The sequence below is a fragment of the Mesorhizobium sp. P2_B11 genome (assembly GCF_056404855.1).
In genome coordinates, this window is record NZ_JBFUDF010000003.1 from 451,215 (window position 1) to 506,603 (window position 55,389).

The 55,389-nt window shown below is 62.7% G+C and carries 55 protein-coding genes, 1 tRNA gene and 1 riboswitch (2 of these 57 running past the window's edge); of the genes, 39 read left to right on the forward strand and 17 right to left on the reverse strand.

Annotation, left to right across the window (positions count from 1 at the left end; translation table 11 throughout):
* From AC1DYJ_RS10745 to AC1DYJ_RS10830, 18 genes are all read left to right on the forward strand, one after another.
* A protein-coding gene (locus AC1DYJ_RS10745; RefSeq protein WP_477280608.1) for an NADH-quinone oxidoreductase subunit C crosses the window boundary here: on the forward strand, positions 1 to 521 show its 3' portion. 85 nt of this gene lie to the left of the window's left edge; 521 of the gene's 606 nt are visible here — the last part of the coding sequence; the start codon falls outside the window, past its left edge; it ends in the stop codon at positions 519 to 521.
* Positions 522 to 530: 9 nt separating this feature from the next.
* Complete coding sequence (locus tag AC1DYJ_RS10750) at positions 531 to 1,721, forward strand: NADH-quinone oxidoreductase subunit D (protein WP_477280610.1); 1,191 nt, start codon at positions 531 to 533, stop codon at positions 1,719 to 1,721.
* Positions 1,721 to 2,125, forward strand: coding sequence for a hypothetical protein (locus AC1DYJ_RS10755; RefSeq protein ID WP_477280612.1), 405 nt, complete (start codon positions 1,721 to 1,723; stop codon positions 2,123 to 2,125). The genes AC1DYJ_RS10750 and AC1DYJ_RS10755 overlap by 1 nt, the downstream gene beginning before the upstream one ends.
* 22 nt (positions 2,126 to 2,147) lie before the next feature.
* Positions 2,148 to 3,467, forward strand: coding sequence for an NADH-quinone oxidoreductase subunit E (locus AC1DYJ_RS10760; protein WP_477280614.1), 1,320 nt, complete (start codon positions 2,148 to 2,150; stop codon positions 3,465 to 3,467).
* An 11-nt stretch (positions 3,468 to 3,478) separates the two neighbouring features.
* Positions 3,479 to 4,783 carry an NADH-quinone oxidoreductase subunit NuoF gene (gene nuoF / locus AC1DYJ_RS10765; protein ID WP_477280616.1) on the forward strand — a complete coding sequence of 435 codons (1,305 nt, stop codon included), beginning with the start codon at positions 3,479 to 3,481 and terminating at the stop codon, positions 4,781 to 4,783.
* A gap of 74 nt (positions 4,784 to 4,857) precedes the next feature.
* The gene (locus AC1DYJ_RS10770) at positions 4,858 to 5,550 is read left to right on the forward strand and encodes an NADH-ubiquinone dehydrogenase (RefSeq protein ID WP_477280617.1); all 693 of its coding nucleotides are present in this window, start codon (positions 4,858 to 4,860) and stop codon (positions 5,548 to 5,550) included.
* Positions 5,551 to 5,559: 9 nt separating this feature from the next.
* Positions 5,560 to 5,841, forward strand: coding sequence for a pentapeptide repeat-containing protein (locus AC1DYJ_RS10775; RefSeq protein WP_477280619.1), 282 nt, complete (start codon positions 5,560 to 5,562; stop codon positions 5,839 to 5,841).
* The gene (gene nuoG / locus AC1DYJ_RS10780) at positions 5,841 to 7,922 is read left to right on the forward strand and encodes an NADH-quinone oxidoreductase subunit NuoG (protein ID WP_477426061.1); all 2,082 of its coding nucleotides are present in this window, start codon (positions 5,841 to 5,843) and stop codon (positions 7,920 to 7,922) included. The genes AC1DYJ_RS10775 and nuoG overlap by 1 nt, the downstream gene beginning before the upstream one ends.
* Positions 7,923 to 7,924: 2 nt before the next feature.
* The gene (gene nuoH / locus AC1DYJ_RS10785) at positions 7,925 to 8,968 is read left to right on the forward strand and encodes an NADH-quinone oxidoreductase subunit NuoH (RefSeq protein WP_477280623.1); all 1,044 of its coding nucleotides are present in this window, start codon (positions 7,925 to 7,927) and stop codon (positions 8,966 to 8,968) included.
* The gene (gene nuoI, locus AC1DYJ_RS10790; protein WP_023690956.1) at positions 8,968 to 9,459 is read left to right on the forward strand and encodes an NADH-quinone oxidoreductase subunit NuoI; all 492 of its coding nucleotides are present in this window, start codon (positions 8,968 to 8,970) and stop codon (positions 9,457 to 9,459) included. The genes nuoH and nuoI overlap by 1 nt, the downstream gene beginning before the upstream one ends.
* Positions 9,460 to 9,583: 124 nt before the next feature.
* Positions 9,584 to 10,204: an NADH-quinone oxidoreductase subunit J gene (locus tag AC1DYJ_RS10795; protein WP_477280626.1), complete on the forward strand. Its 621-nt coding sequence runs from the start codon at positions 9,584 to 9,586 to the stop codon at positions 10,202 to 10,204.
* Between the two features lie 2 nt (positions 10,205 to 10,206).
* Positions 10,207 to 10,467: a hypothetical protein gene (locus tag AC1DYJ_RS10800; protein WP_477280628.1), complete on the forward strand. Its 261-nt coding sequence runs from the start codon at positions 10,207 to 10,209 to the stop codon at positions 10,465 to 10,467.
* A gap of 7 nt (positions 10,468 to 10,474) precedes the next feature.
* Positions 10,475 to 10,783 (forward strand): NADH-quinone oxidoreductase subunit NuoK, encoded by a 309-nt coding sequence (nuoK, locus tag AC1DYJ_RS10805; protein ID WP_023670810.1) that lies wholly within the window; start codon positions 10,475 to 10,477, stop codon positions 10,781 to 10,783.
* Positions 10,784 to 10,793: 10 nt separating this feature from the next.
* Positions 10,794 to 12,767 (forward strand): NADH-quinone oxidoreductase subunit L, encoded by a 1,974-nt coding sequence (gene nuoL, locus AC1DYJ_RS10810; protein ID WP_477280630.1) that lies wholly within the window; start codon positions 10,794 to 10,796, stop codon positions 12,765 to 12,767.
* Entirely contained in the window at positions 12,767 to 14,272 is a 1,506-nt protein-coding gene (locus tag AC1DYJ_RS10815; RefSeq protein ID WP_477280632.1) for an NADH-quinone oxidoreductase subunit M, read from the forward strand. The genes nuoL and AC1DYJ_RS10815 overlap by 1 nt, the downstream gene beginning before the upstream one ends.
* Positions 14,273 to 14,290: 18 nt before the next feature.
* Entirely contained in the window at positions 14,291 to 15,727 is a 1,437-nt protein-coding gene (gene nuoN, locus AC1DYJ_RS10820) for an NADH-quinone oxidoreductase subunit NuoN (RefSeq protein ID WP_477280634.1), read from the forward strand.
* A gap of 5 nt (positions 15,728 to 15,732) precedes the next feature.
* Complete coding sequence (locus AC1DYJ_RS10825) at positions 15,733 to 16,554, forward strand: biotin--[acetyl-CoA-carboxylase] ligase (RefSeq protein ID WP_477280635.1); 822 nt, start codon at positions 15,733 to 15,735, stop codon at positions 16,552 to 16,554.
* A gap of 32 nt (positions 16,555 to 16,586) precedes the next feature.
* Positions 16,587 to 18,257, forward strand: coding sequence for a ribonuclease J (locus tag AC1DYJ_RS10830; RefSeq protein WP_477280637.1), 1,671 nt, complete (start codon positions 16,587 to 16,589; stop codon positions 18,255 to 18,257).
* A 21-nt stretch (positions 18,258 to 18,278) separates the two neighbouring features.
* On the opposite strand, the gene AC1DYJ_RS10835 is transcribed toward AC1DYJ_RS10830, so the two are convergent.
* Complete coding sequence (locus tag AC1DYJ_RS10835; protein ID WP_477280639.1) at positions 18,279 to 19,121, reverse strand: MBL fold metallo-hydrolase; 843 nt, start codon at positions 19,119 to 19,121, stop codon at positions 18,279 to 18,281.
* A 133-nt stretch (positions 19,122 to 19,254) separates the two neighbouring features.
* Here AC1DYJ_RS10835 and mce point away from each other — a divergent pair, with 133 nt between their 5' ends.
* The 6 genes from mce (at position 19,255) to AC1DYJ_RS10865 (ending at position 25,844) form a co-directional block, all read left to right on the forward strand.
* The gene (gene mce / locus AC1DYJ_RS10840; protein ID WP_477280641.1) at positions 19,255 to 19,659 is read left to right on the forward strand and encodes a methylmalonyl-CoA epimerase; all 405 of its coding nucleotides are present in this window, start codon (positions 19,255 to 19,257) and stop codon (positions 19,657 to 19,659) included.
* Positions 19,656 to 19,940 (forward strand): DUF1467 family protein, encoded by a 285-nt coding sequence (locus AC1DYJ_RS10845; protein ID WP_454577556.1) that lies wholly within the window; start codon positions 19,656 to 19,658, stop codon positions 19,938 to 19,940. Before mce ends, AC1DYJ_RS10845 begins: the two co-directional genes overlap by 4 nt.
* 730 nt (positions 19,941 to 20,670) lie before the next feature.
* Entirely contained in the window at positions 20,671 to 21,999 is a 1,329-nt protein-coding gene (gene proS / locus AC1DYJ_RS10850) for a proline--tRNA ligase (protein ID WP_477280643.1), read from the forward strand.
* Positions 21,996 to 23,312 carry a lipoprotein-releasing ABC transporter permease subunit gene (locus tag AC1DYJ_RS10855; RefSeq protein WP_477280645.1) on the forward strand — a complete coding sequence of 439 codons (1,317 nt, stop codon included), beginning with the start codon at positions 21,996 to 21,998 and terminating at the stop codon, positions 23,310 to 23,312. The genes proS and AC1DYJ_RS10855 overlap by 4 nt, the downstream gene beginning before the upstream one ends.
* Complete coding sequence (locus tag AC1DYJ_RS10860; protein ID WP_112565145.1) at positions 23,309 to 23,992, forward strand: ABC transporter ATP-binding protein; 684 nt, start codon at positions 23,309 to 23,311, stop codon at positions 23,990 to 23,992. The genes AC1DYJ_RS10855 and AC1DYJ_RS10860 overlap by 4 nt, the downstream gene beginning before the upstream one ends.
* Before the next feature lie 601 nt (positions 23,993 to 24,593).
* The gene (locus AC1DYJ_RS10865) at positions 24,594 to 25,844 is read left to right on the forward strand and encodes a site-2 protease family protein (protein WP_477280647.1); all 1,251 of its coding nucleotides are present in this window, start codon (positions 24,594 to 24,596) and stop codon (positions 25,842 to 25,844) included.
* Between the two features lie 158 nt (positions 25,845 to 26,002).
* Here AC1DYJ_RS10865 and lipB read toward each other — a convergent pair whose 3' ends face one another.
* Positions 26,003 to 26,746, reverse strand: coding sequence for a lipoyl(octanoyl) transferase LipB (gene lipB, locus AC1DYJ_RS10870; RefSeq protein WP_477280649.1), 744 nt, complete (start codon positions 26,744 to 26,746; stop codon positions 26,003 to 26,005).
* Between the two features lie 356 nt (positions 26,747 to 27,102).
* On the opposite strand from lipB, the gene AC1DYJ_RS10875 reads away from it, so the two are divergent.
* Positions 27,103 to 27,187 (forward strand) — tRNA-Leu (locus AC1DYJ_RS10875).
* A 174-nt stretch (positions 27,188 to 27,361) separates the two neighbouring features.
* Here AC1DYJ_RS10875 and AC1DYJ_RS10880 read toward each other — a convergent pair.
* A complete protein-coding gene (locus tag AC1DYJ_RS10880; protein WP_477280651.1) occupies positions 27,362 to 28,441 on the reverse strand; it encodes a sensor histidine kinase in 1,080 nt (359 codons plus the stop codon).
* Positions 28,442 to 28,787: 346 nt separating this feature from the next.
* On the opposite strand from AC1DYJ_RS10880, the gene AC1DYJ_RS10885 reads away from it, so the two are divergent.
* Positions 28,788 to 29,720: a TauD/TfdA dioxygenase family protein gene (locus AC1DYJ_RS10885; RefSeq protein ID WP_477280653.1), complete on the forward strand. Its 933-nt coding sequence runs from the start codon at positions 28,788 to 28,790 to the stop codon at positions 29,718 to 29,720.
* A gap of 239 nt (positions 29,721 to 29,959) precedes the next feature.
* On the opposite strand, the gene AC1DYJ_RS10890 is transcribed toward AC1DYJ_RS10885, so the two are convergent.
* Positions 29,960 to 31,669, reverse strand: a complete 1,710-nt coding sequence (locus AC1DYJ_RS10890; RefSeq protein WP_477280655.1) for a hypothetical protein — start codon at positions 31,667 to 31,669, stop codon at positions 29,960 to 29,962.
* 94 nt (positions 31,670 to 31,763) lie between these two features.
* Between AC1DYJ_RS10890 and AC1DYJ_RS10895 the strand changes: the two genes are divergently transcribed.
* A complete protein-coding gene (locus tag AC1DYJ_RS10895; RefSeq protein WP_477280656.1) occupies positions 31,764 to 32,150 on the forward strand; it encodes a Shedu anti-phage system protein SduA domain-containing protein in 387 nt (128 codons plus the stop codon).
* Positions 32,151 to 32,361: 211 nt separating this feature from the next.
* On the opposite strand, the gene AC1DYJ_RS10900 is transcribed toward AC1DYJ_RS10895, so the two are convergent.
* The 7 genes from AC1DYJ_RS10900 to AC1DYJ_RS10930 form a co-directional block, all read right to left on the reverse strand.
* Positions 32,362 to 35,031 (reverse strand): phosphoenolpyruvate carboxylase, encoded by a 2,670-nt coding sequence (locus tag AC1DYJ_RS10900; protein WP_477280658.1) that lies wholly within the window; start codon positions 35,029 to 35,031, stop codon positions 32,362 to 32,364.
* A gap of 30 nt (positions 35,032 to 35,061) precedes the next feature.
* A complete protein-coding gene (locus AC1DYJ_RS10905) occupies positions 35,062 to 36,030 on the reverse strand; it encodes a 2-hydroxyacid dehydrogenase (RefSeq protein WP_477280660.1) in 969 nt (322 codons plus the stop codon).
* Between the two features lie 87 nt (positions 36,031 to 36,117).
* Complete coding sequence (sucD, locus tag AC1DYJ_RS10910; RefSeq protein ID WP_477280662.1) at positions 36,118 to 37,017, reverse strand: succinate--CoA ligase subunit alpha; 900 nt, start codon at positions 37,015 to 37,017, stop codon at positions 36,118 to 36,120.
* 127 nt (positions 37,018 to 37,144) lie between these two features.
* Complete coding sequence (locus AC1DYJ_RS10915) at positions 37,145 to 38,332, reverse strand: malate--CoA ligase subunit beta (protein WP_477280664.1); 1,188 nt, start codon at positions 38,330 to 38,332, stop codon at positions 37,145 to 37,147.
* Between the two features lie 18 nt (positions 38,333 to 38,350).
* Positions 38,351 to 39,313 (reverse strand): HpcH/HpaI aldolase/citrate lyase family protein, encoded by a 963-nt coding sequence (locus AC1DYJ_RS10920; RefSeq protein ID WP_352560152.1) that lies wholly within the window; start codon positions 39,311 to 39,313, stop codon positions 38,351 to 38,353.
* 11 nt (positions 39,314 to 39,324) lie between these two features.
* Positions 39,325 to 40,515: an aminotransferase class V-fold PLP-dependent enzyme gene (locus tag AC1DYJ_RS10925; RefSeq protein WP_477280666.1), complete on the reverse strand. Its 1,191-nt coding sequence runs from the start codon at positions 40,513 to 40,515 to the stop codon at positions 39,325 to 39,327.
* A gap of 149 nt (positions 40,516 to 40,664) precedes the next feature.
* Complete coding sequence (locus AC1DYJ_RS10930; protein ID WP_477280668.1) at positions 40,665 to 41,285, reverse strand: LuxR C-terminal-related transcriptional regulator; 621 nt, start codon at positions 41,283 to 41,285, stop codon at positions 40,665 to 40,667.
* Positions 41,286 to 41,725: 440 nt separating this feature from the next.
* Between AC1DYJ_RS10930 and mgtE the strand changes: the two genes are divergently transcribed.
* Positions 41,726 to 43,144: a magnesium transporter gene (gene mgtE / locus AC1DYJ_RS10935; protein WP_477280669.1), complete on the forward strand. Its 1,419-nt coding sequence runs from the start codon at positions 41,726 to 41,728 to the stop codon at positions 43,142 to 43,144.
* A 303-nt stretch (positions 43,145 to 43,447) separates the two neighbouring features.
* A complete protein-coding gene (locus AC1DYJ_RS10940; RefSeq protein WP_112565167.1) occupies positions 43,448 to 43,834 on the forward strand; it encodes a MerR family transcriptional regulator in 387 nt (128 codons plus the stop codon).
* Between the two features lie 92 nt (positions 43,835 to 43,926).
* Here AC1DYJ_RS10940 and AC1DYJ_RS10945 read toward each other — a convergent pair whose 3' ends face one another.
* Positions 43,927 to 44,433, reverse strand: coding sequence for a methyltransferase family protein (locus AC1DYJ_RS10945; protein ID WP_477280671.1), 507 nt, complete (start codon positions 44,431 to 44,433; stop codon positions 43,927 to 43,929).
* Positions 44,430 to 45,425, reverse strand: a complete 996-nt coding sequence (locus AC1DYJ_RS10950; protein WP_477280673.1) for an acetyltransferase domain-containing protein — start codon at positions 45,423 to 45,425, stop codon at positions 44,430 to 44,432. Before AC1DYJ_RS10950 ends, AC1DYJ_RS10945 begins: the two co-directional genes overlap by 4 nt.
* A 109-nt stretch (positions 45,426 to 45,534) precedes the next feature.
* On the opposite strand from AC1DYJ_RS10950, the gene AC1DYJ_RS10955 reads away from it, so the two are divergent.
* Entirely contained in the window at positions 45,535 to 45,675 is a 141-nt protein-coding gene (locus AC1DYJ_RS10955) for a hypothetical protein (RefSeq protein ID WP_477280675.1), read from the forward strand.
* On the opposite strand, the gene AC1DYJ_RS10960 is transcribed toward AC1DYJ_RS10955, so the two are convergent.
* Complete coding sequence (locus tag AC1DYJ_RS10960) at positions 45,676 to 46,839, reverse strand: aromatic ring-hydroxylating oxygenase subunit alpha (protein WP_477280677.1); 1,164 nt, start codon at positions 46,837 to 46,839, stop codon at positions 45,676 to 45,678.
* Positions 46,840 to 46,957: 118 nt separating this feature from the next.
* Between AC1DYJ_RS10960 and AC1DYJ_RS10965 the strand changes: the two genes are divergently transcribed.
* From AC1DYJ_RS10965 to cobO, 5 genes are all read left to right on the forward strand, one after another.
* The gene (locus AC1DYJ_RS10965) at positions 46,958 to 47,650 is read left to right on the forward strand and encodes a gamma-glutamylcyclotransferase (protein ID WP_477280691.1); all 693 of its coding nucleotides are present in this window, start codon (positions 46,958 to 46,960) and stop codon (positions 47,648 to 47,650) included.
* A gap of 67 nt (positions 47,651 to 47,717) precedes the next feature.
* Positions 47,718 to 47,912: riboswitch (cobalamin riboswitch) on the forward strand.
* A gap of 36 nt (positions 47,913 to 47,948) precedes the next feature.
* Positions 47,949 to 48,128: a CbtB domain-containing protein gene (locus tag AC1DYJ_RS10970; protein ID WP_477280693.1), complete on the forward strand. Its 180-nt coding sequence runs from the start codon at positions 47,949 to 47,951 to the stop codon at positions 48,126 to 48,128.
* Positions 48,129 to 48,143: 15 nt separating this feature from the next.
* Positions 48,144 to 48,950, forward strand: a complete 807-nt coding sequence (locus AC1DYJ_RS10975; RefSeq protein WP_477280695.1) for a CbtA family protein — start codon at positions 48,144 to 48,146, stop codon at positions 48,948 to 48,950.
* Positions 48,943 to 49,455, forward strand: coding sequence for a bifunctional adenosylcobinamide kinase/adenosylcobinamide-phosphate guanylyltransferase (gene cobU, locus AC1DYJ_RS10980; protein WP_477280696.1), 513 nt, complete (start codon positions 48,943 to 48,945; stop codon positions 49,453 to 49,455). The genes AC1DYJ_RS10975 and cobU overlap by 8 nt, the downstream gene beginning before the upstream one ends.
* Positions 49,456 to 50,070, forward strand: a complete 615-nt coding sequence (gene cobO / locus AC1DYJ_RS10985) for a cob(I)yrinic acid a,c-diamide adenosyltransferase (protein WP_477280698.1) — start codon at positions 49,456 to 49,458, stop codon at positions 50,068 to 50,070.
* A 148-nt stretch (positions 50,071 to 50,218) separates the two neighbouring features.
* Here cobO and cbiB read toward each other — a convergent pair whose 3' ends face one another.
* The gene (cbiB, locus tag AC1DYJ_RS10990; protein WP_477280700.1) at positions 50,219 to 51,196 is read right to left on the reverse strand and encodes an adenosylcobinamide-phosphate synthase CbiB; all 978 of its coding nucleotides are present in this window, start codon (positions 51,194 to 51,196) and stop codon (positions 50,219 to 50,221) included.
* Here cbiB and cobD point away from each other — a divergent pair.
* On the forward strand, positions 51,195 to 52,250 hold the full coding sequence (gene cobD, locus AC1DYJ_RS10995; protein WP_477281715.1) for a threonine-phosphate decarboxylase CobD: 1,056 nt from the start codon (positions 51,195 to 51,197) through the stop codon (positions 52,248 to 52,250). The two genes, cbiB and cobD, sit on opposite strands and share 2 nt — an antisense overlap.
* Complete coding sequence (locus tag AC1DYJ_RS11000; protein WP_477280702.1) at positions 52,247 to 52,756, forward strand: tyrosine phosphatase family protein; 510 nt, start codon at positions 52,247 to 52,249, stop codon at positions 52,754 to 52,756. The genes cobD and AC1DYJ_RS11000 overlap by 4 nt, the downstream gene beginning before the upstream one ends.
* A gap of 6 nt (positions 52,757 to 52,762) precedes the next feature.
* Here AC1DYJ_RS11000 and AC1DYJ_RS11005 read toward each other — a convergent pair whose 3' ends face one another.
* Positions 52,763 to 53,566 (reverse strand): creatininase family protein, encoded by an 804-nt coding sequence (locus tag AC1DYJ_RS11005; RefSeq protein ID WP_477280704.1) that lies wholly within the window; start codon positions 53,564 to 53,566, stop codon positions 52,763 to 52,765.
* Between the two features lie 54 nt (positions 53,567 to 53,620).
* Positions 53,621 to 54,004 (reverse strand): RidA family protein, encoded by a 384-nt coding sequence (locus AC1DYJ_RS11010; protein ID WP_477426063.1) that lies wholly within the window; start codon positions 54,002 to 54,004, stop codon positions 53,621 to 53,623.
* Positions 54,005 to 54,257: 253 nt separating this feature from the next.
* On the opposite strand from AC1DYJ_RS11010, the gene AC1DYJ_RS11015 reads away from it, so the two are divergent.
* Positions 54,258 to 55,262, forward strand: coding sequence for an ABC transporter substrate-binding protein (locus tag AC1DYJ_RS11015; protein WP_477280708.1), 1,005 nt, complete (start codon positions 54,258 to 54,260; stop codon positions 55,260 to 55,262).
* Between the two features lie 17 nt (positions 55,263 to 55,279).
* Positions 55,280 to 55,389, forward strand: the 5' portion of a protein-coding gene (locus AC1DYJ_RS11020) for an ABC transporter ATP-binding protein (RefSeq protein WP_477281717.1). Its footprint extends 700 nt past the window's final position; only the first 110 of its 810 coding nucleotides appear in the window; it begins with the start codon at positions 55,280 to 55,282; its stop codon lies off the right edge, out of view.

Below are 55,389 nucleotides of genomic sequence, written 5' to 3' on the forward strand. Positions count from 1 at the left end.
AACTCACCGTCGCGGTCGAGCCGGGCAATCTGATCGAGGTGGTGACCTTCCTGCGCGACGATGCGCGCTGCCAGTTTATCTCTATCATCGACGTCTGTGGCGCCGACTATCCGTCGCGGATCAGGCGCTTCGATGTCGTCTATCACTTGCTGTCACCGAAGCAGAATGTGCGCATCCGCCTGAAAGTCCAGGCCGACGAGGAAACCATGGTGCCCTCGCTCACCGGCGTGTTTCCTGGCGCCGACTGGTTCGAGCGCGAGACCTACGATCTCTACGGCGTTTTGTTCTCCGGCCATCCCGATTTGCGGCGGATCCTGACCGACTACGGTTTCGAAGGCCATCCGCTGCGCAAGGATTTCCCGCTGACCGGTTTCGTCGAGGTGCGCTACGACGACGAGGCCAAGCGCGTCATCTACGAGCCGGTGGAGCTGAAGCAGGAATTCCGCAATTTCGATTTTCTCTCGCCATGGGAAGGGACGGACTACGTTCTGCCGGGCGACGAGAAAGCCAAGACGAATTGAGGCGCCAGAATGGCCGAAACCTCCGTCCGCAATTTTAACATCAACTTTGGACCTCAACACCCTGCAGCGCATGGCGTTTTGCGCCTGGTGCTTGAGCTGGACGGCGAGGTCGTGGATCGCGTCGATCCGCATATCGGTTTGCTGCACCGCGGCACCGAAAAGCTGATCGAGCACAAGACCTACCTGCAGGCGGTGCCCTATCTCGACCGGCTCGACTATTGCGCGCCGATGAACCAGGAGCATGCCTTTGCGCTCGCCACCGAGCGGCTGCTCGGCATCGAGGTGCCGAAGCGCGGCCAGCTGATCCGCGTGCTCTATTGCGAGATCGGCCGCATCATGTCGCACATCCTCAATGTGACGACGCAGGCGCTCGACATCGGCGCGCTGACGCCGCCGCTCTGGGGCTTCGTCGAACGCGAAAAGCTGATGGTGTTCTATGAGCGTGCCTCCGGCTCGCGCATGCATGCGGCCTATTTCCGGCCGGGCGGCGTGCACCAGGATCTGCCGCAGAAGCTGGTCGAGGACATCGGCAAGTGGATCGACCCGTTCCTGAAGTCGCTCGACGATCTCGACAGGCTGCTCACCGGCAACCGCATCTTCAAGCAGCGCAATGTCGATATCGGCACGGTGTCGCTGGCCGACGCCTGGGCCTGGGGTTTCTCCGGCGTCATGGTGCGCGGCTCGGGTGCTGCCTGGGATCTGCGCAAGTCGCAGCCCTATGAGTGCTATTCCGAGATGGATTTCGACATCCCGATCGGCAAGAACGGTGACTGCTACGACCGCTACCTCGTGCGCATGGAAGAAATGCGCCAGTCGGCCAAAATCATGCGCCAGTGCGTCGACCTTTTGCTCGGCAAGGAAAGCACCGGCCCGGTGTCGAACCTCGACGGCAAGGTGGTGCCGCCCAAGCGCCAGGCGATGAAGCGCTCGATGGAAGCGCTGATCCACCACTTCAAGCTCTACACCGAGGGCTACCGCGTGCCGGCCGGCGAGGTCTATGCCGCCGTCGAGGCGCCGAAGGGCGAGTTCGGCGTCTATCTCGTCTCCGACGGCACCAACAAGCCGTACCGCTGCAAGCTGCGCGCGCCCGGCTTCGCGCATCTGCAGGCCATGGACTTTTTGTGCCGCGGCCACATGCTGGCCGACGTCACCGCCGTGCTGGGTTCGCTCGATATCGTGTTTGGTGAGGTCGATCGGTGATGATGAGTATGGGCCGGTCATCAAAGGCGTTTCTCGCAGCGGCATGTCTTGCTGCTTCTGCTGAAGCGACGTCTGGAACGGCCGCTCGCGGACTTTCGTCCAGCGACCTTCTTAAAGAAGGGTTCAAGCTCGTCGCCGAAGGCGATCTGCTGACGGTGCGTGAAATTGGCGGGTTTCCGCTGCTAGACAGCGAGATTTTCGTATTGGGACCGCCGGCTGAACCTTGTCAGCGAAATGAGATATTCGTTGCTGAAGTGCCTAGCCAGCCGCGGCCCCGGTGCGGGGCTATCTGGTGGAATGACCGTTATGATGAGTACGTCCGTTTGAAGCGTGGGAATGAAGAGTTCGTATGCGTATTAGGGCAATCCGAGGATTGCTACCGCGCCTATCAATCAGCTCAGTAAGAAACATAAAAAGCGAAACTCCATGTCAGTCCGCCGTCTCGCAGAAGCCAGCGTCCAGCCAGCCTCCTTCGCCTTCAACCGGGCGAATGCGGCAGCGGCGAAGCAATGGATCAAGAAATATCCCAAGGGCCGCGAGCAGTCGGCGATCATTCCCTTGCTGATGATCGCGCAGGAGCAGGAAGGCTGGGTCACCAAGGCGGCGATCGAGACCATTTCGGACATGCTCGGCATGCCGCGCATCCGCGGTCTCGAGGTCGCGACCTTCTACACGCAGTACCAGCTGAACCCGGTCGGCACGCGCGCGCATATCCAGGTCTGCGGCACCACGCCGTGCATGCTGCGCGGCTCGGAAGCGCTGATGGATGTGTGCCGCTCGAAGATCCACCACGACCAGTTCCACACCAACGACAAGGGCACGCTGTCGTGGGAAGAGGTCGAATGCCTTGGAGCTTGCGTCAACGCGCCGATGGTCATGGTGTTCAAGGACACGTTCGAGGATCTGACGCCGGAACGGCTGGCCGAAATCATCGATCTCTACGATGCGGGCAAGGGTGCTACGGTCCCCACGGGTCCGCAGAACGGTAGAACCGGCTCCGAGCCGGCTCCCGGCCTGACGACGCTGAAGAGCGAAAAGGCGATCCTCAAGGCGACGCGCGACAAGGAAGCCAAGGCGGCGAGCAAGGCCGCCCAGGCGGCGCCTGCCGCTGCTGCAGCCGCCGCAGCGCCGGCGCCTGCAGCCCCGGCGGCGGCCGCTCCGGTTGCGCCATCCAATGCCGGCAAGCCGAAGACCGATGCGCCGGAAACCAGCCCGGCGCTGAAGTCGCCGTCCAAGGCGAAGGTTGCACCGGCGACGGAGAAGGCGGCAAGCGTTTCGGCGCCGCTGCATTCGGCCGCCAACGCCAACACGGCGGCACCTGAAGTCGAGAAAGTCGCCAAGCAGCGCAACGGCCCGAAGACCACGGCCGCGCCGGCAGCCGCGTTCACCGCGCCGGAAGCCAAGGCGCCAGTGGCCAAGGCTTCGACGGCAAAGCCTGCCGCCAAGCCAGCAAAACCCTCGCTCGAGGACAAGAACCGTCCGGCCGGCATCGACAGGCCGGCTGCGGTCGACGATCTCAAGCTGATCTCCGGCGTCGGCCCGAAGATCGAGACCACGCTGCATTCGCTGGGCATTTTCACCTTCGCGCAGGTGGCGTCCTGGAAGAAGGCCGAGCGCGAGTGGGTGGACGGCTATCTGTCCTTCCACGGCCGCATCGACCGCGACGACTGGGTCGCCCAAGCCAAGGCGCTCGCCAAGGGCGGTGTCGCCGAATACATCCGCGTCTTCGGCAAGAAGCCGGTCTGAGGGTAAGAAAAATGCTTCAGGACAAAGACCGCATCTTCAACAACATCTACGGCCTCTTCGACAAGTCGCTGGCCGGCGCGATGGCGCGCGGCGCCTGGGACAACACCCCCGGCATCATCGCCAAGGGGCGCGAATGGATCGTCAACGAGATGAAGGCGTCGGGCCTGCGCGGCCGTGGCGGCGCCGGCTTTCCGACCGGGCTGAAATGGTCGTTCATGCCCAAGCAGAGCGACGGAAGGCCGAGCTATCTCGTTGTCAACGCTGACGAATCCGAGCCCGGCACGTGCAAGGACCGCGACATTCTGCGCAACGATCCGCATACGCTGGTCGAGGGCTCGTTCATCGCCGGCTTCGCCATGGGCGCGATCGCCGCCTACATCTATGTGCGCGGCGAGTTCATCCGCGAGCGCGAGGCGCTGCAGCGTGCCATCGACGAGGCCTATGAGGCCAAGCTGATCGGCAAGAACAACACGTCGGGCTACGATTTCGACATCTACATGCACCATGGCGCCGGCGCCTACATCTGCGGCGAGGAGACTGCACTTCTCGAAAGCCTCGAGGGCAAGAAGGGCCAGCCGCGGCTGAAGCCGCCATTCCCGGCCAATGTCGGCTTGTACGGTTGTCCGACAACCGTCAACAATGTCGAATCGATCGCGGTGGCGCCGACCATTTTGCGTCGGGGTGCTGCCTGGTTCTCGTCCTTCGGCCGGCCCAACAATGTCGGCACCAAGCTGTTTTGCATCTCCGGGCACGTCAACAACCCGTGCACCGTCGAAGAGGCGATGTCGATCCCGTTCCGCGAGCTGATCGAGACGCATTGCGGCGGCATTCGCGGCGGCTGGGACAATCTGCTCGCGGTCATCCCGGGCGGCGCTTCGGTGCCGCTGGTGCCGGCCGAGCAGATCATCGACGCGCCGATGGATTTCGACGCACTGCGCGACCTCAAATCCGGCCTCGGTACGGCGGCTGTCATCGTCATGGACAAGTCGACGGATATCGTGAAGGCGATCGCCAGGCTGTCCTATTTCTACAAGCATGAAAGCTGCGGCCAGTGCACGCCGTGCCGCGAAGGCACCGGCTGGATGTGGCGGGTGATGGAGCGGCTGGTGCGCGGCGAGGCGCAGAAGCGTGAGATCGACATGCTGCTTGACGTCACCAAGCAGGTGGAAGGCCATACGATCTGCGCGCTGGGCGACGCGGCGGCATGGCCGATCCAGGGCCTGATGCGGCATTTCCGCGGCGAGGTGGAGCGGCGCATCGACGAGTTTTCCCGCAACGCGCACCGGGCCGAACCGGTGATGGTGGCGGCGGAATAGATTTGAAATACGGGCGCGAGCCCGGGACTGACATATCGGGGCGGGGCAGACGAAGAAACGACCAGGAGATTTCTATGGCGCCGTATTCGAACCCTTTGATGCCCAAATTGGACGAGCTTGAGAAAATGAACCGGGATTTGACCAGGATGATGCCGAAGGAGATGGCCAGCGCCGTCAACCTTCTCGCGCATCCTGTCGCCGGTGCCGCCGCCATGTCGGCGCTTGGCTTCGGCCTCGCCAACCACGCCTTTGGCGTCTGGCTCGGCGCATGGTCGGGGGCCGTCGAGACATCACAGCGGATTTTCCAGCCGATCATCGACGATTTCGATCAGCGCGCCGAGCGTTATTCTGAGACCGCCCCCGCCACCAAGGCGCGCGCGGCGACAAAAACCCTGATCGCCGAGGCGCAGACTTTTGCGCGAGATGTGACCGATATTGCCGCCCGCACGGCCGATGCCGAACCGGACAAGGCGGATCCTGTCGCAGAGGACGCGACGACGAGGCTGATGCCGGAGGATTTCAGGCAGCCCAAGACCATTGCACGTCCGTCCAAGCCCTCGGATCTCAAGGCGATAACGGGCATCGGGCCAAAGCTCGAAAAAGTGCTGAACGGCCTCGGCATCTGGACCTACGCCCAGATCGCCGCATGGACGCCGGAAGAGGTCGCCTGGGTCGAGGATTACCTGTCGCTCACGGGCCGTATCGGCCGCGACGAGTGGACCCGCCAGGCGGCGGCGCTGACGCTGGCCGCCAAGGCGAAGAGGTAGGGGGCAGGCATGGATGTCCACGACAGGAGCGAAGTTCTCGATGTGCGAAATGCCATCGTCAGCAACTCCAGATTTGACGACGTGAACCTGTCGAACACACAGTTTCGCAACGTCAACCTGTCGGCGGCCCTGGTGGAAGATGCGGATCTTTCGAACGCATCTTTCAACGACGTGAATATGAGCAACGTGAAGATAGAAAACGCTGAAGTCGCCGGCATGATGATCAATGGCATCAGGTTGAGCGATCTGTTTCAGGCATATGAGACGGCGAAGACCGCCGGGGGCAATTGATGGCAAAGCTCAAGGTCGACGGGAAAGAGATCACTGTACCCGACCACTACACGCTGCTGCAGGCGGCCGAGGACGCGGGCGCGGAAGTGCCGCGCTTCTGCTTCCATGAGCGGCTGTCGATCGCCGGCAATTGCCGCATGTGCCTGATCGAGGTGAAGGGCGGGCCGCCCAAGCCGCAGGCCTCCTGCGCCATGGGCGTGCGCGACCTGCGCCCCGGCCCGAACGGCGAACCGCCGGAAATCTTCACCAACACGCCGATGGTCAAGAAGGCCCGCGAAGGCGTGATGGAGTTCCTGCTGATCAACCATCCGCTGGATTGCCCGATCTGCGACCAGGGCGGCGAATGCGACCTGCAGGACCAGGCGATGGCCTTCGGCGTCGATTCCTCGCGCTACCACGAGAACAAGCGCGCGGTCGAAGACAAGTATATCGGCCCGCTGGTCAAGACGGTGATGAACCGCTGCATCCACTGCACGCGCTGCGTCCGCTTCACCACGGAAGTCGCCGGCATTTCCGAGCTTGGCCTGATCGGCCGCGGCGAGGACGCCGAGATCACCACCTATCTCGAAAGCGCGATGACCTCGGAGCTCCAGGGCAACGTCATCGACCTGTGCCCGGTCGGCGCGCTGACCTCGAAGCCCTTCGCCTTCCAGGCGCGGCCATGGGAGCTGACCAAGACAGAATCCATCGACGTGATGGACGCCGTCGGCTCGGCAATCCGCGTCGATAGCCGTGGCCGCGAAGTGATGCGCATCCTGCCGCGCGTCAACGAGGCGGTGAACGAGGAGTGGATCTCCGACAAGACCCGCTTCATCTGGGACGGCCTGCGCACGCAGCGCCTCGACCGCCCCTATGTGCGCAAGGACGGCAAACTGGCGCCGGCCAGCTGGGCCGAGGCGTTCGCCGCGATCAAGGATGCGGTGTCGAAGGCTGCGCCCGAGAAGATCGGCGCCATTGCCGGCGATCTGGCTGCCGTCGAAGAAATCTATGCGCTGAAGCAGCTTATGGCTGCGCTGGGCTCGAAGAACACCGATTGCCGTCAGGACGGTGCTGCCCTCGATCCGGCGCTCGGCCGCGCCAGCTATATCTTCAACCCGACCATCGAAGGCATCGAGCAGGCCGACGCGGTGCTGATCATCGGCGCCAATCCGCGCTTCGAAGCGTCGGTGCTCAACGCCCGCATCCGCAAGCGCTGGCGCGTCGGCAACCTGCCGGTCGGCGTCATCGGCGAGGTCGGCGACACGCGCTACGATTATGAGCAGCTCGGCGCCGGCCCGGAATCGCTGAAAGATTTGGCCGACGGCAATGGCAAGTTCTTCGAGGTGCTGAAGAAGGCGACGCATCCGCTGATCATTGTTGGTCAGGGCGCCCTCGCGCGCAGTGATGGCGCCGCCGTGCTCGGCCAGGCGGCAAAGCTCGCCGGCGCTGTGAATGCTGCCCGCGCCGACTGGAACGGCTTTGCCGTGCTGCACAACGCCGCAGCACGTGTCGGCGGCCTCGATGTCGGCTTCGTGCCGGGCCAGGGTGGCAAGAACGTCGCCGGAATGCTCGGCGAAAGCGATGTGCTGTTCCTGCTCGGCGCTGATGAGATCGACATGTCGAAGACCGGCGGCGCCTTCGTCGTCTATGTCGGCACGCATGGCGACGCCGGCGCGCACCGCGCCAATGTCATCCTGCCGGGCGCCGCCTACACCGAGAAGTCCGGCACCTACGTCAACACCGAAGGACGCGTGCAGCAGACCAACCGCGCCGGCTTCGCGCCGGGCGATGCGCGCGAGGACTGGGCGATCCTGCGGGCGCTGTCGGATGTGCTCGGCAAGAAGCTGCCGTTCGATTCGCTGCAGCAGCTGCGCGCCAAACTCTACGGCGAATACCCGCATCTCGCCCGCATCGACCAKGTCGMGGCCGGCAATGCCGAGGAYATCGCSAAGGTGGCGAAGCTCGGCGGGCGGCTGAACAAGGGCACTTTCACCTCGCCGGTCMMGGATTTCTAYCTGACCAACCCGATCGCGCGGGCCTCCGCYGTSATGGCGGAATGCTCGGCRCTGGCSAARARYGGCTTCARGCAGGCGGCRGAGTAGACATGGACACTTTCTTCTCCTTCTACGTGCTGCCGGCGCTGATCATCATTTTGAAGTCGGTCGTGTTGATCGTCGTTTTGCTGATCGGGGTCGCCTATCTGCTTTACGCCGACCGCAAGATCTGGGCGGCGGTGCAGCTGCGCCGCGGCCCGAACGTCGTCGGACCCTGGGGCACGCTGCAGGCTTTCGCCGACCTGTTGAAGTTCGTCTTCAAGGAGCCGGTGATTCCGTCCGGTGCCAACAAGGGCGTCTTCCTGCTGGCGCCGCTGGTGTCCGCGGTTCTCGCGATCTCGGCCTGGGCGGTCATTCCGGTCAATGCCGGGTGGGCGATCGCCAACGTCAATGTCGGCATCCTCTACGTCTTCGCCATCTCCTCGCTCGAGGTCTATGGCGTGATCATGGGCGGCTGGGCGTCCAACTCGAAATATCCGTTCCTCGGCGCGCTGCGCTCGGCCGCGCAGATGGTGTCCTACGAAGTCTCGATCGGCTTCGTCATCGTCACCGTGCTGCTGTGCGTCGGTTCGCTCAACCTCACCGACATCGTCATGTCGCAGCAGGACGGGCTGGGCACCAAGCTCGGTCTGCCCAACAGCTTCCTCGACTGGCACTGGCTGGCGCTGTTCCCGATGTTCGTCATCTTTTTCATCTCGGCGCTGGCCGAGACGAACCGCCCGCCTTTCGACCTGGTGGAAGCCGAGTCCGAGCTCGTCGCCGGCCATATGGTCGAATATTCCTCGACGCCGTTCCTGCTGTTCTTCCTCGGTGAATATGTCGCCGTGGTGATGATGTGCGCGCTCGCCACCATCCTGTTCCTCGGCGGATGGCTGCCGCCCTTCGACTTCGCGCCCTTCACCTGGGTGCCCGGCGTGATCTGGTTCGTGCTCAAGATCTGCCTGATGTTCTTCATGTTCTCGATGGTGAAGGCCTTCGTGCCGCGCTACCGCTACGACCAGCTGATGCGCCTTGGCTGGAAAGTCTTCCTGCCAATCTCGCTGGCGATGGTCGTGATCGTCGCTGCCTTCCTCAAGATCACGGGGTTTGCGTGATGTCCGCTCTCGGCCAAGCCGCCAAATCGCTGCTGCTGCAGGATTTCGTCAGCGCCTTCTTCCTGTCGATGCGCCAGTTCTTCGCGCCGAAGGAGACGATCAACTACCCGCACGAGAAGGGGCCGACCAGCCCGCGCTTCCGCGGCGAGCATGCGCTGCGCCGCTATCCCAATGGCGAAGAGCGCTGCATTGCCTGCAAGCTCTGCGAAGCGATCTGCCCGGCACAGGCGATCACCATCGAGGCCGGCCCGCGCCGCAATGACGGCACGCGCCGCACGGTGCGCTACGACATCGACATGGTGAAGTGCATCTATTGCGGCTTTTGCCAGGAAGCCTGCCCGGTCGACGCCATCGTCGAGGGGCCGAATTTCGAATTCGCGACGGAGACGCGCGAGGAGCTTTACTACGACAAGGACAGGCTGCTGGCGAATGGCGACCGGTGGGAGCGCGAACTGGCGCGCAACATCTCGCTGGACTCGCCCTATCGCTGACATTTGACGCATGGACGGGGCGAGGGGCCTCGTCTAAGGACAACGCAACTTGCCGGCCGGAGGCGGTCGCAAACATCGAACAGGACGGATGTCCTGTTTCGGACAGGAACCCGGGGGATCCCCAATGCTGAGTGGACTAGAGGCGGCCTTTTTCTACCTCTTCGCCTTTGTCGCGGTGGCGTCGGCCTTCATGGTCATTTCGTCGCGTAACCCCGTGCATTCCGTGCTGTTCCTGATCCTGACCTTCTTCAATGCCGCCGGCCTGTTCATGCTGACGGGCGCCGAGTTCCTGGCGATGATCCTGCTCGTCGTCTATGTCGGCGCGGTCATGGTGCTGTTCCTGTTCGTCGTCATGATGCTCGATGTCGACTTCGCCGAGATGAAGGAAGGCGCCCTGCAATATGCACCGATCGGCGCGCTGGTCGGGCTGATCCTGGCGGCGGAGCTGATCATCGTGCTCGGCGGCTACACCTTCGCGCCGCAGCTGGCGTCGACGGTGTCGAAACCGATCCCGGATCTCGCCGCGCGAACGAATACGGCTGCGCTCGGCGACATCCTCTATACCGACTACCTCTACTACTTCCAGATTTCGGGCCTCGTTCTGCTGGTCGCCATGATCGGCGCTATCGTCTTGACGCTGCGCCACAAGGAAGGGGTCAAGCGGCAGTCGATCGCTGCCCAGGTCGGCCGCACGCCGGCGACGGGCATGGAAATCCGCAAGGTCAAGTCGGGCGAGGGGCTCTGACGATGTTCGACCGTTTGAAGAAGAAATACTGGGGCGAGGAGCTTTCCTCCTGGTCGGTTGCTTCGGCTAAAAAGGCGTCGGTATTTGTCTGGAATCGCGATGGAAGTTTGACGCTCAACATCAAGAGCGAAAACTTTTCATACGTTCAGGCGCCAGGCCGGAATGATGCAACACTTACCTTCGAGCCTTCTGCGATAGACAGCCTGTTGGACGCCATCGCATCTGCGCGTTCAATGATTCAACAAATGCCCGGAAAGGTTTGATCTGGCCATGGTCGTCGGCATCGCACATTACCTGACCGTATCGGCAATCCTGTTCACGCTCGGCGTGTTCGGCATCTTCCTGAACCGCCGCAACATCATCGTCATCCTGATGTCGATCGAGCTGATCCTCTTGGCGGTCAACATCAATTTCGTCGCCTTCTCGGCGGCATTGGGCGATCTCGTCGGACAGGTGTTTGCGCTGTTCGTGCTGACGGTCGCGGCCGCCGAAGCGGCCATCGGTCTTGCCATTCTCGTCGTCTTCTTCCGCAACCGCGGCTCGATCGCGGTCGAAGACGTGAACCAGATGAAGGGTTGACGGGGCTAACATGTATCAAGCGATCGTCTTCCTTCCGCTGCTCGGCTTCCTGATCGTCGGCCTGTTCGGCAATTCGCTCGGCGCCAAGGCATCGGAATACATCACCTCGGGCTTCCTGGTGATCTCGGCCGTGCTGTCCTGGGTCGCCTTCTTCTCCGTCGGTTTCGGCGAGGGCGAAGTGTTCACCGTGCCGGTGCTGCGCTGGATCCAGTCCGGCGGGCTCGACGCCTCCTGGGCGCTCAGGATCGACACGCTGACCGTGGTCATGCTGGTCGTGGTCAACACCGTGTCGGCGCTGGTTCACATCTATTCGATCGGCTACATGCACCACGACCCGAACCGGCCGCGCTTCTTTGCCTATCTGTCGCTGTTCACCTTCGCCATGCTGATGCTGGTGACGGCCGACAATCTGGTGCAGATGTTCTTCGGCTGGGAGGGCGTGGGTCTCGCCTCCTATCTGCTGATCGGCTTCTGGTACAAGAAGCCGTCGGCCAATGCGGCCGCGATCAAAGCCTTCGTCGTCAACCGCGTCGGCGATTTCGGCTTCGCGCTCGGCATTTTCGGAGTCTTCGTGCTGTTCGGCTCGGTCAATCTCGGCACCATCTTCGCCAATGCTGCGACGTTCATTCCGGCCGAAGGCGCTGAGCACGGTGCTGCCGTTCTCACCTTCCTTGGCTATGCGCTCGACAAGCACGCAGCCATGACCATCGTCTGCCTGCTCCTGTTCATGGGCGCCATGGGCAAGTCGGCGCAGGTGCCGCTGCACACCTGGCTGCCGGACGCCATGGAAGGCCCAACGCCGGTCTCGGCGCTCATCCATGCCGCCACCATGGTGACGGCCGGCGTGTTCATGCTGGCGCGCCTGTCGCCGCTGTTCGAGCTGTCGCATTCGGCGCTGACGGTGGTAACCTTCATCGGCGCCTTCACCGCTTTCTTCGCAGCGACAGTCGGCCTGGTGCAGAACGACATCAAGCGCGTCATCGCCTATTCGACCTGCTCGCAGCTTGGCTACATGTTCGTCGCGCTCGGCGTCGGCGCCTATGGCGCGGCGATCTTCCACCTGTTCACGCACGCCTTCTTCAAGGCGCTGCTGTTCCTCGGTTCGGGCTCGGTCATCCATGCCGTCTCCGACGAGCAGGACATGCGCAAGATGGGTGGCCTGCGGAAGCTCATTCCGAAGACCTACTGGATGATGGTGATCGGCACGCTGGCGCTGACCGGCGTCGGCATTCCGGTGACCGTCATCGGCACCGCGGGCTTCTTCTCCAAGGATGCCATCATCGAGGCTGCCTTTGCCGGGCACAATTCGGTCGCCGGCCTCGCCTTCATCCTGCTGGTCATCGCCGCCTGCTTCACCTCGTTCTATTCCTGGCGGCTGATCTTCATGACCTTCCACGGCGAGCCGCGGGCGAGCCATGACGTCATGCACCATGTCCATGAATCGCCGCCGGTGATGCTGGTGCCGCTGTTCATCCTGGCCGCCGGTGCACTGTTTGCCGGCGTGATCTTCCATGGCGCCTTCATCGGCGAAGGCTATGCCGAGTTCTGGAAGGCGTCGCTGTTCACGCTGCCGGACAACCACATCCTGCACGATATCCACGAATTGCCGCTGTGGGTCGAGCTGGCGCCGTTCGTCGCCATGGTCATTGGCTTTGCCGTCGCCTGGAAGTTCTACATACGCTCGCCGGAACTGCCCCGGAGCGTCGCCGCCAACCATCGCCTGCTCTACGCCTTCCTGCTCAACAAGTGGTATTTCGACGAGCTCTACGACGTCCTGTTCGTGCGGCCTGCAAAGGCGCTCGGCCGGTTCCTGTGGAAGACCGGCGACGGCACCATCATTGACGGGCTCGGTCCGGACGGCATTTCGGCGCGCGTCGTCGACGTCACCAACCGCGTCGTCAAGCTGCAGACCGGCTACCTCTATCACTATGCCTTCGCCATGCTGATCGGTGTGGCCGCACTCGTCACCTGGATGATGCTCTGATGACCGCCTGGCCAATCCTCTCGCTGGTCACCTTCCTGCCGCTGGTTGGTGTGCTGCTGATCCTGTTCATCAATGATGACGGTGAAAACGCACGCCGCAACATCCGCGCCATCGCGTTCACAACGACGGCGGCCACCTTCATCATCTCGCTGTTCATCTGGACCGGCTTCGACAACTCGCAGGCCGGCTTCCAGTTCGTCGAGAAATACGCCTGGCTGGATTCGGGCATTTCCTACCATATGGGCGTCGACGGCATTTCGATGCTGTTCGTCATCCTGACGACGTTCCTGATGCCGCTCTGCATCCTGGCGTCGTGGGAAGCGATCGACAAGCGCGTCAAGGCTTACATGATCGCCTTCCTGCTGCTGGAAACGTTGATGATCGGCGTGTTCTGCGCGCTCGACATCGTGCTGTTCTACGTCTTCTTCGAAGCCGGCCTGATCCCGATGTTCATCATCATCGGCGTCTGGGGCGGCAAGCGCCGGGTCTATGCCTCGTTCAAGTTCTTCCTCTATACGCTCGCCGGCTCGGTGCTGATGCTACTCGCCATCATGGCGATGTTCTTCCAGTCCGGCACCACCGACATCCCGACGCTGTTGACGCACAATTTCCCAGCCAGCATGCAGACATGGCTATGGCTCGCCTTCTTCGCCTCCTTCGCGGTGAAGATGCCGATGTGGCCGGTGCACACATGGCTGCCCGACGCGCACGTCGAGGCGCCGACGGCGGGCTCGGTGATCCTGGCCGCTATCCTGTTGAAAATGGGCGGGTACGGCTTCCTGCGTTTCTCGCTGCCGATGTTCCCGCTGGCGTCGGAAATGTTTGCGCCGCTGGTGTTCACGCTGTCGGTCGTCGCCATCATCTACACCTCGCTGGTGGCGCTGATGCAGGAGGACATGAAGAAGCTGATCGCCTATTCCTCCGTCGCCCATATGGGCTTCGTCACCATGGGCATCTTCGCCATGAACCAGGAAGGCGTGCAGGGCGCGATCTTCCAGATGCTGTCGCACGGCCTCGTCTCGGGCGCGCTGTTCCTGTGCGTCGGCGTCATCTACGACCGCATGCACACGCGCGAGATCGACGCCTATGGCGGCCTGGTCAACAACATGCCGAAATACGCCACCGTGTTCCTGATCTTCACCATGGCCAATGTCGGTCTGCCCGGGACCTCAGGCTTCATCGGTGAGTTCCTGACCATGCTCGGCGTGTTCAAGGTCAACACCTGGGTGGCGTTCTTCGCCGCCACCGGCGTCATCCTGTCGGCGGCCTACGCGCTCTGGCTCTATCGCCGGGTGATCTTCGGCGCGCTGACCAAGGAAAGCCTGAAGGGCCTGCTCGATCTCTCGACCCGCGAGAAGGCGATCATTTACCCGCTGGTCGTGCTGGTCATCTTCTTCGGCGTCTATCCCGCTCCCGTCTTCGATGCCACGGCCCAGTCGGTCAAGGCGCTCGTCACCAATGTCACCGCATCCATCGGCGCCGCGCAGACCGCGGCGGCGAACTGACCAGAGGTTTTGCGAATCATGACGCCGGACCTTTATTCCAGCCTTTCGCTCTCGACGCCGGAGCTGATCCTCGCTATCGGCGCGCTGGCGCTGTTGATGGTCGGCGCCTATTCGCGCGCCAACACCGTCAACCTGGTGACCGGCCTTGCCGTCGCCGTGCTGGTGATCGCCGGCCTATGGCTGATCTCCTCCTCCGGGCAGGGCGCAGCGTACGGCAATGCCTTCATCCAGGATCCGTTCTCCCGCTTCATGAAGGTGCTGTCGCTGATCGGTTCGGCGGTGACGCTGGTGATGTCGATGCGCTTTGCCAAGCAAGAGCATTTCGACAAGTTCGAATACCCGGTGCTGATCCTGCTCTGCACGCTCGGCATGATGCTGATGATCTCGGCCAACGGCATGATCGGGCTCTATCTCGGCCTCGAACTGCAGTCGCTGGCGATCTACGTGCTGGCGGCGATCAACCGCGACAATCTGCGTTCGACCGAAGCCGGCCTGAAGTATTTTGTGCTGGGCGCGCTGTCGTCGGGCATGCTGCTCTACGGCATCAGCCTGGTCTACGGCTATACCGGCAATGTCGGCTTCCAGGAAATCGCTTCGGCTCTTGGCAGCGGCGAGCGGCAGCTTGGCCTCGTGGTCGGCCTGGTCTTCGTGCTGGCCGGCCTTGCCTTCAAGATCTCGGCGGTGCCGTTCCATATGTGGACGCCTGACGTTTACGAGGGCGCACCGACACCGGTGACCGCCTTCCTGGCGGCAGCCCCCAAGATGGCGGCGATGGCGCTGATCGTGCGCGTCACCATGGGCGCCTTCAAGCCGATCGCTTCCGACTGGCAGCAGATCATCGTCTTCATCTCGATCGCCTCGATGGCGCTCGGCGCCTTTGCGGCAATAGGCCAGACCAACATCAAGCGGCTGATGGCGTACTCCTCGATCGGCCATATGGGCTATGCGCTGGTCGGCCTTGCCGCCAACAACCAGGCTGGCGTGCGCGGCGTCGCCATCTACATGCTGATCTATCTGGTGATGACGCTCGGCACCTTCGCCTTCATCCTCGCCATGCGGCGCAAGGAAGGCAATGTCGAGCAGATCAGCGATCTCGCCGGTCTGTCGTCGACCAACCCGATCATGGCGACGATCCTGACCATCCTGATGTTCTCGCTGGCCGGCATCCCGCCGCTCGCCGGCTTCTGGGGGAAGTGGTACGTCTTCCTCGCCGCCATCAACGCCAACCTCTACGCGCTGGCGATCATCGGCGTGCTGGCCTCGGTGGTGGGCGCCTATTACTATCTGCGCATCATCAAGATTATGTGGTTCGATGAACCGGCTGGCGGCTTCGTGCCGATGGCCAGCGAACTGCGCCTCGTGCTCGGCGTCTCCGGCGCCTTCGTGCTGTTCTACGTGCTGATCGGCGGTCCGATCGCGACCTACGCCGAAGCCGCCGCCAAGACATTTTTCTGAGCGGGATGGCATTTCGGCTGGCTCCAACCTCTGAGACGGAAGGGTTCCGGCTCGAGGCCCATGACAGTATCGGCTCCACCAACACGGTGGCGCTGGACCATGCCAAGGCAGGCGACCCCGGCAAATTGTGGGTCGTTTCCAAAAAGCAGGAAAGCGGGCGAGGCCGGCGGGGCCGTGCCTGGGTATCGCCCGAAGGCAATTTGGCCGCGACTTTGCTCGTCATCACCGGCGGTGAACTTCGCCTTGCCGCGACGCTCGGCTTCGTTGCCGGCCTGTCGCTGGCCGATGCGCTCGATGCCGTGGTGCCGAAAGGCCGGATCTCGGTCGGCCTCGATGGCGCCAGCCATGGCAACAACCGTTTCGAGCTGAAATGGCCGAATGACGTGCTGGCCTCCGGCGCCAAGCTCGCCGGCATCCTCCTGGAATCGGCCATTCTCGACGGCGGTCGCTTCGCGGTGGCGGTCGGCATCGGCGTCAATGTGGTGGCGCATCCCACCGATATGCCGTATCCGGCGACATCGCTGCAGGCGCTAGGTGCTGCATGCGATGCCGAAACGCTGTTTCTGGCGCTGTCGGATGCGTGGAGCGATAATGCCCGGCTGTGGGATGAAGGGCGCGGGCTCGACGCCATCCGGCGGCGCTGGCTGGCGCGGGCGGCAGGGCTCGGCGGCGAGGTTGCTGTCAGGATTGACGGGAATGTGGTGCGCGGTACCTTCGAGACCATTGACGCGGACTGCCGTTTCGTGATCCGCGATGATGAGGGGTCGGTTGTGACGGTAGCTGCTGGCGACGTGCATTTCGGCGCGGTCGCGTCGGCAAAGGTTTAGGGGCTGGCCCGAGGGCCGGGAAGGGAAGATTGATGGCGAAAGCGCAAAACGCCGAACTCGTCTTCGTGCCGCTCGGCGGCGTCGGCGAGATCGGCATGAACTTCGCCCTTTACGGCTATGGGCCGCCCAGTGCGCGCGAATGGATCGTCGTCGATGTCGGCGTCACCTTTCCCGACGCGGCGCATCCGGGCGTCGACCTGATCCTGCCCGATACGCGCTTCATCGAGGAAAACCTCGCCAATCTGCGCGGCATCATCATCACCCATGCGCATGAAGACCACTACGGTGCGCTGCTCGACACCTGGCCGAAGCTGAAGGCGCCGGTGTGGATGACGCCGTTCAGCGCCGGCCTGCTGGACGCCAAGCGCCAGGGCGAACAGGGCGCGCCGAAAATTCCGGTGACGATCTACCGGGCGGGCGAAAAATTCACCGTCGGGCCGTTCGAGATCGAGGCCATTCCGGTGGCGCACTCGATTCCCGAGCCGATGTCGCTGGCGATCACCTCGCCGGTCGGCACCGTCATTCATACCGGCGACTGGAAGATCGATCCGGAGCCGACGATCGGCCCGAAAACCGACGAGGCGCGTTTCCGCGCCTATGGCGACAAGGGCGTGCTGGCGCTGGTCTGCGATTCAACGAATGCGCTCAGGGAAGGCGAATCGCCGTCGGAAGTGGCGGTTGGCGAGGGCCTGAGGGGCGTCATCCAGAGCGCCGTCGGTCGCGTCGCCGTCACCACCTTCTCTTCCAATGTCGGTCGTATCGTCTCGATCGCCAGGGCGGCGCGCGATGCCGGCCGCCAGTGTCTGGTGCTGGGACGCTCGCTGAAGCGGGTCATCGATGTCGCCGGTGAACTCGGCTACATGGACGGCCTGCCCGAGTTCATCGCCGAAGAGGATTTCGGCTTCATCCCGCGCGAGAACCTGGTCATCATCTGCACCGGCAGCCAGGGCGAGCCGCTGGCGGCGCTGGCGAAACTGTCGCGCGACGAGATGAAGTCGGTGTCGCTGACGGCAGGTGACACGGTGGTGTTTTCCTCGCGCACCATTCCCGGCAACGAGAAGGCGATCCTTGAGATCAAGAACCGCCTCATCGATCTCGGCATCAAGATCATCGAGGATGGCGACGCGCTGGTGCATGTCTCCGGCCATCCGCGCCGCAGCGAACTGCGCAGGATGTATGAGTGGGTGCGCCCGCAGATCGGCGTTCCCGTGCATGGCGAGGCAGCCCACCTAGTGGCGCAGGGGTCGCTGATGTCGACCTCCGGCATCGGCCAGGTGGCGCAGGTGCGCGACGGCGACATGCTGCGGCTGGCGCCCGGTCCGGCCACAATCATCGACCAGGTGCCGTTCGGCCGCATCTACAAGGACGGCAGGCTGATCGGCACCGACCAGGCGATGGGCATACGCGACCGGCGCAAACTCTCCTTTGCCGGCCATGTCGCGGTCAATGTCGTGCTCGACGACAAGTACGAGCTGGCCGGCGATCCCGACCTGGTCGCCATCGGCGTCGCCGAAGCCGATGCCCGTGGCGAGAACATGGAAGATCTGATGCTCGACGCGGCGGTCGGCGCGGTGGACTCGATCCCGCGCCAGCGCCGCAAGGACCTCGATCTGGTGCAGGAAGCGGTGCGGCGCGCCGTGCGGGGTGCGGCCAATGAAGCCTGGGGCAAGAAGCCGCTGGTGACGGTGTTCGTCACCCGCTAGGGCGAAGCCAATCGCCAGACTTCAGATGGTGGCGGGGCGCCAGCGAAACGTTCCGTCCACCCGCTCGACGTGCCCGAGGCCTGGGAACGGCATGTGATAGCCGGCGACCAGCAGCCGGTGGTCGGCGGCCATGTTCAGCAGGCGCTTGCGGGTCTCGACGGCCTGCTCCTTCTCGTCGTCGAGGTCGGCATGCCACTCAGGCCGCTGGATCGACACGACAGAGTGCAGGAAAGCGTCCGACCAGACGAGCAATTGCTGTCCGTCGCTTTCGATGTGGAACGCCAGCAATCCCGGAGAATGGCCGGCAGCGTCGATGGCGGTGATGCCTGGCACGACCTCGTCTCCGGGCGCTACGAATGTTGAGCGGCCGGCAAGGCCGGCGCAGACACGCAGGAACAGATCGCGGTTGCTCAGCCTGGCTTCGCGCACCGTATCGGCCTCGGTCCAGAAGACGAATTCTGCCGCACCGAAGACGTAGCGCGCCCGGCTGAAGACGGCTTCGCCGTTGCGGACGAGGCCGCCAATATGGTCGGGGTGGCCATGCGTGATGACCACCAAATCGATGTCGGCGGGTTCGATCCCAAGGTTCTGCAAACATTGCAGCAGCGAACTGTCCTCGTCGCCGAATCCCGTGTCGAACAGGATCTTTTCGGCACCGGTGTCGACCAGCGTCGGGATGAAGCAATGCTCGTACCGGTTGGGGTCGATGAAGTTCGACATGGCGAGTTCCCGCACCGCGCCCGGCGACTGCCCGGGGGCGAAGGCAGCCGCGAGATTGTCTCTGGCATCCACGGCGTCGAGCAGGGCGGCAACCCTGAACGAGCCAAGATCGAAGCTGAAAACGCGGGAGCGGGCATCGGACATTGCCGTTTGTACTTCGCCGACATCGATTGGAACAGGCCGGCGGTTCACCGAAGTGCGACCTTGCGCGCCTCGGCAAAGGCTATTGATGTCGGCCGATTTGCCGTAAGACGCCAGCATAGAAGCTGGAGGTTTCATGCTGGGACGCCTGAACCATGTCGCGCTTGCCGTGCCGGATCTGGCCGCGGCAATCACCGCCTATCGCGATACGCTTGGCGCGAAGGTCACCGCGCCACAGGCGCTGCCGGAGCATGGCGTGACAGTGGTGTTCGTCGATGTCGGCAACACCAAGATCGAACTGTTGGAGCCGCTGGGCGAGGGCTCGCCGATCGCGGCCTTCCTGGAGAAGAACCCCTCGGGCGGCATGCATCACGTCTGCTATGAGGTCGACGATATTCTTGCCGCGCGCGATCATCTCAAGGCGAGCGGCGCGCGTGTGCTGGGCGACGGCAATCCCAAAACCGGCGCCCACGGCAAGCCGGTGCTCTTCCTGCATCCCAAGGATTTCTTCGGCACGCTGGTCGAACTGGAGCAGGCATGAGCTGGATTTCGTTTGCCGCGCTGTTCTTCATCACCTGGTGGCTGATGCTTTTCATCGTGCTGCCGTTTTCCGTGCACACGCAGGATGACGATCACGACGTGACGCTCGGCACGGTTGCCAGCGCCCCGCGCGGGCCGCATATGCTGCGCGCCGTGATCCGCACCACCATCGTCACGGCGGTCGTCATGGGCATTTTCTACGGGCTGACGCACGGGCTGGGTTACAGCCTCGACGAAGTCCCGCACATCATCCCCGAAGCCAGCCAGGCACCGGCTAACTAAACCTTTTCCGCGGATAGATCGGGCAAGGTGTTTGTGCCTGTTTTCGGAGCACAAAACTCAGGTTTTGTCGCAGCAACCAGCGATGCGCAATTCGCGCCCAGGCAAGGCCCAGCCGCAGTAGAATCACGACCCGGCATCAGGCCGGTGCAAGCTCATGTGATTTGGGAACAGGTTGATCTAACCAGATGATTGGGCAAAAAAAATGCAAGGCACAAGGCCTTGCAATTTAAACGCGTTCCGATCTGTTTTCCGGTTTCCGGCGGCAGCGGGTAACCGCGCCTAGATCGCATCCTCCCAAGACTTTGACCGCGTAGGAGAGCAGATTTTTCTCTACCCTCTCGGTTATCGGGGCACACTAGCCTAACCCTGATGAAATTGTCACGCAGAATTTTGCCCGCAAACGGGCAATCCTGTGCTGCACTGCACAATAGTACAGCAGGCTTTGCTTGCGAAACGAACAACAGCGGGGTTGCCGCAATAATCTGGCCAGGTGTGCCGTGTCGCTCAGACGCGCAAAGCGTGTGTCAGCACTTTGCAGCCATGCCCGGCACTTTGCGCCCAAGCTTTACCGCTTTCGGTTCCAAGATCTTTGGAAGAAGAATCGATTTTTGCGATTTCGGGCCGATAAGGCGGGTCGGGTTTCCATTCCGTCACGAAATAGCTATGAAGCCGGGGCAAGCAAGCCAGCCGCGCCGATTCCGGTGCAGCCTCCTCTCTCACGGACCTGTCCATGCGTTTGTCGCAGTTTTTCCTGCCCATCCTGAAAGAAAATCCGCGCGAGGCCGAGATCGTCTCGCACCGGCTGATGCTGCGTGCCGGCATGATCCGCCAGCAGGGGCAGGGCAGCTTTTCCTGGCTGCCGCTGGGCAAGCTGGTGCTGGACAAGGTCTGCCGCATCATCCGCGAGGAACAGAACCGCGCCGGCGCGCTGGAAATCCTGATGCCGACCATCCAGTCGGCCGATCTGTGGCGCGAAAGCGGCCGCTATGACGACTACGGCAAGGAGATGCTGCGCATCAAGGACCGGCAGGACCGCGATATGCTCTACGGCCCGACCAATGAGGAAGTGGTCACCGAGATCGTGCGCGCCTACGTCAAGTCCTACAAGGATTTGCCGCTCAATCTCTACCACATCCAGTGGAAATTCCGCGACGAGGTGCGGCCGCGCTTCGGCGTCATGCGCTCACGCGAATTCCTGATGAAGGATGCGTACTCCTTCGACCTCGATTTCGAGGGCGCCAAGGCGGCCTATAACAGGATGTTCGTCTCCTATCTCAGGACCTTTACGCGCATGGGGCTGCAGGCCATTCCGATGCGGGCCGACACCGGGCCGATCGGCGGCGACCTCAGCCACGAATTCATCATCCTGGCCGACACTGGCGAGAGCCAGGTCTATTGCGATCGCGCGTATCTGTCGCTCCAGGTGCCCGGCGAAAACACCGACTTTGCCAAGGACGGCGAGATCGCCGACATCGTCAAGACGTGGACGACGCCTTACGCCGCCACCGACGAGATGCATGACGAGGCGGCCTGGGACAAGCTCGGCGAAGCCGACCGGGTCTCGGCGCGGGGCATCGAGGTCGGCCACATCTTCCATTTCGGCGACAAATATTCGAAGCCCATGGGCGCCAAGGTGACCGGGCCCGACGGCAAGGATCATTTCGTCTCCGGCGGCTCCTACGGCATCGGTCCGTCGCGCCTGGTGGCGGCGATCATCGAGGCCAGCCATGACGACAACGGCATTATCTGGCCGGAAGCGGTGACACCGTTCGACATCGGCCTGATCAACATGAAGGTGGGCGACGCCGACTGCGACCACGTCTGCAACGAGCTCTATGCTGCCTTCACCGGCGCCGGCAAGGATGTGCTTTACGACGACACCGACCAGCGGCCGGGCGGCAAGTTCGCCACCGCCGACCTGATCGGCCTGCCCTGGCAAGTGATCGTCGGGCCGCGCGGCGTCGCCGCCGGCGAGATCGAGATCAAGAACCGCCGGACCGGCGAGCGCGAGACGCTGCCGGTCGCGGAGGCCAAGAAACGCTTCGGTGCAACCGCATGAGCGAAGCCACGGCAGCGAAGCCTTCGGTCGCCAAGTCGCCGGTCGCCAAGTCTCCGGTCGCTGGCCCGTTTTCCATGTTCGAGCGCATGGTCGCCTGGCGCTATTTGCGCTCGCGCCGCAAGGAGACGGTGATCTCGGTCATCGCCTCGATCTCCTTCCTCGGCATTATGCTGGGCGTCGCCACACTCATCGTCGTCATGGCGGTAATGAACGGGTTCCGCGCTGAGCTTCTGACCCGCATCCTCGGCGTCAACGGCCACCTGATCGTGCAGCCGCTGGATTCGCCGCTTGAGGACTATGCGCAGGTCGCCGCCCGCATCAACGGCGTGGCCGGCGTCAAATACGCCATTCCGCTGATCGACGGCCAGGTGCTGGCGCAAGGCAATGTCGGCGGCGGCATGGGTGCGCTGGTGCGCGGCATACGCGCCGAAGACCTCGGCAAGATCGCCATTGTCGCCCAAAACGTCAAACAAGGCACGCTTGACGGCTTCGATTCCGGCGAGGGCGTCGCCATCGGCAAGCGCATGGCCGAAAATCTCGGCCTCGTGCTTGGCGACACCATCACGCTGATCTCGCCCGATGGCGATGTGACGCCGATGGGCACGACGCCGCGGCTGAAGGGCTACAAGGTGGCGGCGATCTTCGAAGTCGGCATGTCGGAGTATGACAGCTCCATCGTCTACATGCCGTTTTCCGAAGCGCAGCTCTATTTCAACATGGACGGCAGGGCGCAGACGATCGAGATCTATGTCGACAATCCCGACAATGTCGACGCGCTGAAACCGCTGGTCGATGCGGCCGCACAACGGCCGATCGACATGGTCGACTGGCGCCAGCGCAACGAGACGTTTTTCTCCGCGCTGCAGGTCGAGCGCAACGTCATGTTCATGATCCTGACGCTGATCGTGCTGGTGGCGGCGCTCAATATCATTTCCGGCCTGATCATGCTGGTGAAGGACAAGGGCCACGACATCGCCATCCTGCGCACGATGGGCGCCTCGCGCGGCGCCATCCTGCGCATCTTCCTGATGACGGGGGCTGCGATCGGCGTCACCGGCACGCTCGCCGGCGTGCTGCTGGGCGTACTCATCTGCACCAACATCGAATCCATCCGCCAGTTCTTCTCCTGGATGACCGGCAAGGTGCTGTTCAATCCGGAGCTCTATTTCCTCAGCCAGCTGCCGGCAAAGATGGACCCGCGCGAGACGACCTACGTCATCCTGATGGCGCTCGGCCTGTCCTTCCTGGCGACGGTGTTTCCGGCATGGCGGGCCGCCCGTCTCGATCCGGTCGAGGCCTTGAGATACGAATGAAGTCCGAGATCATTATCGAGCTGAAGAGCGTCGAGCGGCACTATGTCCAGGGGCCGCGCAAGCTCACCATTCTGAACGGCGCCGATTTTTCGCTGAAGCGCGGCGAGATGGTGGCGCTGGTTGCGCCGTCCGGCACCGGCAAGTCGACGCTCTTGCACACCGCGGGCTTGCTCGAGCGTCCCGACGCCGGCGACGTCATCTTGGCCGGCCGCGCCTGCGGACGGCTGTCCGACGACGAACGCACCGCGATCCGCCGCAACGATGTCGGCTTCGTCTATCAGTTCCATCATTTGCTGCCGGAGTTTTCGGCGCTCGAAAACATCATGATGCCGCAGCTGATCAAGGGGCTGTCGCGCAAGGAAGCGTCGGAGCGGGCGGCGCAGCTGCTCGACTATATGCAGATCGGCAAGCGCGCGTCGCACCGGCCGTCCGAACTGTCGGGTGGTGAACAGCAGCGCGTCGCCATTGCCCGTGCGGTCGCCAATGCGCCCTTGCTGCTGCTCGCCGACGAGCCGACCGGCAATCTCGATCCCGTCACCGCGTCCTACGTGTTTGAGGCGCTCGGCGCGCTGGTCAGGCAGTCCGGCCTTGCCGCGCTGATCGCCACCCACAATCACGAGCTCGCCTCGCGCATGGACCGGCGGGTGACGTTGCACGAGGGTAAGGTCGTCCCGCTTTAGCCTCTCATTTCGTCATCCTAGGGCGAAGCTCCGCGAAGCGGAGCGCAGACCCTAGGATCCATGCCGTTACGTTCGATACGGATGCAGCGGTCGAGGACAAGCGCCTCTGCCGGAGTGATAATTCTGCACTGCGGCATCGCCTCTAAAACGCGGCATGGATCCTAGGGTCTGCGCGCGTCGCTGCGCTCCTTGCTCCGCCCTAGGATGACGAAGCGATGGGCGTCTGGCCAATCGCAAAGGCATGCGATTTTCTCGCGCAGCGCCGTCCGTCACCTCATCAACCTTTCCTTAACCCTGCCCAAACCGGCTGTCAGGATTCGTCGGCATGCCGCTTTCCGATCGTTGACATTCGAACAAAATTAGAACAAATTATGAACATAGCAACAACAGGAGAGAGTTATGAGCGATCTTGTTCAGGACGTCGTTTCGTTGGTGTGTATGAGTGCGTTTCTCATTTCCATGGCGGTCTGGATCGGCGCCATGTGATCAGTCTGCGGTTCGCCGCAGTGTTTTAGGGCGGGCAGGAGGGCGTTATGCCGTTAAGCCTTTCTTGCCGCCATGACGCTAGGGTACGCTTCCAAGACAGGGAGCAAACACCTAGGTGTCACCGATCATCACGGCCCTTCTCGTGGCCGGCAATCTCGGACTGATTTTCCTTTTGATGACCGCGCCGCTCGGTTTGCGCACGGTGAAGCTCAGCCGCGTGGTTGCCATGGACCGGCAGCGCCTCTGGCAGGCGCTGTGGCCGCTCGGCAGCGATGCCGGCTGGTCCGGCGAGATACTCTCGGCAGAGCCGCTGGACGGGCAAGGCACGGCCCGGATCATGCTGTCCTGGGAAGGCCGCGACGGCCAGCCGATCGAGCGCAGGTCGCGCTTCGAAGACGTCGTCGAAGGCAGTCGTTTTTCGATGCGCGTGATCGAGGATACCGCGCTCGACACTTCGTTCTGGAAGGACTTTTACGAGACCACCGAACTTATCCCGGAAGGCGAGGGCACGCGGGTGACGCTCAGCCAGACCGACCGCTATCGCGGCATCGCCTTCCTGGTCTTCCGCTACTTCGCCATGCGCCGCGAGCTTGGCAAGCTGCAGGTCTGGGCGAAGACCGGAGAGTATCGAAAAGGCGGCTGGTTCGAGCATCCGCTGAGCCAGGTCGGCTTCGCCATTCTGTCGGCCTTCATCCTGTGGCCGTTCTTCGGGCTCAATCTCGGTGGTTTCGCGCTGGCCGCGATCCTGACCTCCGTCGTCGCCCTGCATGAGCTCGGCCATATGGCGGCCTTCCGGCTGACCGGGCATCGCAAGGCGCGGATGATCTTCATCCCGCTGCTCGGCGGCATCGCCATTGGCGGGCGGCCCTATGACAGCCGCTTCGAGGTCGCTTTCGTGGCGCTGATGGGCGCTGGCTTTTCCGCGTTCCTGGTGCCGTTGCTGATCGTCACCAGCGGCTTCGCGTCCAGCGAGGGGCATCGGCTGGCCGCAGCCCTTCTGGCGACGCTTGCCGGCTTTGCAGCTTTGTTCAACATCGCCAATCTGGTGCCGGTGTGGAAGTTCGACGGCGGCCAGGTGCTGCGCCAGATCTGCCCGGGGCCGATCGCGCTGGCGCTGGCTTCCTTCTCCCTGCTCTCGGCCTTGCTGGCGATCGGCTGGCTGGCCGGCTTTTCCCAAAGCTTTCTGCTGGTGGCGGGCGCCGTCTTTGCCATCCTCAGCCTGCTGACCATGGGCAGCGGAGTAAAACCGCGCCACGAGTTGAAGCCGATCCGCACCTTCGACCGTTTCGCCATGGCCGGCGCGCTGCTGGCGGTGTTCGCCATCCACGGTTACGGGCTGCTATGGGCCTCGGCGAAACTGCTCTAGGATGCGTCGATATTCAGGTGAGGCCGGTCTGCAAATAGTGGCTTCCTGCACTTCCGGTGCTCACGTACCCAAAAGTACGCTCCGCTCCGGTTCTCGGAAGCCACCATTTTCGACTCGGCCTGACCTGAATCTCAACGCATCCTAAGTCGGATCAAAGGTCAGCCGGCCTTGCGCGCCGGTTCGGCAGAAATAGCCTTGGCCGCCCCAAAAACATCCTCGAAGGCGGATTTCAGCGCCAGGTCGAAATCGGCCATGGTCACCGGCAGGCCGAGATCGACAAGGCTGGTGACGCCGTGGTCCGGCACGCCGCACGGGACGATGCCGCTGAAGTGGCCGAGATCCGGTTCGACATTGACGGCGATGCCGTGAAAGCTCACCCAGCGCCGCAGCCGGATGCCGATGGCCGCGATCTTGTCCTCGGCTGGCGAACCGTCGGGCAGGGCAGGGCGATCGGGCCGCACCACCCAGACGCCGACGCGGTCCTCGCGGCGTTCGCCGCGCACGTTGAAGGCGGCGAGCGTGCCGATGATCCATTGTTCCAGCGCGGCGACGAAGGCGCGCACATCCTCGCGCCGGCGTTTCAGGTCAAGCATCACATAGGCAACGCGCTGACCCGGTCCATGATAGGTGTATTCGCCGCCGCGTCCGGCGGCAAAGACCGGAAAACGGTCAGGGTCGATCAGGTCCTCGACGCGGGCGCTGGTGCCGGCGGTGTAAAGCGGCGGGTGCTCAACCAGCCAGACCAGCTCAGCGGCGGCACCCGTGCGGATCGCGTCGGCGCGTGCTTCCATCAGGGCCAGCGCATCGGCATAGCCTGTGAGGCCGGGCTCGATGCGCCATTCGACCGGCGCTGAGCCGGGCAAGGGCAGGAACGACGTGGCAATCTGGCTGCGTTCGGTCATGGCTTTTCGTTTTTCGCTGGATCAAGATGACGTTTCGTTGAATCGTCATCTTGATCCGTCTGTTTGTTGGAGCGTGATCTCTGGACAAAACGGTTCCCGTTTGTCCGTGAAAACCGGTTCCCACTTTTCGGGATCACACTCCAATGCACGCCGGCTTCCAAAACCGCCTCAGGCCTGGGCCGGAATGCATTTGCCCTTCATATGGCGGTATCCAGCCGAAACGTCCAGTTCGCCATGCATTTCGGCCTTCCCGACCGTTATGCCAATTCCCCGCGATTATTGCGCACCGCGCCCTTGTTTCGCCGGAAACGATTTGCTACACGCCGCGAGCCGGTTCGTTCCGGCTCCTACCACGGGCGGTCGTGGCGGAATTGGTAGACGCGCAGCGTTGAGGTCGCTGTGGGGCAACCCGTGGAAGTTCGAGTCTTCTCGACCGCACCAACTCTCGATCCGTCGTGATCGGGATCGCCTAAATCCAGAGCCCGAACCCAGATCAGGTCTCGACGTCCTGCTGTATCGTGAAGCCGAGCAGACGCCCGGGCGCTCTTGCGCACCCCGTGAGGACGGCCCCCCGATGGCGCTAAGCCTCGGTCTGCGCGGAATGCGTTGCGCCAGTCAGTCCGTTGCCGCTGATCGCTTGAACACGATGGTGACCTTGGTCCCCTCGCTGGCATTTGACTTGACGTCAAATTGCGCCTTGGCATTTTCAGTCAGCGACCGCGCGATCAGCGCGCCGAGCTTGCCGGGCTTGGGCCAGGTCTCGCCCTTCGGCAGACCGATCCCATCATCCGCGACAGTCACCCGGCAGCCGTCGCCGCTGACGACGCTATGCAGCGTAATCGTGCCGCCCTCGCGCCCGATGAAGGCATGCTTGAGGGAATTGGTCAGCAACTCATTGACGACCAACCCCGTCGGCATGGCGACGTTGATGGATACCGGATACGTATCCACTTTGAGGTCGAGGCGGATACCTTCGACTGCATGCGACGCCATGACGGCGGACGCGATTTGGCTGAGATATACGCCGAGATCCACCTCATCCTTCTGCTCGTCAGCCGACAATGTCTGGTAGAGGATTGCCAATGCGTCTACCCGGCCGGCGAGCCTTTCGAAGCGCTTCTGGTCCGGTTCGGTCGCGTTGCGGGTTTCCAGGCGGATCAAAGCGGTGATCATCTGCAGATTGTTTTTCACCCGGTGCTGCAGTTCGCGCAACAGGGTGTCCTTCTCCCGGATTTGCTCCTCCACGGGCCGCGCGTCCTCGGTCTCGCCGTGTGCGGTGACATCGACAAGCGCCACCAACCGGAAGCAGAGCTTGCCGTTATCGTCCTCGATGACGTTGGAATAAACGTCGACAATTGCCGGCTTGTCCTCGCCGCGCTCAAGACGAAATGTGCCGACGAAATCGGTGTCTTCAACAATAGCCTCGGCGAGCGCCCTGTCCTTCTGCTGATGAAGGCCCCTGCCGGAGAGGGCAGCCCAGTTTTCCCGCGCAAGCTTCGCTGCCTTGAGGTCCGAGAGCTTCTCGAATTCGGGATTGGCGTAGACGACACGCTCCTTTGCGATCAATTCCGATACGGCAATCGCGATCGGCATCTGGTCGAGGAACTTCTTGAACTGTTCGCTTTCCAATGCGGTGGCAAGGTCAGGCGTATCGAGCAGTTGCTCGACAGCGTCAGCCTTTTCGGAGTCTGTCATCTGCGGGGCCGCCTTTGCGTGAAAGCGATCAGTATCAGTCATGCACTTCACCCGCTATCTCCAATCTCGAAGGGGATGCGACAACCGCCCGCAGCTTCGAGAACGAGCTTGAGCAGAAGTCATTTTTCCTCGAGCCGCCGAACTTTGAAACACCTTTTCTATGGAATTTGTAGAATTACGGTTTGAATATGATCTCGGTACTGCTTGCTAAGTCCTGGCGGCCTTCGCCTCCTCGGCAAAATTGCGATCAGCGCTTTCGTTACCAAGCAAGTCAGTTCCGCCGATCGATGTGCGGCCGGTACCGGCGGCGCAGTGCCGGCAGCCCGTGGTTCCAAAGGAGGCTCCCATGCCCAAACTTACCCCCGTAGAGCAGACCATCCCGGAAACCGATATCGTCCCGCTGACCGGACGTGTCGGCGCGGAAATCAGGAACATCCGGCTTTCCGGCGACCTGCCGCAGCAGACAGTGGCGGCGATCAACCAGATCCTGTTGCGGCACAAGGTTGTCTTCTTCCGCGACCAGGCGCATCTCGACGATGTCGAGCAGGAGCGCTTCGCGCATCGTCTGGGCGACCTTGTTCCGCATCCGACCCAAGGTCCCGTCAAGGGAACGGCGTCCATTCTCGAGCTCGATTCGAGCCGTGGCGGCGGTCGCGCCGATCAGTGGCATACCGATGTCACCTTCGTTGACGCCTATCCGAAATTCTCGGTCCTTCGCGGCGTCGTCATACCGCCGGCCGGCGGCGACACCATCTGGTCGAACACCGCGGCCGCCTACCAGGACCTGCCCGAGCCGTTGAAGCTGCTGGCGGACAATCTCTGGGCGGTTCACAGCAATGTCTACGACTACGCCGCGGTCCGGCCGCGTGCGAGCGCTGCCGAAAAGAAGCATTTTGAGGAGGTTTTCACCTCAACGGTCTACGAGACCGAGCATCCCGTTGTCCGCGTCCATCCCGAAACAGGCGAACGCACGCTTTTGCTCGGCAATTTCGTGCAGAGGCTGATCGGTCTTTCCAAAAGCGATTCAGCGCGGCTCTACGAGGTGTTCCAGTCCTATGTCACCGCGCCGGAGAACACCATTCGCTGGCGCTGGAAAGCCGGCGATGTGGCGATCTGGGACAACCGGGCGACGCAGCACTATGCCGTCAACGACTATGGCGATCAGCATCGGGTGGTGCGCCGCGCCACGGTCGACGGCGACGTTCCCGTCAGCGTCGACGGCCGCCGCAGCGTCACCCGTATCAAGGTCGCGAAACTGGCGACCGACAAGGCTGCCTGAGATCCGGGGCGCGCCTGAGGCGCGGTCAAATTCGAGGGGGGCCGCTGTTCACGCGGCCTTCCTCATCCGAGACAGCGTATCGGCCACCACCTCGCCGAAAGAGGGCGGCGCTGCGGTGGAACGGTAGGCGCGCAGCGTTGAGGTCGCTGTGGGGCAGCCCGTGGAAGTTCGAGTCTTCTCGACCGCACCAAAGCTTTGATGGGCTCGGTCATCAACGTTCAACATAAAGTCCGTGGCGCTTACAATGGCGTTCGATTTTTCTCGACATACGCCACGAATTCAGATGGGCGATCCTGCAATTCGTCAAGTTTACCAAGTGCCTCCGGTGTGAGCAACATGCCAGTCATCTTATACGAACCGACATATACAGCGGTGTCATGAAAGTCCTTCTCTCCAACGTCCAGTGCTTTCAAGCCCAGTGGAGTCAGTAATTTAACTAATGTTTGAACACTCTTTGGAGGCACCTTCGGCCCAAAACTAAGCACGAATGCTTTCGGCAGGTCACCTTCGTTCCCAAAATCACCATCGATTGGGATGCCACTGTTTTTCATAGCGGAGACGGCTTTTTGATACTGACTTAGTTCCTTATTGACTTCAATAAATATACCTCCCCATTGAGTCTTAGATCTCTCCTTTGTCGCAACGGTTCTAACGACCGAATCGGATGCAGAGCTTGGAACAAAAATACTTAGCCGCACGTTATCTTTGATAAATGAAATGCCGGTGATTGATTTAACGTCTATATCCAATGTGAAGCTGGAATATTTGTCGGAGGCCACCTTCAGCACAAAGTTGTCATAGTCCCCCGGTTTTATCGCTTGTGAAATCGCAGTTGTGATCGTGTATTTTTCTTTCCCAGCCTCTAGATAAAGATCATACTCCGCACTTGGAGGGGCGGGGGCGCCAGGCGGTGGCATTGCGAGAGAGACCCGTGTCCTGAAGGTGTTTGTTCGACTTTCACCAGTTTCTGTGGAGTAACTTATTCGTCCGACTACGGCGACAACGGGGACTGTCAACTGCTTCAGGAGAGTGTCGGGAATCAAGTCTGCCATTGGGATGCTTAGTGTATCAAAGTGACCAGAAAAACTTCGATCGAATGCGAATTTATCGTAGGTTTGAAGGGTTTCTGCTTGTTTTTCATCTAAAATATTGAAGTCAATCTTTGGATTTATAATTTGCCCAAATCCTTCATTTACTATGCTAATTGAGCCGACATCATAAAAATTTTCAAAAAAAATCGGTATAGGATTGTTGTTAATTTTACTCTCTTTAACAGTTACATTTATCTGATTTAGAAATATAGTATCAGATGTATTATTTACGACCTTGAAAGAAAGGCGTGGGTAATCCCAAACAAAGGGGGAGTTCCAGTACCGGAAACCGATCAGTTCGCCACCGTTATTGACTGCTGTGAGATATGGCATATCCGGCGTTATCGAAAGCGCAGGAACTTTCGTCTCTTTGTATCTAACAACAAGATCTGAAAAGTCTGGGTCGCCTATGAAACCCGTAAAGGACATCACAAAATCGTAAGATGGGAATTTGAGTCGGTTGCCTGCGGCCCTTGACGTATCGTAACTTGCTGAAGGTTGTAGAGAAACGTCAAGGTCTGCTCTATTTAATCTTGTTTGATTTAGAAGCAGAACTATTAGAACCAATACCACACCGCAAGCCGCGAGGAAAGCTAGAAAAAAGTATTGATATAGTTTTGATCGCACCCATTGTTCTGGTGTTATTCCAGTGCTCAGTTCAACGCCTTGAGTCTCGATCTTCAGGGCGGACAAGCGGTCAGCGAGGGGTAAACTTTTAAGATGTAATAAAAGAGACTGATAGCGTCTCAAGCGCAACGCGACGATAACAGAAGCGATGACAAAACCAAGGTAAGATAGTAGTGCATATGGGTTAGTTGCCGCAGCTGGCAACGCCTTAAGAAGCTCTTGAAGATCCATGCCAATCTCCCCGCAGCTTGGAAGATTGTGATTTTACTCGAATTTTGGCATAATTGTCCATCCACACAATTGCGCAGGCACGAAACACTTCACTGTGTTGGTGGAGCTGAAACTGCCAGACACAAATCTGTTCGGTGCAAGACGGAATAGGTGGAGCGTATGGAAACTCTCCACCGACCTCTATGATGCAGTCTCCCAAATCCTAGAGCAGAAGGTCAGTTGGCAGGTGCGCAGCGCCATGCCCTCGGTGACACGCGAAGGTAAACCCATCGAGCAGTTGACTGCGGATCCGAAGGCGCTCTTGATCATCGGTCAAGATGCAGCATTTGAGGCGAACAATCATCGTGAACGCCAACTAAAGCTGAGGACCTTTGAGCTGTTCCGGCGAGACACCCGGAACATCGAAATTGTAACCTTCACCGAACTGTACGAGCGCGCGTCTTTTATCGTGGACAAAGCTCGGAGGAGCAAAGGCGCTTGACTGTAGAGGCCGCTAAAACTTTCTCTTCAAAAGCTTAGCGGTCACCGGTTATAAAGGTCGCGCCGTTGCGTTAAATTTTACAAGCTATCCAAAAGCGTCAGGATAAGCCGATCACACCGCCTGCTTCGTACGCCCCATGCACTGGCCTTTGGCGATGTAGGCAATCAGGGCCTGGGACGATGACGTGGCTTTGCTCCGCAAAAGCCGGGCCTTATCCCGTCCACCCCAAACCGGACGAGATGCAATTGATCGAGACGAGCAGGGCGTCGGTCGATCGCTTCTGATCCGTCGCGCCTGATCGCACTTCACGCAGCAGATCGACCTGCAGGCGGTGAATGTCGTCCATCTGACGCCGCAGGCTGTCGAAACGCCGCTTGAACATCGGAAAGCGCACCGAAAGGTCGCCTCCGGTGAGGTCGCGGATCAGGCGTCGGGTTAGCTCGTACTCGGCGCGGATGCGGGTGTAGATCCGCTGCGACGCGTCGCTGTCGGTCACCAGGCCGGCATAGAGACGTGCGATCTCCATGTCGGACTGGTAGAGCGTCTTTTCCGCCTCGTCGACGATCAGGCGGAAGAAGCGCGAGTGTTCGAACATGCGCGCCAGCAGGTCTCGCCCGGCATCGCCGCGCACCGTGACGAAGGAACTCAGCGCGCTGCCTATGCCATACCAGCCGGTCAGCAGATGACGGTTCTGGCTCCAGGCGAACACCCAGGGGATGGCGCGCAGGTCGGCAATGCCGTTGGCGCCGAAACGGCGCTCCGGCCGCGAGCCCATTTTCAGGAGGCCGAGTTCCGCCACCGGGCTCGCCTGGTTGAAATAATCGAGGAAGCCCGGCTCCGCCATCAGCCCGGCATAGGAGGCCTGCGACATGCCGGCCAGCGCCTCCAGCGCTTCGTCGAATTCGGGTGCCTGCCTGGTTTCGGCGTCGCCGGGCGATCCGGCGCTGTGAGCCAGAACGGCGGCGGCGAGGATTTCGAGCTGGTTGAGGCCGGTGCCGCGATTGGCGAATTTCGACGACACGACCTCGCCCTGTTCCGTCACCCGCATGGACCCAGTGACGGTGCCTGCCGGTTGTGCGGCGATCGCCCGGCCGGTCGGCGCGCCGCCACGGCTGACGGAGCCGCCACGGCCGTGAAAGAAGCTGATCCTGACCTTGTGCTTGCGGCCGATAGCGGCGAGGCGTTTTTGCGCCTTGGCCAGTTCCCAGTTGGAGGCGAGAAAACCGCCATCCTTGTTTGAATCCGAATAGCCGAGCATAATTTCCTGGCGCGCGCCGAAATCCCGCACCGTGCGCCGCACCAGGGCAATGTCGAGCAACCCGCTCATGATGGCAGGCGCGGCCTGCAGGTCGGCGATGGTCTCGAACAAGGGCACGATCCGCAGCCTGATCGTGCCGTCGCTGCCGGGCGCGGTCGAAAGACCGCAATAGTGCGCCAGGAGATAGACCGCGAGCAGATCGTCAGCCGAGCGCGTCATGCTGAGGATGAAACAGCCCACCGCATCGCTATCGGCGCCGGCGATCTGGTTCGCGATGACAGAGAATGTCGCAAGCAGTTCCCTTGCCTCGGGCGACAGCCGGTCGGCGTCGATCTCCAGCCGCTCGCTTTGGCCAAGGGCCGCGCGGATGCGCGCCGACCATTGCGGCGTGCCTGGCGTGACCGGGTCGGTCAGCGCAAAAAGCTCGGCCAGTACGCGATTGACGACAGTGGAGTTCTGCCTGATGTCGAGCGAGACCGTGCGGAAGCCGAAGCTCGCGACCTGCCACAGCAGCGGCTGGACGAAACGCCGGGCGACCGCGCGCCCGCCGATTGCTTCGAGCACAGAGGCCAGCCCGTGGAGGTCAGCACCAAACGCTTCCGCCGAGGGGTAGGCGGTGGCTTCACCGTCGCGTGTGGCGACAAGCCGGGCCAACACGGCCGAAGCGAACTGGCGAAGCGGCTCTTCGGGGTTGCGCGCGGCGATGTCGTTCGCCTGTCCGCTTTTGTCGAGTGCCTTTTGCAGAGCCGGGGTGAAGCTGGCCGGCAGGTCGACGACATTCGAACTGGCGCTTAGCACCGTCACCAGCCGCTGCATTTGCGTCAAATACCAGCCAATGGCGGTGTTGCGGTATTCGGCCAGGGCATGGGCGGTCATGGCGGCGGTGACGTTCGGATTGCCGTCGCGATCGCCGCCGATCCAGGAGGCATAGCGCATGAAGGCAGGAATTTTCACCCGCTCGCCGGGATAGTGACGCTGAAAGGCGTCCTGCAGCTTGCCGTAGAGCTGCGGCGTCGCCTCGAAAATCACTTCGCGGAAGAAATGCAGGCCCCAGGCGATTTCGCGTTCGACGGTCGGGCGCTCCAGCCTGAGCTCGCCCGTCATCCACAAAAGCTCGATCTCGCTTTCGAGATCGGCGACCAGCAGTTCGCGTTCTCGCGGCGCCCAGCGCGGCTGGTCGAGCTCGGTCAGCTTGCGATAGATACGGCGGTGGATCTCCAGAACCGTGACGCGCTTGGCCTCGGTCGGGTGCGCGGTCATGGTCGGGCCGACGCTGAGGTCATCGAGCGCGGCCTGGACTTCATGCGCCGTGCGTCCGTTCGCCGCCATTTGCGAGATCACGCTGGCGAAGGAGCCCGGCACGTCATCGGCGCTCGCGCCCTGTTCGAGCTCGCGGCGCGTGCGCATGGCCAGCAGCTCATCGGCGATCGCCAGCAACTGGAACCAAACGCCGCTTGCCTGCAATGCCGGGATGCGCTGTTCCGAGGCAAGCGAGACAAGCGACCTGCGCCCGCTTAGAACGGCGGCGATCTCGGGCTCACGCGCGCTGGCGACCTTGAGCAACAGGCGCAACAGCAGGCTGCGCTCGTCCTCGCGAAATCTTATGGGTTTGCTCTGTTCCAAAACGCTTTCCTCCCGGGCTGCGCCCGGCTTTCAAGCAACACGGTTGGGGACCGGGCGACCCTCGAAGAAGGCGGTCAGGTTCTCCACCACCTTCATGCCCATCGCCACACGCGTTTCCTCGGTCGCGCTGCCGAGATGCGGCAAGAGCACCACGTTTTCCAACCGCTTGAGCGCTTCCGGAACGGCCGGCTCGCCGTCGAAGACATCGAGGCCGGCGCCGGCGATCTCGCGCCTTTCCAGCGCGCCGATCAGGGCATCCTGGTCGACGACATCGCCGCGCGCCGTGTTGATCAGGAAGGCGCCGGGTTTCATCAGGCGCAGGCTACGGGCATCGATCAGATGACGGTTTTCCGCGCCGCCCGGACAGTGCAGCGAGACGAAGTCGGATGCCGTGAGCAGCCCTTCCATGGTCTGCATCTGCACCGCGCCCATGGCGCGCGTCTCCTCATCGTCGACGGCAGAGCGATTGAAGAAGACGATCTTCATACCAAAGCCGAAATGCGCGCGCCTGGCCGTTGCCTTGCCGATGCGGCCCATGCCGACAATGCCAAGCGTCTTGCCCGACACTTTCGCGCCGGCCATGTGCGTCGGCGACCAGCCGCGCCATTCTCCGGCCCGCAGCTGGCGCTCGCCTTCGCCGGTCCGGCGCGCCACAGCGAGTATCAGGCTGAGCGCCAGGTCGGCGGTGCAATCGGTGAGCACGCCTGGCGTGTTGGTCACCACGATGTCGCGGTCGCGGGCGGCGGCGACATCGATATGGCTGAAGCCGACGCCGAAATTGGCGATGATCCGGGTGCGGGCAGAGGCGTTTGGAAACACCGCGTCAGGCAAGCGGTCGCTGACCGTCGCCAGGATCGCGTCGTAGTCGGCGAAGGCGGACGTCATTGCGGCCGGGCTCAATGGCGTATCGCTGGTGTTGAACGTCGTGTCGAAGCGTTCGGCGAGGATCGCTTCGACAGGGGCCGGCCATTTGCGGGTAACGATCAAACGCGGTTTCATCTGACATCCTGCCGATCGCGGGGCTGGCGATCCCTGGCGCCAGCCGTCAACTGCACATTGCGCTATGCGGGCTTCGCCCGGCGGAAATCACGCCGCCTTCTTCATCCGCGACAGCGTGTCGGCCACCACCTCGCCGAACGAGGACGGCGTCGGCACGATGGTGACGCCGGCTTCCTTCAGGATCTCGACCTTCTCCTGCGCCGACTCGCCGAAGGCTGAGATGATGGCGCCTGCATGGCCCATGCGGCGGCCTTTCGGAGCAGACAGGCCGGCGATGTAGGCGATGAGGGGCTTCCTCATATTGTCGCGCGCCCAGATCGCGGCTTCGGCCTCCTGCGGTCCGCCGATCTCGCCGATCATCACAACCGCGTCGGTGTCGTCATCCTGTTCGAACAGTTTCAGCATGTCCTTGAACGACGAACCGTTGATCGGATCGCCGCCGATGCCGACGCTGGTCGACACACCGATGCCGAGCGCCTTCATCTGTGACGCCGCCTCGTAACCGAGCGTGCCCGAGCGGCCGACAATGCCGACGCGGCCGGGGAGGTAGATCGAGCCGGGCATGATGCCCATCAGCGCCTGTCCGGGCGTGATGACGCCGGCGCAGTTCGGGCCGATCAGCCGCATGCGGTCCTCGAAGCGGTAACGCATCATGTAGCGCTTGACCTGCATCATGTCCTGCGAAGGGATGCCGTCGGTGATGCAGACGCAAAGCTTTATGCCGGCGTCGGCCGCTTCCATGATCGAATCGGCGGCAAAGGGCGGCGGCACGAAGACGATGCTGGCCTCGGCGCGGGTTTCGCGCACCGCGCCCTTGACCGTGTTGAAGACAGGCAGGCCGAGATGCTTCTGGCCGCCTTTGCCGGGGGTGACACCGCCGACCAGCTTGGTGCCGTAGCGCTTCATGTCGTCGGCATGAAAGCTGCCGATCTTGCCGGTGAAACCTTGAACGATGACGCGGGTGCTGCGGTTGAGCAGAATTGCCATTTTATCGACCTCCCTAGAGCATGATGCCGAAAAGTGTGAAGCGGTTTTCGGACGACATCATGCTCTATCTGTTTGATTTAGAGACGGATTCAGATTTCAGGTCGTTTCGACCTGAAACTATCCGGCTCTAGGCTGCTTTTTTCTTTTTGGCGGCCGCGCGCCAGGCGGCGACGGCTTTTTCGGCGGCTTCGGCCAGCGTGTCGGCAACGATCACCGCCTCGCCGGAATCGGCCAGGATGCGGCGGCCTTCCTCGGCTTTTGTGCCGGACAGCCGCACCACCAGCGGCACGTTGACGCCGACCTCGCGGATCGCCTTGATGACACCTTCGGCGACCCAGTCGCAGCGGTTGATGCCGGCGAAGATGTTGACCAGGATGGTCTCGACATTCTTGTCGCCGAGCACGGCGCGGAAGGATTTCGCCACCCGCTCGGGCGAGGCGCCGCCGCCGATGTCGAGGAAGTTCGCGGGTTCGCCGCCGGCGATCTTGATCATGTCCATGGTCGCCATGGCCAGACCGGCACCGTTGATGATGCAGCCGATATTGCCTTCCAGCCCGACATAGGAGAGGCCGCGGTCGCTGGCGAAGGTCTCGCGCGGGTCTTCCTGGCTTTTGTCGCGCAGCTCGGAGATTTCCGGGCGGCGGAACAGCGCGTTCTCGTCGAACGACATTTTGGCGTCGAGCGCGATCAGATTGCCGTCGCGGGTCACCACCAGCGGATTGATCTCCAGCATCGAGGCGTCGTAGTCGCGGAACACCTGGTAGCAGCTGAAGATGGTCTCGGTGGCCTTGCCGATCAGATTGTGGTCGAGGCCAAGCCCGAAGGCGATCTCGCGCGCCTGGAAACGCTGCATGCCGACACCGGGATCGACCGATGTGCGCAGGATGGAATTGGGCGCCTTTTCGACGATGTCCTCGATCTCCATGCCGCCGGCGGCCGAGGCGACGATCATGACGCGCTCTTCCTTGCGGTCGAGGACGAAACCGACATAGAGCTCCTGCGCGATGTCGACGGCTTCCTCGAGATAGAGGCGCGAGATCAGCTTGCCGCGAGGACCGGTCTGCTGGGTCACCAGCTTGCGGCCGAGCATCGCCTCGGCGGCGTTGGAGATTTCCTCGTCATTGGCGCAGAGTTTTATGCCGCCGGCCTTGCCGCGGGCGCCGGAATGCACCTGCGCCTTCAAAACCCATTTGCTGCCGCCGATTTCACGTGCCCTGTAGGTGGCTTGTTCGGGGCTGTAGGCCAGCCCACCGCGCGGCACATGCACGCCGTGGCGGGCGAGCAGTTCCTTGGCCTGATATTCGTGGATGTCCATTTTGTCCTCCCGGTATTTTTATTGAGCGACCGCGTGTGGCTGGCGGGCGCGTTCGATGGCCTCGTTGACCACCAGAACATTGCGCGCCATGCGCTCCGACGCGGCGTCGATCATCTTGCCGTCCAGCGCCGCAGCGCCCTTGCCTTGCGCCTCCGCCTCCTTCAGCACTTCGAGGATGCGCCTGGCGCGGGTCACTTCCTTTTCCGGTGGCGAGAAGACGTCGTTGGCGAGGGCTATCTGCGAGGGGTGGATTGCCCATTTGCCTTCGATGCCCAGGGCCGCCGCGCGCCTAGCGCCGGCGATGTAGCCTTCCGGATCGGAGAAATCGCCGAACGGCCCGTCAATGGCGCGCAGGCCGTAGGCGCGGCAGGCGACGGTCATGCGCGACAGCGCGAAATGCCACTGGTCGCCGGGATAGTCGGGGTTCAGCCCGCCAATGTTGACGGTACGCGCCTTGCAGCTCGCGGCGTAATCGGCAACGCCGAAATGCATGGCTTCCAACCGGCCGGGGGTCGCGGCAATCGCCTCGACATTGGCCATGCCGAGCGCGGTCTCGATCAGTGCTTCGAGGCCGACGCGGGTTTTAAAACCCTTGGCCATCTCGATCTGGTTGACCATGGCCTCGACCATATAGAGGTCCGCCGGCACGCCGACCTTCGGCACCAGAATGGTGTCCAGCCGGTCGCCGGCCTGCTCCATGACGTCGACCACGTCGCGGTACATGTAGTGGGTATCGAGCCCGTTGATGCGCACCGAGACGGTCTTGCCCTTGGCGCGCCAGTCAATGTCGTTGAGCGCCTGGATGATGTTCTTGCGGGCGCGCTCCTTGTCGGGCGGCGCGACGGCATCCTCGATGTCGAGGAAAATGAAGTCGGCCGCACTGTTGGCCGCCTTGTCGATCATCTCCGGGCTGGAGCCGGGAACGGCGAGTTCCGAGCGCTGCAGCCGCAGCTTCTTCAGATGGTTGATGGTGTGGCTCATGGTCGGCTCCCTCAGGCGGCTTCGGCGACCGGCACGGCGGCCGAGGCGCGGAAATGCTGGATGGCGGCGCCGACGCCGGAGCCGGGCGCCAGCCGCACGCCGCAGTCGAGCAGCGTGAGTTCAGCCGCCGAGAGCGATGCCAGCACCATCACCTCGTTCAGCCAGCCGAGATGGCCAATGCGGAAGACCTTGCCGGCCACCTTATTCAGGCCGCCGCCAAGAGACGTCTGGTAGGCCCCGGCTGCACGCTTGACGACATTGGCGCTGTCGATGCCTTCCGGCACCAGAATGGCGCTGACCGTATCGGAGTGCCATTTCGGCGCCTTGGCGCAGAGTTTCAGGCCCCAGGCGTCGACCGCCTTGCGCACGCCTTCGGCGAGGCGGTGGTGGCGGGCGAAGATGTTCTCCAGCCCTTCCTCGGCGATCAGGTCGAGCGAGGCGCGCAGGCCGCGCAGCAACTGTGTAGCCGGCGTATAAGGGAAGTAGCCGGTGTCGTTGACGCGGATCATGTCTTCGAACGAGAAGAAGCAGCGCCGGTGCGTGGCAGTCTTCGAAGCTGCCAGCGCCTTCTGGCTGACCGAGAGGAAGCCGAGGCCGGCGGGCAGCATGAAACCCTTCTGCGAGCCGCTGACGGCGCAGTCGACGCCCCATTCCTCCTGGCGGAAGTCGATCGAGCCGATCGACGACACACCGTCGACAAAGAGCAGAGCAGGGTGGTTGGCGTCGTCGAGCGCGGCACGGCAGCCGGCGACGTCGCTGGTCACGCCGGTCGCGGTCTCGTTCTGGGTGCAGAAGACCGCCTTGATGCGGTGCGCCTTGTCGGCCTTCAAGCGCTCGGCATAGAGTTCCAGCGGCACGCCGGTTCCCCATTCGCAATCAATGACATCGACCTCGAAGCCGAGGCGTTCGGCCATGTCGACCCACAGATGCGAGAACTGGCCGAAGCGCGACATCAGCACGCGGTCGCCGGGGCTGAGCACATTGGTCATCGCCGCTTCCCAGGCGCCGGTGCCGGAGGAGGGGTAGATGAAGACGCGGCCGGTCTCGTTCTTGAAGACGCGTCTGATGTCTTCGAACAGCGGCAGCGTGAGATCGGGGAAGGATGCGGCGCGCATATCCTCCATAGGCAGGTTCATCGCCTGCCGGACCTGTTCGGGAATGTTGGTCGGTCCGGGAATGAAAAGATGGGTGAAACCGGCCATGATGCGAACTCCTCCTGATCCAGCAAAGCGGTGATGGGGAGTTTCGTTTCGACGGCTAAAAGCAACAACACCTTGCCGGGTAACATCTCGCCGCGTGCGGGTGGGAAAGGCCTACCCGGTCGGCCTACCCGAATGGCCCGGTCTTCGTCCTACCCGAAAGGCTGTTTCTGGGTGCGCTTTTCCCTGGAATAGAGCGCGACGGCCATCGCCCGGTTACGAACGTCAAGCTTGTCGTAGAGATTCTTGAGGTGGTATTTCACCGTGTTTTCGGAAATCCCCGTCCGCGTCGCGATCTGCAGGTTCGTCCACCCGTCGGACAGCACCGCCAGCAGCTCGCGCTCGCGCACGGTGAGCTGCGCCAGGGGCGTGTCGTTGACCTTGTTGATGTCGATATAGGGGATGCAGATGCGCCCGTGCGCGACGGCGAGGATCGTCTCGAAGATGATTGAGGGGTCGTCGAACTGGAAGCAGTAGCCCTGGGCGCCGAGCCGCACGCACTGCTTCAGTATGCCGATGTCATGGTCGTTGGAAAACACCGCGATGCGCACGCCGAGCTTGCGGCTGTGAACCTCGGCCAGCACATCGGCGCCGTCCATGTCGGCGAGCTTCCAGCCGATGACGGCGACGTCGAAGTCGCCTTCCGCCGCCAGGTCCAGGAAATGCCTGCCACTTTGCACGCAGGCGAGGAGTTCGAAGCGGCCGTCGCATTCCAGCATTTCGCGCAGCGCCGATATGACGAGCGGATTGCGTTCGGCGACGACCACGCGCACGCGCCGTTCCGCTGATACCTTGGTTTCTGTCTGTGACCTGATCTTCAAGGGCTTCCGCTGTTCTGGTTGCAATCCGAGCGGTCCGGCAGTTGCCTGGACCTGCATCATGACAATTCTGCCCCAACTGTGCAGGGGTGCTCTTTCCCCAGCGACATGTGCTGTCGCGCTGCCTTAAGCGGGAAAGCGTGCTGTTTCGATGGCAACGACGGGGTTCCGGTGTGGGCGGTGCTGTCGCTTCACGGCGAAAAGGCGCCAACTGCCAAGCGGGCATTTCGCTTGAAATTCCCGTGCGTTAGAGCGACAGCTTATGAAGCCGATTCGGGTTGCTGACGTATCTGATTTTGTTTGAGCGCCGGGTCCAAACCGGTTTCCCCTTTTCAAGATCATGGTCTAGACCTGACGGGCACCTTTTCCGGAAGGGATGATGGCGGGAGGCGCCGGTGGAAGGCGAACACGAACAGACGAGCGGCGCCAAGGCCGCTGACGATGCCCACGCCGACATCTATGGCGAGGATGGCGTCGTGCTGTCGTCCTTCCTCGCCCAGATCGGCGCCGCCATCGCCGACCGCGATACGCTGACGCTGAAGCGCGAAGTCGACGACCTGCACCAGTCGGAACTCGGCGACCTGCTCGAAGCGCTGCATCCCGAACAGCGCCGCGCGCTCGTCGAGCTGCTCGGCACCGATTTCGACTTTTCGGCGCTGACCGAAGTCGACGTGGCGATCCGCCGTGACATCGTCGACAATTTGCCCAATGAGCAAATCGCCCAGGGCATGCAGGACCTCGATTCCGACGACGCGGTCTACATTCTCGAAGACCTCGAAAAGGAAGACCAGGACGAGATCCTGTCGCAACTGCCGTTCACCGAACGGATCAGGCTGCGCCGTTCGCTCGACTACCCCGAAGAGACGGCCGGCCGGCGCATGCAGACCGAGTTTGTCGCCGTGCCGCCGTTCTGGACCATCGGCCAGACCATCGACTACATGCGCGAGGACAAGAACCTCCCGGACCGCTTCAGCCAGATCTTCGTCATCGATCCGAGCTTCAAGTTGTTGGGCGCCATCGACCTCGACCAGATCCTGCGCACCAAACGCACGATCAAGGTCGAGGATGTCATGCATGAGACAAGGCACGCCATTCCGGCCACCATGGATCAGGAAGAGGCGGCGCGGGAATTCGAGCAATACGATCTGCTCTCCGCCGCTGTCGTCGACGAGAACGAGCGGCTGGTCGGTGTGCTGACCATCGACGACGTCGTCGACGTCATCCAGCAGGAGGCCGAGGAAGATCTGCTGCGCATGGGCGGCGTCGGCGATGAAGAGCTTTCCGACAGCATTCTGTCGACCTCGCGCTCGCGCGTTCCCTGGCTGCTGGTCAACCTTTTGACCGCGTTCCTGGCGGCCTCGGTGATCGGGCTGTTCGACCGCACCATCGAGCACATCGTGGCGCTGGCCGTGCTGATGCCGATCGTGGCCGGCATGGGCGGCAATGCGGGGTCGCAGACCATGACCGTCACGGTGCGGGCGCTGGCGACGAAGGATCTCGACATATACAATGCCGGCCGCATCATCCGCCGCGAGATGGGGGTGGGCTCGATCAACGGCATCATCTTCGCGGTGCTGATCGGCATCGTCGCGGCGGCCTGGTTCCGCGACCCCAATCTGGGCGGCATCATCGCGGCCGCGATGATCATCAACATGTTCGTGGCAGCCCTTGCCGGCATCCTGATTCCGCTGCTGCTCGACCGGTTCAAGATCGACCCGGCGGTGGCGTCGGCGGTCTTCGTCACGACGGTTACCGACGTCGTCGGCTTTTTCGCCTTTCTTGGGCTGGCCACATGGTGGTTCGCGGTACCCTAGGCTGCCGATATTCAGGTGAGGCCGGTCTGCAAATGGCTGATCCCTGCGCTTCCGGTGCTCACGTACTTTAAGTACGCTCCGCTCCGGTTCTCGGCATTAGCCATTTTCGACTCGGCCTGACCTGAATCTCAGCAACCTAGGCCCAATTCGCGGAAGGGTGGTGCGTCAATTGACTTTTACGTAAATGCCGTGCGAGGCTGCCTCGGGGTTTCCTGCCGAATCCGGTATGGAGCGGGTGGATCGGAATTGGGCGAGGTGCCGCGCAAGCGGTCATTGACTCATGTTCCGGCATTTGGAGCAATGATGCGGGAATATTATACGATCACCGAGCTGACGCGCGAATTCGATGTGTCGACGCGCACGCTGCGCTTTTACGAGGATGAGGGGCTGGTGCAACCGGTCCGGCGCGGCCGCACCAGGCTGTTTCGCCCTTCGGACCGGCATCTGATCCGCCAGATCATGCGCGGCAAACGCCTCGGTTTCTCGATCAACGAGATCCGTGAAATCATCCAGATGTACAAGGAGCCGCCCGGCGAGGTCGGTCAACTCAACCTGATGATCAAGCGCATCGAGGAAAAGCGCGAGGATTTGCGCCAGAAGCGGCGCGATCTGGAAGAGACGCTGGCGGAGCTCGACCAGGCGGAGGAGTCTTGCGTCGAGCGGCTGGTGGAGCTGGGGGTAAATACCTGAGCGGACGTCGATAGGTTAGAGGGACAGCGCCCCCCTCTGGCCTGCCGGCCATCTCCCCCACGAGGGGGGAGATCAGCAGTTCCTGCTTCGCCTCAGATCCAGCGCCGAACCCGTTTGGCATAGTCGCGGTATTTCTTGCCGAATTTGGCCGCCAGCACTTTTTCCTCGCTCTCGATCGCGACTTTCTGGGTCGCGAAGGCCGCGATCAGGGCCAGCGGCAGGAACCATACGATCCCTGAAACGAAGGCGGCGCCGATGAGCAGCAGCGTGTTGGCGAGATACATCGGATTGCGCGTGACGCCGAATGGGCCTGACGTTACCAGATGCTCGGGTACGCCGTTGGGGTTCATCGTCGTTTTGGCCCGCATCATGGCGCGGATGGCGGTGAACCAGAGGGCACCGACGGCAAGCAGCACCACAAAGCCGGCCGCGAACAAAAGGTCGCCAAGGAGATCGCCGATCCAGGGCAGGGGATACAAGAAGCCAAGCACGATGCTGATGGCGATGGCGGCGCAGTAGATCAGCGGCGGCCAAGGGATCAGCCCTGGTTTTGCCGGCCCGGGTTTTGCTGGACCGGGTTTTGCAAGCTTATCGGTCATTGTTGCCCTCCCTCAGTCATCGGGCTCTCCTCCGTCTTGGCTGTGCAGATGCCGGCGAGGTCGCTTAGATGCGCCTTGAACTCCGGGGTCTGGTCGCCATTGTAGAGCCGGTCGAATGCTGCCTCGCCTTGCAGCGTATCCAGCATGCACACACAATAGCTGGCGCAGAACGCCGTGTCGCGCTGCTGTTCGCAGGATACCTGGCACTCCTTGAGGAAGACCACTTCCCGTGTCTCCACCGGTGCCGGCGCGATCTGCGAGAACAGCCAGACACAGCCGAACAGCAGCGGCTGGTGGATCAGGTAGAACGCCAGGCTGTGGCGGCCGATGAAGAGGAGCGGCTTGGCCCAGCGGCCGGGTGTCAGCGTCGCCAGCCGCGCCAGCACGCCGCTGGTGGATGCAAGCTTCGCCGCCGCGATGCCGACAAGCACGGCGCCGAACCAGGGAAACAACGGCACAAAGTCGTTGGAGCGCGGGTTGATCGCCGATAGGCCGACCCACCAAAGTGCTGGATGATCGAAGGCTTCGGACCTGAGGTAGATGGGCGCTGCGATCACGATTGCCGCCACGACCAGCGTCAACAGCGCCGGCAGCCGCAGGAACAAAAGGCCAAGCAGGCTGGCCAGCGCGATCTCGTGCAATATGCCGAAAAAGATGAAGCTGTCCGGCGTGATGAAATACGTCACCGCCGATATGGCGGCCGCCGCCACCGCGACCATGGCAAAGCGCTTCCAGAAGCCGTTCCAGCGGATCTGCTTGCCGTGGGCGAGAAACAGGCTGACGCCGACCAGGAACAGGAAGGTCGAGGCGATGCAGCGCGCATAGATCTTCCACCAGCCGAAGGCGGTGAGGCCGGGATCGGTGTAGTGGAAATTTTCCAGATCCCAGGTGAAGTGGTAGCTGGCCATGGCGATCAGCGCGATGCCGCGCACGACGTCGATGGCTGTGATGCGCTTCGGTTGATCCGGAACGGGTGCGGTATGGATGCTCATGGTCTCGCGATCTGATTCAGCCCCAGAGACGACTATCACGGTTGCACCGGACAAAAGAAGGCCGTGCGGCATGCATCAGGTGGCGCTTTAGGCCAGAGCCGGAAAGCCTTTGGCCGAATTCGCTTTTTGCCGGGAATGGGTCGGCTGCTTCCTGTTACCACCAGAGATCGCCCCGGTGTTCGTCACGCTGGGCATCTTGGCGGCAGCCTGCGGCTTCGTCACGTGGCGCTATCTGCCGAAATCGCTGTGATCAGGACGCTGCATGGCGGTCGCGCACCCAATTGTGGAAGCGGTGCAGATCATATTCCTCCGGCATCAGCACGCCGGCCTGGTGGCGCATCGAGCGCAGGCCTTTCTGGTTGATCTCGCAGATCGCGGCATCCTCCTCCAGCACCTGGGTGCCGAAGGCGACGACATTGTCGATGTCGGTCTCAGCCAGCGCCTCGGGCGCGAACAGCCATTCGGCGGTGAGTTCGGTCTGCTCCGGGCCAATCGGTGTCAGCCGCACGGTGCGGACATAGTCGACATGGCCGACGATGAACATGGACGGCAGATTGGTGGCATAGGTCTGGCCGGCCGCGCGCTCGGCTGGTGTCAGGCCTGAGAACACAGGACCATGCGCCTGGCCGTCGCGCGACCAGGTCTCGGCGCCGGCGCGCAGGCCGCCGGAAAACTCCGGCGCGTCATTGTCGGCATGGCGCACCCAGTCGGGGTCGTCGTGGCGGCTCATCAGGCCGCGGCCGTAGATCGGCACCAGCCGCGACAGGTCCTTGTGGACGCCGGGGCAATGCAGGCACTCGTTGAAGTTCTCCCAAAAAATCTTCCAGTTGCAGTTCATCACCTTGCGCAGCACATGGCCTGATACCAGCGTTTCCAGCGGCCAGTTGCCGAGGTTGCCCGATGCCGGATCGAAGGACGCCTGCGCCGAGCCGGCCGCGTCCTCCTGCAGGTTGACGAAGACAAAGCCGCGCCACACCGACAGCGCCACGCGAAAAAGCGGGTGGTCGGCCTTGTCGAAACCCTCGGGCAGCGATTTCGAGGGCACGCGCACGAGATCGCCGCGCAGCGAATAGGACCAGGCGTGGTAGGGGCAGGTGATCAGCCGCGCCTTCAGCCGACCCTCGCTCTCCTGGCAAAGTTGTGAGCCGCGATGCCGGCAGGTGTTGTGGAAGGCGCGCAATTGCCCGGTGTCATCGCGCAGCACGACGATTTCCTGCGTGCCGACGCGAAATGTCCTGAACGCCAAAGGCTGGGCGAGGTCGGCCTCGCGGCAGACCAGCAGCCAGCTTTTGTACCAGATGGCGTCGAGATCGCGCTGGTAGGCGCCGGCGTCCCAATAGGCCGAGGACGGCAGCGTCGGCTGAAGCTCGGTCAGGCCATTGTAGGGATCGCGCTGGCTCGGATTGGGTTGCATGGCTGGCTCCCTGGATGGTGCAGCCGACACCCCGGCAAATCGTTTGTCAATCACGGCTGACATTGCCGGTTGCGGGCGCGGCGCATAATCATGTCGTGACTTGAGGGGATTCGGAAAATTGGCCGCACGACAGATGTCGCTTACGCCGGAGCTGGTCGCGCGTTGCTGGCGCGAGATCGCCGACGCCGGACCCGACCCCGAGGCGATGCACCTCGATGACAGCGACTATGACGCGCTGCTGGACGAATTGCAGGCTGAGCTCCCTGACAGCGAACCGCTGTGGCTGTTCGGCTATGGCTCGCTGATCTGGAAGCCGGAAATCGATTATGTCGAGGACCGCGTCGCCCTGGCGCGCGGCTGGCACCGTTCCTTTTGTATGAACATGACGCGCTGGCGGGGCACCAAGGAAAGCCCGGGCCTGATGATGGCGCTCGACAGTGGTGGCCAGTGCAAAGGCGTCGCCTTCCGGCTGGCCGACGACAACCGGCGAGAACAGCTGGGCAAGCTGTTCCGGCGCGAAGTCACGCTGAAGCCGACAAGCTACCGGCCGCGCATGCTGAAGCTTGCAAGCGAGGCCGGTCCGCTCAGGGCGCTGGCTTTCGTCATCAACCGCAACGGCCTGACCTATTCCGGCCCGCTCGACGAGGCGAAGGTCGTCGACAGGCTGGCGACATCCTGTGGGCATTGGGGGTCGGGCGCCGACTATCTCTACAACACGGTGAAGAATCTGGAGGAGCGCGGCATTCACGATCGCCATCTGTGGCGGCTGCAGCGGCTGGTCGCCGAGCGGATCTCCGCCTTGAACCCGTAATGCTGCATGGCGCATTCGCGCTGTTGGCCGGCGGAATTTGGTTTGCCGGATGCAGCTGTTTCAGCCTATAGTCAGGCATGTCGTCGGTTCCATTAGGGACCAAGAGGGAATGCGGTGAGGGCTGAGTTGTTGCCCAATGCCGTGGCTGCCCCCGCAACTGTGTGCGGTAGTCCTCTCCAAGCCACTGAGGATTTTTCTTCGGGAAGGTGGGGAAGGGCGTTATTCCGTGAGCCAGGAGACCTGCCGGCGACAGGGAACTGACTTCGATGCCCTCGGGTGGAGGGCGAAAGGACAAGATATGAATACCGCTTCCGTCTCCCTCGGCGCTTCCGTCTCCTCGCAGTCGCGCTTCACGCAGCTCGTGCTGAGCGCGTTTCTGGGCATTTTCGTCATCGGCATTGTCGGCTTCTCGCATATCGATGCGGTCCACAATGCCGCGCACGACTATCGCCATTCGATGGCGTTTCCCTGCCACTGACGAGGAATTGACATCATGAATCTGTTTCGCAACGTCGTGTTTATCGCGGCGATCGCAGGGCTCGTGGCCGGCGTCGTTCTCGCCTGCTTGCAGGCCTATGCGACCGTGCCGCTCATCCTGAAGGCGGAAGTCTACGAACAGGCCGGCGGCGGCCATCAACATGAGCATGCAGCAGCGCCCGCCGCCGCTGCGGACACCAATGCCATGAGCACCCCAGCACCTGCGGAAAATGCCATGAGCAGCGCAGCACCCGCGCCGGCTGAAGCAGCCGCGCCGGCGGAGGATGAAGGTTGGGCGCCGGCCGACGGCTTTGAACGCTTCGCCTTCAGCGTGCTGGCCAATATCGTCACCGGCATCGGTTTCGCGCTGGTCCTGGTGGCCGTTTCCGAATTCGCCGGCGGCATCGGCAACTGGCGCCAGGGTATATTCTGGGGCCTGGCCGGTTTTGCCGCGTTCACGCTCGCACCGGGCCTCAGCCTGCCGCCGGAACTGCCGGCCATGCCGGTGGCCGACCTCACCCAACGCCAGATCTGGTGGTGGGCAACGGTGGCGGCGACCGCTGCCGGTCTCGGCCTGATCGCCTTCCGCAAATCGCTGCCGCTGGCGATCCTTGCGGTGGCCTTGATCGTGGCGCCGCATATCGTCGGTGCGCCGCAGCCGGACAGCTTCGTAACGTCGATCCCCGAAGGCCTGCACCATCAGTTCGTGGTGGCGGTTACGGTGACCAATCTGGTGTTCTGGCTGGTGCTCGGCGCGGTTGTCGGCGTGGTGCGCGGACGCTTCACCGGCACGGCGACCAGCCTGCGCGACAGCTTTGCCTGATCGCAGTTTGACCTTCATCATCGGCGGTGCGCGCTCCGGCAAGAGCGCGCATGCCGAAACCCTGGCGACGGCGCTGCCGCCGCCATGGGCCTATATCGCCACCGCTGAAGCCTATGACGACGAGATGCGTGAGCGCATCGCGCAGCACAGGTCGCGGCGCGGCGAAGGCTGGGCGACCATCGATGCGCCGCTCGATCTCGCCGGCGCGCTCGAAGCACTACCCGACAACCAGCCGGTGCTCGTCGACTGCCTGACGCTGTGGCTGACCAATCATATGTTGGCTGATCATGAACTCGACGCAGAATGCCTGCGGCTGGCCGATGTGCTGTCGCGACCGCGCGGACCGTGGTTCGTGGTCTCCAACGAAGTCGGGCAAGGCATCGTGCCGGACAATGCGCTCGCACGCCGGTTCCGCGACGCAGCCGGCCGGCTCAACCAGCAGGTCGCGGCAATTGCCGATACGGTGCTATTGATGGTGGCCGGGCTGCCGCTCAAGGTGAAATAAATGACCGACATCGACGCAAAAGACGAGGAACGCCACCGCGCCAAGATGGCCAAGCGCAAGGCGGTGCAGGATGCCGAGGTTGCGGAAAAGACGGTCGAGAAGGGGCTGCTGATCGTCAACACCGGGCCCGGCAAGGGCAAGACCACCGCTGCCTTCGGGCTGGCGCTGCGCATGCTCGGCTACGGCAAGCGCGTCGGCGTCGTCCAGTTCATCAAGGGCAAATGGCACACCGGCGAAAAGGATGCCTTCGCGGCGTTCGGCGAGCGCGTCGTCTGGCACACGATGGGCGAGGGATTTACGTGGGAAACGCAGGATCTCAAACGCGACATCGCGGCGGCCGAGGCAGCCTGGGCCAAGGCGCTGGAACTGATCGCCGACCCCTCGATCAGCCTTGTCGTGCTCGATGAGCTGAACATTGCGCTGCGCTACGACTATCTCGACCTCGACAAGGTCGTGGCGACGCTGAAGGCGCGGCGCGAAGGCCTGCATGTCGTCGTCACCGGGCGCAACGCCAAGCCGGGGTTGGTCGAGGCGGCAGACCTTGTGACGGAGATGGGCGTGACCAAGCACCATTTTTCTGCGGGTGTGAAGGCGCAGCAGGGGATTGAGTTTTGAGCGGCCTCTTACCCTCCCCCTTGTGGGGAGGGTCGATCCGCGAAGCGGATCGGGGTGGGGGTTCTCGTAGGGCGCAGGCCCCACCCAGGCGCTTCGCGCCGACCCTCCCCACGAAGGGGGAGGGTGGGAGCCAGCGACGGCAATCCGCTCAGTACGTCACAGCGATAAGAATCGCCGACAGCAACCCGAACAGCCCAATCAGCAGATAGTCCGCCACCTGGTAGAGTTTCAGTGCCCGCCTGATGTCGAGGCTCTCGGCTTCGCGGCGGCCGCCTTCGCCCATGAACGCATCCTCGACGACAACGCCTCCATAGCTGCGCGGGCCGGCGAGTGCCAGGCCAAGTGCGCCCGCCATTGCCGCCTCCGGCCAGCCGGCATTGGGCGAGCGGTGTTTTCCGGCGTCGCGCCGCACCGCTTGCCAGGCATTGCGTGGGTCGGCGTCGCGGACGAGAAAGGCCGCGGCAACGATCAACAGTGCGGTCAGCCTGGAGGCTGGCAGGTTGATCCAGTCGTCGAAAAGCGCGGCTGCCCGGCCGAAGGCCTCGTGGCGCGGGGTGCGGTGGCCGATCATCGAATCGGCGGTGTTGGCGGCCTTGTAGGCGACGCCGCCGGCCAGCCCGCAGACGCCCGTCCAGAAGGCGGGTGCGACGATGCCGTCGGAGAAATTCTCGGCCAGGCTTTCGATGGCGGCGCGGCTGACGCCGGCGTGGTCGAGCTTTTCGGGATCGCGGCCGACAATGCGGGCAACGGCAATGCGCCCGAGCGCCAGCCCGCCAGTGTCGAGCGCATCGGCCACCGCCTCGACATGTTCGGTCAGGCTTTTTTGCGACAGCAGCGACGAGGCCAGAATTGCGGTGAGGATCATGCCGGCGGGAAAGAGCTGCCAGAGCAGAAGTTGCACGATGAAGGCAATTGCTGCGGGCAACAGCACGATGACCAGCAGCGCGGTCTTGCCTTGGCGGCGACGTTGCGCGTCGGAATCAGTGGCGCGGTTGAGCCTGAGGTCGAGAAAGGATATCAGCCTGCCGAACCAGGTGACCGGATGGCCAACGGCACGGAACAGCCAGTCCGGGTAGCCCAGGATGCGTTCAATGACCAGCGACAGGAAAGCGATCAGGATCGACATGAAGCTTTCTGATGGAGCGATTGCTGCGGTGGATCACGGTGGATCCCTTGGCCGGGCGAGCGCGCTCTTCCCTCACGCGCCACAGCCTTTCGTCGATCTCTCGACAGGTATCAATCCGCACTCCTACCCGCTTTTCGAGCTGCCCGCCACCGCTCTGTCGCGATTGCCGGAGGCCGGGCGCCTGCGTGACCTCGCCAAGATCGCGGCTGGCGCTTATGGCGCGCCATCGGCAAGCCATGTGGCTGTGGCCCCGGGCACGCAGATCCTGCTGCCGCGCGTCGCTTCGCTGGTGAGCCCCGGCCGGGCGCTGGTGCTGGGGCCGACCTATGCCGAGCATGCCAGGGCGGCGGCGATTGCCGGCCATGCGGTGGTGGAGGTCGAGGATGTCGACGCGCTTGCCGCAGCCGACCTTGCCATCGTCGTCAATCCCAATAATCCGGATGGGCGCGTCGTTTCGCGGGAAAGGCTGGTTCGGCTTGCCGGGGAGTTGCGCGCCAAGGGCGGGCTGCTGGTCGTCGACGAAGCCTTCATGGATGTCGGCCCAGGGGCCGAAAGCCTTGCCGGCGATGTCGGGCAAGGCGGCATCGTTGTGCTGCGCTCCTTCGGCAAGTTCTTTGGCCTGGCCGGCCTGCGGCTCGGCTTCGCGCTTTCCAATCCGCCGACGGTCGAGCGGCTGGAGACGCAATTCGGACCCTGGGCCGTCGCCGGCCCGGCGCTTGAATACGGCATCAGGGCTCTTGGCGACAGCGGCTGGCAGGCCGACATGCGGCGCCGGTTGGCGCAGGATGCCGCGCGGCTCGACGCGCTGTTCGGTCGGTTTGGCATTCCCGTTGCCGGCGGCACGATGCTGTTTCGCTATCTTGAGCTGCCGGGTGCGGCCGGGCTGTTTTCAGCGCTCGGCGAGCGCGGCATCCTGCTTCGGCATTTCGCGGACCGCCGCCAAGTGCTGCGCGCCGGGCTGCCGGGTGCCGACGACGAATGGCAGCGGCTCGAATCGGCGCTTGCCGACTGGGCCGCACGGCGCGACGATGGCGCCAGGGAGGTAGCGCGATGATCCATGTCTGTTCGCTGTCCAAGCTGGAAGAAACGGTGGCGAAAAGCGGCGCCGAGCGCGTGCTGTCGCTGCTCGCCGCTGGCACCGAGGTGACGCGACCGGCTTCGATATCGAGGGAAAACCACCTGCATCTGGTGATGCACGACATTGCGGTGGCGCAGGACGGTATGACCATGCCGGGTGAAGATCATGTGCGCAACCTGCTCGCCTTCGCCCGCAAATGGGATCGCGCCAAGCCGATGGTCGTGCACTGCTATGCCGGCATCAGCCGCTCGACGGCCTCGGCCTATATCATCGCGTCAGCACTTGCGCCGAAGCGCGACGAGGTGGAACTGGCGCAGACATTGCGGGCTCTATCGCCGTCGGCGACGCCCAATCCACGGCTGATTGCCGTCGCTGACGCGCTGCTTGGGCGCGAGGGCCGGATGATTTCGGCGATAGAGGCGATCGGACGCGGCGCCGACGCTTTCGAAGGCACGCCGTTCGTTCTCAGGATCGACGGCTGAGCGAGTTTACGCCAGCCAGTCGGCAAGCTTCGCCTTGCGCACGTCCTTCAACAAGGTGATGAAGCCGTCGGCCTGATGCTCTGCCGTCAGCCGGCCTTTTTCGGCCGTTGCGATCGAGGCGTCGCCGACGACGCCGTTCGGGTTGAGGTCGCTGGCGATCCAGGCGAAGGCGTGCGTTCCGGTGTGGCGCAGCAGCGCAAATTTGCTCTCGGCACGGGCGACCTTGGAGACGAAATTGTCGGCCTTGGCCATGTCGACCAGGTCCGGCCGGAAATGCAGCATCAGCGAAGTCTCGACGTCGCCGCCGTGGATGCCGTGGCGGTCTTCCAGCTCGGTGTACATGCCGGCCGGGCGGCCAAAACGCTGCCAGCTGGTCTTCACCGCCAGCATCCTTTCACGCACGCGCAGCTCACGCGTGACGATGCCCATGATCTCCTCATTGCCGCCATGCGAGTTGACGACGATCAGTTTGCGAACGCCGGCGCGGGCGATGGACAAGCCAAGCTCGGTCCAGGCATCGACGAGGGTCGTCGCCGGCAAGGTCAGCGTGCCTGGCGCATGCAGATGCTCATTCGACTTGCCGACCGCCTGGACCGGCAGGATGCGGATGTCGAGATCGGCGGGGAGGCGAGCGATCACCGTCTCCAGCATGCCGTTCATGATCGAGGTGTCGGTCGACACCGGCAGATGCGGACCGTGCTGCTCGATGGCCGCCACCGGCAGCACGGCGATCGTCGCCTCCGGGTCGATCGCGGCGTATTCGGTGGTCCGGTAGTCGCCCCACCACACGCGTCTGTCAGCAACGGTCATGTCATGCCTCTTGAATGTGCGGGGAGACCTAGCGCGCCAAACGCCGCCTGTCGATCACCCAGCCGCGATCGCCTCGACCTCGACCTTGAACTCCGGCCGCGCAAAGCCGGACACGATCATCAGCGTCGAGGCCGGCGCGGGGCTGGCAAACTGCCGGTCGCGAACGTCCATATAGGGGCGCAGATGCGCGCGGTCGGTGACATAGGCGTTGATGCGCACGATGTCGGCAAGCCCGAGCCCGGCCTCGCCGAGAATCGCCGCTATGTTCTGGAAGCAGAGTTCGGCCTGGGCGCCGGCATCTTCCGGGATCTGGTCATCCGCCGTGATGGCAACCTGACCGGAGCATAGCACCAGCCGCTTGCCAGGCGGAACTTCGACGCCATGGCTGTAGCGGGCGAAAGGCGGTTTGATCGACTTCGGGGTGAGGAATCTGAACATGGCAATCTCCGGTTCAGGGTCAGCCTAGGGCCTGACCGCACACCCCTCAAGATGCAGTGCATGTTGCCGGAGCGATTGTGGACAGGCGTCCAAAAAATAGGCACGATGCCTTCCGCACAGCATGACCCGCCCGGTCCTGGCAATGACCGCTGCCAAAAGCAGGCGGTCCGGGCGGTGGCATGTGTCTTGCTTCTTGGACCAATGGTGTCGAGCCCGGCGCGTGACGCTCCGGAGCCAACAGAGGGTGGTGTCGATGTACGGAAAACAGAAGATTTCAGCGCTGGCGCTCGCGCTGCTTGGAGCCAGCACGCTGGGTGCGGCTGCGAACGAGAAGGTCACCTTCGGCACCAACTGGCTGGCTGAGCCCGAGCATGGCGGCTACTACCAGGCCGTGGCCGACGGCACCTATGCCGCCTGCGGCCTCGACGTGACGATCTCGCAGGGTGGCCCGCAGGTCAGCGGGCGACCGCTGCTGCTTGCCGGAAAGCTCGATTTCTACATGGGCGGCAATCTGCTTTCGGCGTTCGACGCCGTGCAGCAGGGCATTCCGATGCGGGTCGTCGCCGCCGATTTCCAGAAGGACCCGCAGGTCATCATGTCCCAGCCGGGGCAAGGGCTGGACAAGTGGGAGGACCTGAAGAACGCCGACCAGTATATTCTCGGCGACGAGGGCGCGCAGACCTTCTTCCAGTGGATGGTCACCGAGCTCGGCTTCGATGCGGCCAAGCGCGTGCCCTACACCTTCAATCCGGCTCCCTTCATTGCCAACAAGAAGTCGATTCAGCAGGGCTATGTCACCTCGGAGCCGTTCGCGGTGCAGAAAGCCGGCGGCTTCCTGCCCAACCAGTTCCTGCTCGCCGACTATGGCTGGGAAACCTATGCGACGACCGTCGAGGTGATGCAGGACACGATCGACAAGCGGCCTGAGGTGGTCCAGTGCTTCGTCGATGGCTCGGCCAAGGGCTGGTACAATTACCTCTACGGCGACAACAAGGCCGCCAACGACATGATCAAGAAGGACAATCCTGACATGACGGATGAGCAGATCGCCTTCTCGATCGAACAGCTGAAAAAATTCGGCGTGGTCGATTCCGGCGATTCGGAAAAGCTCGGCATCGGCGCCATGACCGACGCCCGCATCCAGAGTTTCTACGACAAGATGGTCAAGGCCAAGGTCGCGCAGCCCGGCATCGACATCAAGAAGGCCTATACGCTGGCCTTCATCAACAAGGGCGTCGGGCTCGAGCTGAAGAAGTAATCGTGAGACTGGAGACAATGGCCAAGGCGCCCATGACAGCGTCGGGCGAAAGCCCGATGCTTTTGGCGCTGCGCCATGTCGGCAAGGTGTTTTCCAACGGCGTGACGGCGCTGAGCGATGTCGACCT

What these genes read in the sequence shown, in the direction of transcription:
- AC1DYJ_RS10750 (WP_477280610.1), top strand. Translation starts at nt 531, where the DNA reads ATGGCCGAAACCTCCGTCCGCAATTTTAACATCAACTTTGGACCTCAA.
- AC1DYJ_RS10755 (WP_477280612.1), top strand. Translation starts at nt 1,721, where the DNA reads ATGATGAGTATGGGCCGGTCATCAAAGGCGTTTCTCGCAGCGGCATGT.
- AC1DYJ_RS10760 (WP_477280614.1), top strand. Translation starts at nt 2,148, where the DNA reads ATGTCAGTCCGCCGTCTCGCAGAAGCCAGCGTCCAGCCAGCCTCCTTC.
- nuoF (WP_477280616.1), top strand. Translation starts at nt 3,479, where the DNA reads ATGCTTCAGGACAAAGACCGCATCTTCAACAACATCTACGGCCTCTTC.
- AC1DYJ_RS10770 (WP_477280617.1), top strand. Translation starts at nt 4,858, where the DNA reads ATGGCGCCGTATTCGAACCCTTTGATGCCCAAATTGGACGAGCTTGAG.
- AC1DYJ_RS10775 (WP_477280619.1), top strand. Translation starts at nt 5,560, where the DNA reads ATGGATGTCCACGACAGGAGCGAAGTTCTCGATGTGCGAAATGCCATC.
- nuoH (WP_477280623.1), top strand. Translation starts at nt 7,925, where the DNA reads ATGGACACTTTCTTCTCCTTCTACGTGCTGCCGGCGCTGATCATCATT.
- nuoI (WP_023690956.1), top strand. Translation starts at nt 8,968, where the DNA reads ATGTCCGCTCTCGGCCAAGCCGCCAAATCGCTGCTGCTGCAGGATTTC.
- AC1DYJ_RS10795 (WP_477280626.1), top strand. Translation starts at nt 9,584, where the DNA reads ATGCTGAGTGGACTAGAGGCGGCCTTTTTCTACCTCTTCGCCTTTGTC.
- AC1DYJ_RS10800 (WP_477280628.1), top strand. Translation starts at nt 10,207, where the DNA reads ATGTTCGACCGTTTGAAGAAGAAATACTGGGGCGAGGAGCTTTCCTCC.
- nuoK (WP_023670810.1), top strand. Translation starts at nt 10,475, where the DNA reads ATGGTCGTCGGCATCGCACATTACCTGACCGTATCGGCAATCCTGTTC.
- nuoL (WP_477280630.1), top strand. Translation starts at nt 10,794, where the DNA reads ATGTATCAAGCGATCGTCTTCCTTCCGCTGCTCGGCTTCCTGATCGTC.
- AC1DYJ_RS10815 (WP_477280632.1), top strand. Translation starts at nt 12,767, where the DNA reads ATGACCGCCTGGCCAATCCTCTCGCTGGTCACCTTCCTGCCGCTGGTT.
- nuoN (WP_477280634.1), top strand. Translation starts at nt 14,291, where the DNA reads ATGACGCCGGACCTTTATTCCAGCCTTTCGCTCTCGACGCCGGAGCTG.
- AC1DYJ_RS10825 (WP_477280635.1), top strand. Translation starts at nt 15,733, where the DNA reads ATGGCATTTCGGCTGGCTCCAACCTCTGAGACGGAAGGGTTCCGGCTC.
- AC1DYJ_RS10830 (WP_477280637.1), top strand. Translation starts at nt 16,587, where the DNA reads ATGGCGAAAGCGCAAAACGCCGAACTCGTCTTCGTGCCGCTCGGCGGC.
- AC1DYJ_RS10835 (WP_477280639.1), bottom strand. Translation starts at nt 19,121, where the DNA reads ATGTCCGATGCCCGCTCCCGCGTTTTCAGCTTCGATCTTGGCTCGTTC.
- mce (WP_477280641.1), top strand. Translation starts at nt 19,255, where the DNA reads ATGCTGGGACGCCTGAACCATGTCGCGCTTGCCGTGCCGGATCTGGCC.
- AC1DYJ_RS10845 (WP_454577556.1), top strand. Translation starts at nt 19,656, where the DNA reads ATGAGCTGGATTTCGTTTGCCGCGCTGTTCTTCATCACCTGGTGGCTG.
- proS (WP_477280643.1), top strand. Translation starts at nt 20,671, where the DNA reads ATGCGTTTGTCGCAGTTTTTCCTGCCCATCCTGAAAGAAAATCCGCGC.
- AC1DYJ_RS10855 (WP_477280645.1), top strand. Translation starts at nt 21,996, where the DNA reads ATGAGCGAAGCCACGGCAGCGAAGCCTTCGGTCGCCAAGTCGCCGGTC.
- AC1DYJ_RS10860 (WP_112565145.1), top strand. Translation starts at nt 23,309, where the DNA reads ATGAAGTCCGAGATCATTATCGAGCTGAAGAGCGTCGAGCGGCACTAT.
- lipB (WP_477280649.1), bottom strand. Translation starts at nt 26,746, where the DNA reads ATGACCGAACGCAGCCAGATTGCCACGTCGTTCCTGCCCTTGCCCGGC.
- AC1DYJ_RS10880 (WP_477280651.1), bottom strand. Translation starts at nt 28,441, where the DNA reads ATGACAGACTCCGAAAAGGCTGACGCTGTCGAGCAACTGCTCGATACG.
- AC1DYJ_RS10885 (WP_477280653.1), top strand. Translation starts at nt 28,788, where the DNA reads ATGCCCAAACTTACCCCCGTAGAGCAGACCATCCCGGAAACCGATATC.
- AC1DYJ_RS10890 (WP_477280655.1), bottom strand. Translation starts at nt 31,669, where the DNA reads ATGGATCTTCAAGAGCTTCTTAAGGCGTTGCCAGCTGCGGCAACTAAC.
- AC1DYJ_RS10905 (WP_477280660.1), bottom strand. Translation starts at nt 36,030, where the DNA reads ATGAAACCGCGTTTGATCGTTACCCGCAAATGGCCGGCCCCTGTCGAA.
- sucD (WP_477280662.1), bottom strand. Translation starts at nt 37,017, where the DNA reads ATGGCAATTCTGCTCAACCGCAGCACCCGCGTCATCGTTCAAGGTTTC.
- AC1DYJ_RS10915 (WP_477280664.1), bottom strand. Translation starts at nt 38,332, where the DNA reads ATGGACATCCACGAATATCAGGCCAAGGAACTGCTCGCCCGCCACGGC.
- AC1DYJ_RS10920 (WP_352560152.1), bottom strand. Translation starts at nt 39,313, where the DNA reads ATGAGCCACACCATCAACCATCTGAAGAAGCTGCGGCTGCAGCGCTCG.
- AC1DYJ_RS10925 (WP_477280666.1), bottom strand. Translation starts at nt 40,515, where the DNA reads ATGGCCGGTTTCACCCATCTTTTCATTCCCGGACCGACCAACATTCCC.
- AC1DYJ_RS10940 (WP_112565167.1), top strand. Translation starts at nt 43,448, where the DNA reads ATGCGGGAATATTATACGATCACCGAGCTGACGCGCGAATTCGATGTG.
- AC1DYJ_RS10945 (WP_477280671.1), bottom strand. Translation starts at nt 44,433, where the DNA reads ATGACCGATAAGCTTGCAAAACCCGGTCCAGCAAAACCCGGGCCGGCA.
- AC1DYJ_RS10950 (WP_477280673.1), bottom strand. Translation starts at nt 45,425, where the DNA reads ATGAGCATCCATACCGCACCCGTTCCGGATCAACCGAAGCGCATCACA.
- AC1DYJ_RS10960 (WP_477280677.1), bottom strand. Translation starts at nt 46,839, where the DNA reads ATGCAACCCAATCCGAGCCAGCGCGATCCCTACAATGGCCTGACCGAG.
- AC1DYJ_RS10970 (WP_477280693.1), top strand. Translation starts at nt 47,949, where the DNA reads ATGAATACCGCTTCCGTCTCCCTCGGCGCTTCCGTCTCCTCGCAGTCG.
- AC1DYJ_RS10975 (WP_477280695.1), top strand. Translation starts at nt 48,144, where the DNA reads ATGAATCTGTTTCGCAACGTCGTGTTTATCGCGGCGATCGCAGGGCTC.
- cobO (WP_477280698.1), top strand. Translation starts at nt 49,456, where the DNA reads ATGACCGACATCGACGCAAAAGACGAGGAACGCCACCGCGCCAAGATG.
- cobD (WP_477281715.1), top strand. Translation starts at nt 51,195, where the DNA reads ATGAAGCTTTCTGATGGAGCGATTGCTGCGGTGGATCACGGTGGATCC.
- cbiB (WP_477280700.1), bottom strand. Translation starts at nt 51,196, where the DNA reads ATGTCGATCCTGATCGCTTTCCTGTCGCTGGTCATTGAACGCATCCTG.
- AC1DYJ_RS11000 (WP_477280702.1), top strand. Translation starts at nt 52,247, where the DNA reads ATGATCCATGTCTGTTCGCTGTCCAAGCTGGAAGAAACGGTGGCGAAA.
- AC1DYJ_RS11005 (WP_477280704.1), bottom strand. Translation starts at nt 53,566, where the DNA reads ATGACCGTTGCTGACAGACGCGTGTGGTGGGGCGACTACCGGACCACC.
- AC1DYJ_RS11010 (WP_477426063.1), bottom strand. Translation starts at nt 54,004, where the DNA reads ATGTTCAGATTCCTCACCCCGAAGTCGATCAAACCGCCTTTCGCCCGC.
- AC1DYJ_RS11015 (WP_477280708.1), top strand. Translation starts at nt 54,258, where the DNA reads ATGTACGGAAAACAGAAGATTTCAGCGCTGGCGCTCGCGCTGCTTGGA.